The 44,599-nt window shown below is 62.2% G+C and carries 27 protein-coding genes, 1 pseudogene and 1 riboswitch; of the genes and pseudogenes, 14 read left to right on the top strand and 14 right to left on the bottom strand.

Annotation, left to right across the window (positions count from 1 at the left end; genetic code table 11):
* Nucleotides 1-75 precede the first annotated feature (75 nt).
* On the top strand, nucleotides 76-1,620 hold the full coding sequence (locus AC1D1P_RS00215; protein ID WP_477671756.1) for a YifB family Mg chelatase-like AAA ATPase: 1,545 nt from the start codon (nucleotides 76-78) through the stop codon (nucleotides 1,618-1,620).
* A gap of 43 nt (nucleotides 1,621-1,663) precedes the next feature.
* Here the strand turns inward: AC1D1P_RS00215 and AC1D1P_RS00220 are convergent, their stop codons facing one another.
* The 7 genes from AC1D1P_RS00220 to metH form a co-directional block, all read right to left on the bottom strand.
* Nucleotides 1,664-5,803 (bottom strand): OmpA family protein, encoded by a 4,140-nt coding sequence (locus tag AC1D1P_RS00220; protein ID WP_477671757.1) that lies wholly within the window; start codon nucleotides 5,801-5,803, stop codon nucleotides 1,664-1,666.
* Entirely contained in the window at nucleotides 5,800-13,503 is a 7,704-nt protein-coding gene (locus tag AC1D1P_RS00225; RefSeq protein ID WP_477671758.1) for a DUF7933 domain-containing protein, read from the bottom strand. Before AC1D1P_RS00225 ends, AC1D1P_RS00220 begins: the two co-directional genes overlap by 4 nt.
* 632 nt (nucleotides 13,504-14,135) lie before the next feature.
* The gene (locus AC1D1P_RS00230; RefSeq protein WP_477671759.1) at nucleotides 14,136-15,461 is read right to left on the bottom strand and encodes a DUF308 domain-containing protein; all 1,326 of its coding nucleotides are present in this window, start codon (nucleotides 15,459-15,461) and stop codon (nucleotides 14,136-14,138) included.
* 67 nt (nucleotides 15,462-15,528) lie between these two features.
* Complete coding sequence (locus tag AC1D1P_RS00235; protein ID WP_477671760.1) at nucleotides 15,529-16,740, bottom strand: M23 family metallopeptidase; 1,212 nt, start codon at nucleotides 16,738-16,740, stop codon at nucleotides 15,529-15,531.
* Nucleotides 16,741-16,899: 159 nt separating this feature from the next.
* Nucleotides 16,900-17,700, bottom strand: coding sequence for a glycine zipper 2TM domain-containing protein (locus AC1D1P_RS00240; protein WP_477671761.1), 801 nt, complete (start codon nucleotides 17,698-17,700; stop codon nucleotides 16,900-16,902).
* Between the two features lie 301 nt (nucleotides 17,701-18,001).
* Nucleotides 18,002-18,184 carry a hypothetical protein gene (locus tag AC1D1P_RS00245; RefSeq protein ID WP_477670303.1) on the bottom strand — a complete coding sequence of 61 codons (183 nt, stop codon included), beginning with the start codon at nucleotides 18,182-18,184 and terminating at the stop codon, nucleotides 18,002-18,004.
* Nucleotides 18,185-18,282: 98 nt separating this feature from the next.
* Nucleotides 18,283-21,102, bottom strand: coding sequence for a methionine synthase (gene metH, locus AC1D1P_RS00250; RefSeq protein ID WP_477671762.1), 2,820 nt, complete (start codon nucleotides 21,100-21,102; stop codon nucleotides 18,283-18,285).
* Nucleotides 21,103-21,117: 15 nt separating this feature from the next.
* A riboswitch (S-adenosyl-L-homocysteine riboswitch) is annotated at nucleotides 21,118-21,214 on the bottom strand.
* Nucleotides 21,215-21,307: 93 nt separating this feature from the next.
* Here metH and AC1D1P_RS00255 point away from each other — a divergent pair.
* Complete coding sequence (locus tag AC1D1P_RS00255; RefSeq protein ID WP_477671763.1) at nucleotides 21,308-21,916, top strand: Crp/Fnr family transcriptional regulator; 609 nt, start codon at nucleotides 21,308-21,310, stop codon at nucleotides 21,914-21,916.
* 53 nt (nucleotides 21,917-21,969) lie between these two features.
* Here the strand turns inward: AC1D1P_RS00255 and AC1D1P_RS00260 are convergent, their stop codons facing one another.
* Nucleotides 21,970-22,953, bottom strand: coding sequence for a Bug family tripartite tricarboxylate transporter substrate binding protein (locus AC1D1P_RS00260; protein WP_457281759.1), 984 nt, complete (start codon nucleotides 22,951-22,953; stop codon nucleotides 21,970-21,972).
* 244 nt (nucleotides 22,954-23,197) lie between these two features.
* Nucleotides 23,198-24,244: a homocysteine S-methyltransferase family protein gene (locus AC1D1P_RS00265; protein WP_477670306.1), complete on the bottom strand. Its 1,047-nt coding sequence runs from the start codon at nucleotides 24,242-24,244 to the stop codon at nucleotides 23,198-23,200.
* A 181-nt stretch (nucleotides 24,245-24,425) separates the two neighbouring features.
* Here AC1D1P_RS00265 and AC1D1P_RS00270 point away from each other — a divergent pair, with 181 nt between their 5' ends.
* Nucleotides 24,426-24,818: a rhodanese-like domain-containing protein gene (locus AC1D1P_RS00270; protein ID WP_477671764.1), complete on the top strand. Its 393-nt coding sequence runs from the start codon at nucleotides 24,426-24,428 to the stop codon at nucleotides 24,816-24,818.
* 118 nt (nucleotides 24,819-24,936) lie between these two features.
* Nucleotides 24,937-26,829: a DNA helicase RecQ gene (gene recQ, locus AC1D1P_RS00275; protein WP_477671765.1), complete on the top strand. Its 1,893-nt coding sequence runs from the start codon at nucleotides 24,937-24,939 to the stop codon at nucleotides 26,827-26,829.
* Between the two features lie 52 nt (nucleotides 26,830-26,881).
* On the opposite strand, the gene AC1D1P_RS00280 is transcribed toward recQ, so the two are convergent.
* Complete coding sequence (locus AC1D1P_RS00280) at nucleotides 26,882-27,916, bottom strand: glycosyltransferase family 2 protein (RefSeq protein WP_477671771.1); 1,035 nt, start codon at nucleotides 27,914-27,916, stop codon at nucleotides 26,882-26,884.
* Nucleotides 27,906-28,418 (bottom strand): serine O-acetyltransferase, encoded by a 513-nt coding sequence (locus AC1D1P_RS00285; protein WP_457281764.1) that lies wholly within the window; start codon nucleotides 28,416-28,418, stop codon nucleotides 27,906-27,908. The genes AC1D1P_RS00280 and AC1D1P_RS00285 overlap by 11 nt, the downstream gene beginning before the upstream one ends.
* Nucleotides 28,419-28,908: 490 nt before the next feature.
* Between AC1D1P_RS00285 and AC1D1P_RS00290 the strand changes: the two genes are divergently transcribed.
* The 5 genes from AC1D1P_RS00290 (at nucleotide 28,909) to AC1D1P_RS00310 (ending at nucleotide 33,877) form a co-directional block, all read left to right on the top strand.
* Nucleotides 28,909-29,883, top strand: a complete 975-nt coding sequence (locus AC1D1P_RS00290) for an amino acid ABC transporter substrate-binding protein (protein WP_477670739.1) — start codon at nucleotides 28,909-28,911, stop codon at nucleotides 29,881-29,883.
* A gap of 85 nt (nucleotides 29,884-29,968) precedes the next feature.
* On the top strand, nucleotides 29,969-31,171 hold the full coding sequence (locus AC1D1P_RS00295; RefSeq protein ID WP_477671766.1) for an amino acid ABC transporter permease: 1,203 nt from the start codon (nucleotides 29,969-29,971) through the stop codon (nucleotides 31,169-31,171).
* Between the two features lies 1 nt (nucleotide 31,172).
* Entirely contained in the window at nucleotides 31,173-32,276 is a 1,104-nt protein-coding gene (locus tag AC1D1P_RS00300) for an amino acid ABC transporter permease (RefSeq protein ID WP_477671767.1), read from the top strand.
* Between the two features lie 19 nt (nucleotides 32,277-32,295).
* Complete coding sequence (locus AC1D1P_RS00305) at nucleotides 32,296-33,039, top strand: amino acid ABC transporter ATP-binding protein (RefSeq protein WP_477671768.1); 744 nt, start codon at nucleotides 32,296-32,298, stop codon at nucleotides 33,037-33,039.
* A 4-nt stretch (nucleotides 33,040-33,043) separates the two neighbouring features.
* The gene (locus AC1D1P_RS00310; protein WP_477670312.1) at nucleotides 33,044-33,877 is read left to right on the top strand and encodes a class II glutamine amidotransferase; all 834 of its coding nucleotides are present in this window, start codon (nucleotides 33,044-33,046) and stop codon (nucleotides 33,875-33,877) included.
* Between the two features lie 93 nt (nucleotides 33,878-33,970).
* Here the strand turns inward: AC1D1P_RS00310 and AC1D1P_RS00315 are convergent, their stop codons facing one another.
* Complete coding sequence (locus AC1D1P_RS00315; RefSeq protein ID WP_477671769.1) at nucleotides 33,971-36,334, bottom strand: ATP-binding protein; 2,364 nt, start codon at nucleotides 36,332-36,334, stop codon at nucleotides 33,971-33,973.
* Between the two features lie 253 nt (nucleotides 36,335-36,587).
* Between AC1D1P_RS00315 and AC1D1P_RS00320 the strand changes: the two genes are divergently transcribed.
* The gene (locus AC1D1P_RS00320; protein WP_477670314.1) at nucleotides 36,588-37,790 is read left to right on the top strand and encodes a threonine ammonia-lyase; all 1,203 of its coding nucleotides are present in this window, start codon (nucleotides 36,588-36,590) and stop codon (nucleotides 37,788-37,790) included.
* Nucleotides 37,791-37,799: 9 nt separating this feature from the next.
* Here the strand turns inward: AC1D1P_RS00320 and AC1D1P_RS00325 are convergent, their stop codons facing one another.
* Nucleotides 37,800-38,288, bottom strand: coding sequence for a glycine zipper family protein (locus AC1D1P_RS00325; RefSeq protein ID WP_477670315.1), 489 nt, complete (start codon nucleotides 38,286-38,288; stop codon nucleotides 37,800-37,802).
* A 138-nt stretch (nucleotides 38,289-38,426) separates the two neighbouring features.
* Here AC1D1P_RS00325 and AC1D1P_RS00330 point away from each other — a divergent pair, with 138 nt between their 5' ends.
* Both AC1D1P_RS00330 and AC1D1P_RS00335 read left to right on the top strand, forming a co-directional pair.
* Entirely contained in the window at nucleotides 38,427-38,594 is a 168-nt protein-coding gene (locus tag AC1D1P_RS00330) for a hypothetical protein (protein ID WP_164483721.1), read from the top strand.
* 494 nt (nucleotides 38,595-39,088) lie between these two features.
* Complete coding sequence (locus AC1D1P_RS00335) at nucleotides 39,089-40,981, top strand: phosphoenolpyruvate carboxykinase (GTP) (protein ID WP_477671770.1); 1,893 nt, start codon at nucleotides 39,089-39,091, stop codon at nucleotides 40,979-40,981.
* 151 nt (nucleotides 40,982-41,132) lie between these two features.
* Here the strand turns inward: AC1D1P_RS00335 and AC1D1P_RS00340 are convergent, their stop codons facing one another.
* Complete coding sequence (locus AC1D1P_RS00340) at nucleotides 41,133-41,789, bottom strand: hypothetical protein (protein ID WP_477670317.1); 657 nt, start codon at nucleotides 41,787-41,789, stop codon at nucleotides 41,133-41,135.
* Between the two features lie 181 nt (nucleotides 41,790-41,970).
* Between AC1D1P_RS00340 and AC1D1P_RS00345 the strand changes: the two genes are divergently transcribed.
* A complete protein-coding gene (locus tag AC1D1P_RS00345; RefSeq protein ID WP_477670318.1) occupies nucleotides 41,971-42,927 on the top strand; it encodes a LysR family transcriptional regulator in 957 nt (318 codons plus the stop codon).
* A gap of 730 nt (nucleotides 42,928-43,657) precedes the next feature.
* Nucleotides 43,658-44,599: pseudogene (locus AC1D1P_RS00350) on the top strand (hypothetical protein); the annotation flags it as partial.

Genomic DNA, 44,599 nt, shown 5'->3' on the forward strand with positions numbered 1-44,599 from the left:
AAGGTATGGTGCACCTGCAACCCGGGATGGCCTCGGGTTCAGTTGTGATGCCGCCTCTGAGGGAGGAAGTTTCGAATGAGCTTGTCTTTAGTGCATAGCCGCGCCTTGTTGGGCCTGGAAGCAAGGCCCGTGCAGGTGGAGGTGCATCTTGCCAACGGTTTGCCCAGCTTTACGCTGGTCGGGCTTGCGGAAACGGAAGTCARGGAAGCGCGTGAACGCGTGCGCTCGGCCATCCAGAACGCCGGACTGGAATTTCCCGCCAATAAACGCATTACGGTCAATCTGGCACCCGCTGATCTTCCCAAGGATTCCGGCCGTTTCGATCTGCCCATCGCGCTCGGAATCCTGGCGGCCAGCGGCCAGATCGACGCCCGCAAACTGGAAGGCTATGAGTTCGCCGGCGAGTTGTCGCTGGGCGGCGACTTGCGTCCCATTCGGGGAGCGCTTGCCATGAGCCTCGCCCTGGCGCGCCCGGCACGGCTTGCCGCCGAGAAATTGCCGAAGCTGGTTCTGCCAGAGGCCAGTGCCCAGGAAGCAGCGTTGGTCCCCGGCGCCGAAATCTTTCAGGCGCACCATTTGCTCGATGTGGTGAGGCAATTTTTGCCGGGCGACACCCCGACTGAAGCAGGGGAAGGCTGGTCTCGCGTCAAGCCGATCGTGCCTTCGGGGCAGTCCCCATATCCTGATCTGGCCGACGTCAAAGGCCAGGCGGCGGCCCGGCGCGCCCTGGAAATTGCCGCGACCGGCGGGCACAGCGTACTGATGATGGGCGCCCCAGGCTCCGGAAAATCCATGCTGGCACAGCGCTTTGCAGGCCTGCTGCCGGCCATGACCACCGAAGAAGCACTGGAAAGCGCAGCGGTGGCGTCATTGGGCGGCCGGTTCACGCTGGACAAATGGGCGATACGCCCCACCTGCGCGCCGCACCACACGGCCAGCGCCGTTGCGCTTGTCGGTGGTGGTTCCCCGCCGCGGCCTGGTGAAATTTCCCTGGCGCACCGCGGCATCCTGTTTCTGGATGAACTCCCGGAGTTTCCGCGGGCAGCCCTGGAAGCCCTTCGTGAACCGCTGGAGTCCGGCACCATCACCATTTCGCGAGCCGCCCAGCGCGCCGAGTTCCCGGCGCGCTTTCAGCTGGTCGCAGCGATGAACCCTTGCCCCTGCGGTTACCTCGGCTCGAGCTTGCGGGCTTGCCGTTGTTCGCCCGAACAGGTATCGCGTTACCAGGGCAAGCTCAGCGGCCCGCTGCTGGACCGCATCGACCTGCATGTTGAGGTGGGTGCGCTTGCAGCCGATGAACTGGTCAACGCGCCGCCGGGCGAAGCCACTGCCGTTATCAGGGCCCGGGTTGCCACGGCACGTGATCGTGCTATTGCCCGGCAGGGCACCACCAACCAGGCGCTGGAAGGCCAGGCCATTGATGCGCAATGCCAGCTCGATGACGCAGCCGCGAAATTCCTGAACACCGCAGCAGCGCGGTTGGGGTGGTCAGGCCGCAGCATCCATCGCTGCCTGAAAGTGGCCAGGACAATTGCCGACCTCGCAGGCGCACAGGCCGTCCAGGTCGTCCACGTCGCGGAAGCCGTGCAGTACCGTCGGGCGCTCAAGGCAGCCCATTGACCAGGGCCGCCGAGCCGCGCAAAAGCCCGACTAACTCAATCGCTCAATAAGTGGCAAGCACATTCAGGAACCAGCCCCGACTGCGGTAAGACAGGTCGGTCAGGTCATCGGAATACTTGGTGAAGTTGTATCCCACCCCAACCTTCACCCCCTTGCCAAGGTGGCGATAGACACCGAGGAGCATGCCGGCTTTTGCATCCTGCGCCTCCGTGGCGCGCAGGTTGCGCCATTCAATCAGGGCGTCCCACTCCTTGACCAGGTGAAGATCCGCCCGGAAGATCAGAAGATCAGCACGGCTGGAGAACCACTCCCCGCCGGCAACCGGCATTTTCAGCTCGCCGACGCGGAACGCGTATTTGGCGCCGACGGAAAGCCACGGCTTCACGTCGTAAATTGTGTCGACGGAAAACACCTGGCTGCGCTGCGCGTAGTCGGCCGCCTGGCCCGAAGGGGTCAGCTGGCCCGCGGTCGGCACGTTGTGCAGGTTGGTGTACTTGAACAGGGTGTTCCAGCGGTCGTTGTCAACCGGCCGGTAGGCGCTGCCCAGCACAAACTCATGGTAGTTACCGTCGACAAAGGCCCCCTGGCTGTTGCTTGAACGCGAGACATTGAGCTTGCCCAGCACGCGCCAGGCAGGGTCCACCTGCATGCCCACCGTGTTGCGCATCAGCCAGGTGGTACGTTCGCCGGACACATTGCTCCGGTCGTTGCGCCACTCAAGATTACCGCTGTATTTCAGGCTGTCCTTTTTGTAGCCGACAGAGCCACCGAGCGCACGGCGCCTGAGGTCACCGGCCAATGGGTCGGACACGGTTCCGAACTCGACCTTGGCGCCCCAGTTCCAGCGGTCATTAGGCGACCAGTCCATGCCAAAGGCTTGCGTCAAGCTTTGCGGGCCGGCCCCATTGACTGCACGGCCCTCGCCGAACACCCGCAATTGATCGGACACGCGGGTGYTTGCACCAGAGACCAGCGTCCCTTGGCGGCCGCGCCACGCGACATCCGGGCTTTCTGTTTCCATCGTGTACGCCAGATAGGCATTGCTCCGGTCGGAGATGCGGTAGTCGGCGCCCAGCTTGCCGCCGGCGCCCATGCTGCCGCCGGATGCTTCGCCGCTGAGCTTCACGCGTTCGCTGACTTGCAGTGCGCCACCCAGGCCGACGCGGTTGTTGGGGTCGCGCGTATCGTCACGCTCCAGCGTCCCCTGAACGTAACCGTAAGCTTCCCAGTTTTCTTTTTCCCCGGGTTTCCCACCCGCACGATCAGGCCGGTAATCCGCCCTCACCTGCGCATCCGTGCGCGATCCGGTCTGGGAAAGCAACGGGCTGGCATTTGGCGTGACATTGGAACGATCGTCCGCACGGACCCCGACAGCGACTTCCCATTCGCTGTTCAGCGTCTGCCGCACCGCAAGTTCGGCGTTCTGGTTATTCTGCAGATCGCCGTCGCGCTTGTCTGCCTTGACCAGCACGCGCGTGCCCGGAACAAGCTCCACATCGGCAGCGGCACCGGCCTGCCGGACCGCCTCACCGCCTATGCCAATCTGCCCCGGGGCCGAATAACCGCGGTCACGGTTCTGGACATAAGAGGTGATCTTCCCCTTCATGCTGTCGGTGACTTCGGCGAGATCCACCGAGCCTTCCAGACGTTCTGCGCCGGCCGACTGGATGCCGCCGTTGTTCAGCGTGTTAAATCCAAAGCCGCCATCAAGAGAGGTTTGGGCGCCATTGCCCGGCCCCTTGGAACGTGCCGCCTCAAACTTCAGCCAGGTGCCGGGCTTGTAGCGCAGCGTCCCGTCGATCCCCTTGAGCGTCTGACTGGAGCCTGTTTCGCCCTGGTGGTAGCTGCTGGCGCCCAGCTGCACATGGTCGTTCAGCCATTGGCTCGCGCGAATGCCGGTCGACAGGTTGTTGATGGCCGTGACGCCGGGTGCAAACTCGTATGTCGTCACGAGGTAGACCGGCTGGCCGCCTACCGCAGACGCCATGATCAGGCCGGCGCCGGCGCCGGTCGCCGACAGGGGCGATTGCAACAGGATACGGCCTTGAAGGTAGTTGATCTCGTAATCCTGCGTAGGCGCGAGTTCGCGGCGCTCGATCACCATGCCGGAGTCCTTGTCGCGGACCTCGATCCAGACGCGCTCCGAGCCCTGTGTGATGTCGAGGTGGCGCAGGTAGTAGAGCGAGCCTCCCGTGCCGCGAAATTCCTCGCGCGAAGCCAGCGTTCCCGGATCGGCGGCAAAAGCATCAATCYGGGTCTGTTTTTCGCCATAGGTCGTGGCATCTTCAGAGCGGTAGCGCACCTGCGCGCCATAGAGGCCGCGCGAGTACTGCATCAGCTCCGTCCCGCTCCACGAGGTCTGGAAGTTACCCCACATGACGTGCGAGTCGCCTTTTTGCAGTTTGACAAAAAACTTGCCCTGCGTCGGCGCATCATCCACCGTTGTGCTGTCATCACCGTAAACGGGGTAGTAGAGGTTGGGGTCAATACTGCGCAGAAGGTATTTGGGATCCTTGCTGGAGAAGTTGGAAAACAGGTCCTCGATAGGACCTTCCCGGGTATCGGCCGAAGCCGTCAGCAGCCATTCGCCCTTGATTTTTCCCTTGAGGTAGAAAGCGRCACGGCCATCAACATACACCTTGTCTTCATAGTGACTTAAGTCCCCGGTCACCAGTTTGGCGGGCCCGGAGACATTGTTTTTCCCGACCGTCAAATCCCCCAGTGCCAGGTAAAACCAGTCATCCGCGGCGATGTTGAGGTTGCGGCGGAAGTTGCTTGCGCGCCCGTCCGACTCTTTCAGCGTCACCTCTACAGACTGCGGACCTGCCGGCATGATTTGTTTCATGGCGAACTTGCCCTGCGCATCGATCGRCAGTTCCAGCCCCAGCGCTTCGATGCGCTGGCCCGGCTTGAGATTGGTGCCGTTGACCGTGACGGTGCCGCCGGTCACCGGAATATTGCGCAGCGCCAGGCTGTTTTCGCCATACCCCGTCAGCCGTTCGCGCTCGAGCTTCTCCGCATCTTCATTGACCGGCATGGCGCGCACCAGAAGGTTCAGGGATTTCAGACTGGTCTCATCGAAACGCCCCTGGGCGTCATAAACACGCAGGAGGTAGAACACCTGGTCGCCGGCCGTATTGGCCGGAACGGTCCAGTTGAGCGCGCCTGACCATGTGATGGGCACGACCTCAAAAGGCTGCTCCTGTGTTTTCTGCCCTGCACGGAAAAGCCGCAGTTCGGCTTTTTTGATCCAGGGAATGTAGTTCGCCCAGGCCCGGAACTCCACCACCTCGCCCTTGACCGCTGCATTGGGTGTGGCCCAGGCATTCATCACCGGCGCAATGGCCAGGCTGTCATAACGCACCTGGATGTCAGCCTTCTCGAGCGCGACGTCAGCGCACCGCTGACCATCTGCTTCATTGGGAATCTCGGAGGCATTGATAGGCTCGCCATCAATCGTGATGCGAAACGGCACAGTGGACTGCCCCACGGCCTGTGGCGTGCAGGGCTTGGCGGCCGCCAGCGGAACAGGAACGGCTGCCGGCGCTACGGCCTCGAACCACACGCGCAGCTCGACGCGGCGATTGCGGGCCATCCCTTCAGGCGTCGCGTTCGATGCCAACGGTTTGTTCTCGCCTGCACCCTCGATCGAATAGGTGATGGCGGGATTGTTCAGCTGCTGCTTGAGATAGGCTGCAACGGCCAGGGCGCGGGCCTCGGAAAGCCCCTGGTTGTCCTTGAATATCCGCTTTGTCTCCGGCGCCAATCGCTGGTTGTCTGTGTGCCCGACAACAGCAATGCGCATACCGGGAGACGACGCGCCCTTGGCGCGTATCTCGGCGGCTAGCGCCTCAATGGATGCTTTGGCGGYGGGCAGCAACTCGGCCTTGCCCGACACAAAAAGGCTCTGGCCCCTGGCTTCTTCCAGCGCCTTGTTGACGGAGGCCACGCTCTGCGGCAACTGCGCTGCGCGGCTGCGCATGCCTGCCGCCTCTTCCCGCGTAACGCCCGAAGGCAACGGGTAGTTGATGGCCGGCTGCACCTCCGCAGGCGGCGGCACCGAGAACAGGTCGATACGGCCATTGTCAATTCGCTTGCCGCTGACTTCGGTGGCGGCCCATACAGAAGACCCTGCACAAAGGACGCTGACGGCTACTGCAATGGTGTGTGTACGGAAATTCATTTCGCCGACTCCAGCTCGGTTTCAATCATCAAGGGATGGAGGGGTTCACTGTCTGTTTCCGCGCGCTCCTTCTTTCGTCTTTCCTTCCACAAGACCTGTATCCGGTCACCGATCGCCGACACGCGTTTTTCCGCAAGCCCCGCCGCCTCGGCGCCTCGGTGATAGGCAATGCGCAGGATGGATGGACGTGTCGCGAGTTGCGAAGGCAGCTTTTCCAGCACCGCGAGATACGCAGGCTGTAACTCCGTGCCGTCGTTCAGGAATGCAGAGCCGGAGAGTTCGAGCCGGACCACACGATGGACCGTCGCGCCGAAATTGAGCTTCACCATCTTGCCGCGTGTCACCCGTACATCACGCGGGTTTTCGGTTGTCAACCGATAGCCCGAAGGCAGGGTTCTTTCGTCCACCTTCATCACGAAGTTGGAACCGCGATCAGCGTTCGGGATTGCCGCGCAAGCCACGTGGAAACGTCCATCATGGTCGCTGGTAACCAGCAACCCGCGCGCAGTTGCAATGCGGACATTCGCGATGCCCGGCTCCCCCTCGTCCTGGTAGCCGTTGGCGTTCTTGTCGTCAAAGACCTTGCCGATGATGTCGGAGCAATCGAAGGTGGGATCGGGAACCACACGCACCGTCGCTGTGGCGGTGTTGGACACCTGGGCGTTGACCAGCGCATTGCGGGCTGCGACCTGATTCACGTAAGTGCCTTCCGACACACCGCTGCCCACCACCAGCAGCATGCGAAGCGTTTTGCGCTCACCTGCGGTAAACGTCTGGCCGGCCCAGGTGAGATTGCGTCCGCTCACCGTGGGCTCAAGTGCCACGCCGTTGAGCGATGCCGAGCCGGTGCGATACCTGAAGCCCGCCGGAATCACATCCACGATGTTGATGTTGCCGAGCACCGCATTCAGCGTGTTGGTCGCCGTGATGTTGTACGGCACCAGGTCGCCGCGGACCACATTGACCAGCGGCGTGCTCTTTGTCATCACAATTGCGCCGCCCAGCACCGGGTCCAGCGGGATGTGGTTATTCAACACGTTGGCCGAGCCTGGTACTGCGGCAAAAGTGAACGTGTAGAAGTACTGGGTCGTGGCCGCACCGCCCGCAAGGGCAAGGGTGTTGTTGGGGCAAGCTGCGGGGTTGTGCAGCGGCACGCCCGCTGTGGGTGCGAAGTTGCTGTTCTGCACCAACGCCGGATCTGGGCTCGGAGGCGCCAGGCCCACGCCCAGGGTCGCGGTACAGGCTGGAATGATCGCCGACGGACCGGGCAGGTAACCCGGTGGCGACGTCACCGTCAGTGTGTACAAGGTCGCGCCTGCCGGAGCACCGCCCAGCAACAGGAACTGGTAAGAACCATCAGCGCCCGTCGTCTGCGTCAGGCTGCCGCCAATCACATCGGCTGCGGTGAGGCCTGGGGCCGAGAGTGTGACGATGGCGTTGGGTACAGGCTGACGGCTGACCGCGTCGTAGATCACTCCGCTCGGATCCAGCGGCAGGCTCTGGGCCAAGGTTGTGGTACCGGCGGTTAGCGTGAGGCCTCTTAACGTTCCGTCGGTATTGTTCGCACCGGCCGGATTGGAGGTCGAATTCACCTGTCCATTCGTATAGGGCAATCCGGTCTCATTGGGCACCGGGCGTCCATAGATGCGCCCGCTTGTGGGCTCCCGAAAGCGGATTTGGTAACCCGAGCCCGGCGCCACACTGGAAAAGCTGTAAGCGCCATTTGCATCGGAGGTTGTGGTGCCCACCACCACGCCGCCGAGTGTCAGCTCGACGATCCAGCCCGGGACCAATGGTTCACCTGGGTCCTTGATACGGTCATGGTTGAGGTCGCGCCACACGCTGCCTTGCACCGCCGCCACGTCGGAGATCGCCGTGGGGTCGGTTGCCGTGTTGTTGCCGGAAAAGCCGCTGGGCTCATTGCCGCCGGAGACCACCGCCGTGTTCACCAGGACCTGTCCGGACAAACCGGCAGCCACCGCAACACGTACCGTGATGACGGGCACTGTGGCACCGGAGGCGATCACGCTGTTGGTGTTGCAGGTGACGGTGGTTGCGGTGTTGGAGCAGGACCAGGTTGCGCCGCCATTGACGGCAGCTACAGTCATACCCACAGGCAGGGTGTCGACCACCGTCACGGTGGCGGACGTTGCCGCTGCGCCGACATTGGAAACGGTGATGGTGTAGAAGCCTGTGCTGGATCCCTGGGCGAAGCTGACCGGCGCGTGCGTTTTGGCGATCGCCAGGTCAGGCGCATTGCCCGGGATTTCAGCGAAATTGTTGTCAGCTGACACGGCATTCGCGCTGGCGAGTGGAATCGTCGAAATCGAGGACACCGGGTTGGCCGGCAAGGTCGCCGTTCCGCCGGTACTGCCCGCGATGGTCTGGCCATTGGTCGTGCCGGTGGCCTGCGGCAGGGGCTGCGTCACGGTATAGGTCCCCTGCGCGAGCCCCGTAAAGCTATAGGTACCGTCGGCCAGCGTGACCGYTGACCTGGAGACAGCGAGCCCATTGATGTCGGTGCCCGTCAGATTGATCGTCTGTCCGCCGATGCCGTGATCGCTTCCATTCATCAGGCCGCTGTTGTCATAGTCCAGGAAGACCTTGCCGGAAATCGTGCCGCCATTGGACACCTCGGCGAAGTTGTTGCCGCTCGAAACCGTAGTGGGCGGCAGCACGATGCTGCTGATCCGGCTCGGTGTGACAGCCGGTGTGGTCGCCGTTCCGGGTGTTCCGCCGTTCGGAACAGCGCCCGCGGTGGTAATGCCGTTAGAGGTGCCGGCAGGTTGTGCGGGCTCCACCACGCTGTAAGTTCCAGGCAAAAGGTTGCCGAACGAATAGCTGCCCGCCGCATCGGTGACCGTGGTCGCGACCAGCGCATTGCCTGCGTCCCGTAGCTCGATGGTGACGCCTGCGAGCGGATCATCCGCGCCGTCCTGCGCGCCATTGTTGTTCAGGTCCTTGAACACCTTGCCCGAAATGGTCGAAGGAACGACTTCGGCAAAGTTGTTGTTGGCGGAGCCCGAAATTTCGGCGGCTCCGCCGTCACCATTGAGAACCACGTTGGTGATCTGGCTGGTGGTAGCCGTGGGGTTGGATGCCGTACCGGCTGAACCCGTGCTGCCATTGATGCCACTGATGGGGCCGGCGGTCGTGATGCCATTGGTGGTTCCCGCGGGCTGCGCCGGCTGGCAAACGGAGTAGCTGCCGGCAGCCAGTGAGGAGAACAGGTAGTTGCCGAGCGCATCGGTGGTTCCTGTCGTCAGCAGTGCGCCACTGCAGTTTGCGCCGCTGCGCAGTTCAATGCCGACCCCGGCGATCCCCGTGTCGGTGCCGTTCTGAAAGGTGCCGTTGGGCGTGACGTTGTTGTCTCTGAAAACCTTGCCGGAGATGTAGCCAAGGGTGCTGATCGTCAACGTCGCATTGGCAGGCGCCTGGTTGTTGCCCAGATTCGTTTGTAGGGCACCGGCGGGAATGTTGTTGGTGTGTACGCCAGCCGTCAGCCCCGTCACATTGACATCAATCGTACAACCACCTGCGGGGATCGTGCCGCCGCTATTGAGCCTCACGCTGGTGGCGTTGGCGGCAGCCACGACAGTTCCACCGCAGGAGGTCGTCATGCCCGGAGCTGCCGTCAAACGGATCTGGCCGGGTGCCGTCGGCAGGACGTCGTCAAAATCCGCGCTCAAGGTCATTGCTGCGGCATTCGTGTTGCCGATGACGATGCTCAGGCGCGATACGCCGCTCGGTGGGATCACCGCAGGGGTGAACTGCTTGCCGACGGTCGGCGGGGTGGAGGTAATGAGCTGTGCGCTGGTGGGCTCCTGGTTGGTGACGCCCTCGGTGGTAGTAATGCTCCCGGTCGGGATGGTGTTGGTGTACACGCCCGAAATGTTGCTCAGAACATTCACCGTGACGGTACAGAACCCATTGGCTGCGAGTGTGGCCCCGGTCAGGCGAACGCTGGTGGCGGACGCTGCGGCAACAACAGTGCCGCCTGCACAGGTCGTGGCCGCCRCCGGCGTAGGCGCGACGAYAAGTCCGGCGGGCAATGCGTCCGTCAGGGTCATGCCGTTGAGCAGCGTGTTGTTGGGATTGTCGAAACGGATCGTCATGACCGCCGCCGCACCGGGCGCCTTGGTGTCGGACCCGGTCGTGAACCCGACAGGATTGCCTGCGTCCAGCGTGCGGGCGCTGAAAGCCTTGTGCACCACAACTGGTGACCTCGCGCGCAGCGTATCGCTCGTAGGCTGGGTGTTCGCCAGGGCATTGCCGCCCGCGGTTGCCGTTAGTGCGTTGGCTGGAATGGTATTGACATAGTCGCCTTGCGCCGCCACAAAGACGTCGATTTCAACCTGGCAGGTTGCCGGCACATTTCCGGCCGCGGCGACGATGATGCCGCCCGAAAGCTGCACCGTGTTGACCGTCGAAGAGACCGTCGCACCCTGGCATGTCGTCGTCGGATTCGCGCCACTGGGAACGGTCACACCAGCCGGCAAGGTGTCGGTGACCGCCAGGTCGCTGACGGGCTGTGAAAGCGGGTTATAGAAAGTGATGCGCAAGCGGGACCGGGTACCCGGCGCCACCACGTTAGGCGTGAACTGCTTGACGATGCCAATGTTCGTGCTGATCGCCAGGCTGGTCGTTGCCGGGTTGGCATTGGTCAGATTCTGGTCGGTGATGATGGCACCCGGCGGAATGGTGTTCGTGTTGCCACCGGTCACGGCAGACGTCACGTTGACCGATACCTGGCAGGTCGCGTTTGCAGCCAGGTTTGCCCCTGACAAACGGACCGATCGCGCACCTGCCGCAGCGGTTACGACACCGGCCGGGCATGTCGTTGCGGTTGCCGGGGTAGGCGTCACCACCCACCCATTGTTGGTGCCGCCTGCAACACCGCCGACCGTGAAGTAGTCGGTGATATCCAGGTTGGTAACCGCCTGGGACCCGTTGGATATGTTGATCGTCAGCCGGCTCACCTGGCCGGGGAAAGCCAGGGAACTGATGGAAGTCGTTTTGCTGACGGCCAGGCCGGTAGGAGCATTGAAAAGCAGCGTGCCGACAACGGCGGTGACGTTACGCACGCCGCCGTCCGCGAGGATGCCGTTGGGAGGGATGCTGTTGACCCAGTTCGCGGCACCTGTTGCCACCACATCAAACAGGAAGGCGCAATTTCCGCCGCCCGCCACATTCGCACCGGTCAGGGTTGCGCTGCCTGCCCCTGCAACAGCCGTGATGGATGTGCTTCCCGCGCAGGTCGTCTGCGCATTGGGCGGAGTGGCCAGCACCATGCCCGCCGGGAGCGGATCGGTCACACTGACGTTTGTCAGCGCGAGCGCGCTCGAATTCAGGAGCTGAACCGCGACCGTTGATTTGCCGCCCGAGGACACGCTGGATGGATTGAAGCTCTTGTTCGCGGTCAGTGCGGAGGTGTAGGTCAGCTGGGGGGTGTTGGTTGATACCGTACCCAGTGTGTGTGTCGTGCCGTTCCCGTAGGTTTCGGTGCCGTCGACCGTCGCGGTGTTGTTATAAACGCCGGCCGGCCCTACGACATCCACCTGCAAGTTACAGCTGCCGTCCGCACCCGTGCCGTTGTTGGCGCGAGCCGGAACGGTGCCGCCGGTGATGCCGATCGAAGTGGAGCCGGCAACCGCCGTGATGGCGGGGGCGCCGCAGGTGCTTGCCGCGTTGGCCGGATTTGCGATGCGGAGCTGGCCCCCACCGCTGGTTGCCAATTGCAGAGTATCCGAAACCGCAACGTTGGTCAGTGGGTTCGCCGACTTGTTCGTCAGCGTGATGGTCATGCGGACAATGGTTCCCTCGGCAAACGTGCTGGCGCCGGGAGAGGACTGGGCAAACGCCTTCGTTGCTGCGAGCACGGGCGGGTTGGTGCCTACGCTGGTGGAATTGGAAGCACCCCCGTTGCAAGTGGCGCCGCCGTTGTAGCAAACCCCACCGGCAGCGATGACGTTGTTCGAGGTGGCCACCGCAACAGTGGACGCCATGGCCCACACGGTGATGGTGCAGGCACCCGGTACGCTGACACTGGTGCGGGCCGGGACGGTGTCGATGGTAAAGACCGGCGCATTGCTGCCCAGTGGGCTCGCAGAGTTGACGTTGCCGCAAGCGGCGCTGACAGTCGGCGTGTAATTAAGGCCGTTGATCGTGCCGGTGAGGAATGTCTGGCCGTTGGTGAAGTTGTCCGTCACCGATACGGTATTGATCGCACCAGCGCCGAAGTTTTGCACGGTGATCTGGTACTGGATCGGGTTGCCCGGCGCCACGGGTGTCGTGGGTTGTACCGATTTGAGAACACGGAGGTCGTCGGCAACCAGGATGGTGGCCGATACCGCCTGGCTCTTGATGGCGGGGTCGCCCACATCCACGGCGCCTTGGGGGACGCTGTTGGTGTAGGTCACCGGCACGCCGTTCGCCTGAACAGCCGCGGTGAAGTTCACTGTCACCGTGCAGCTGCCATTGGCGGGAATGGTCCCGCCGGTCAGCCTGACGCCTTTGTTGCTGTTGATCGCGGCAGCGGCGCCGCCCGCACAGCTGGTCACCGCCGATGTGACGTTTAACCCTTTTGTCGGGTCGACGCCACCAATCCCGTCGATCGGCGTGTCATCAAAGGTGGTGACAGTCAGTGGCGTATTGCCGCTATTGCTCAAGGTAAGGGTAAGAAAGCCCGAGGCACCGCTTGAAAGGGAGGTGCTGGGCGTAAAGCCCTTGGACACACCGAGCGGAGACCGGACCGTCACGCTGGCCTGCGCATTGGCCTGGGCGGGCAGTCCAAGCACATTGGTGAAGTCGGTGCTCCGGTTGATGATGTTGTTCTGGGCACCGGTCGAGAACTGGCCGTTGGTCTGGTTCGCCTCCACGTTCACAACGAAGGTGCAACTTCCGTTCGCCGGCAGATCTCCGGTGCCGGTCACACTGGTTGCGCCCGCTGCCGGTGCGGGATTGAAGGCCGGTACCGGACCGCTGGTGCACGTTGCATTCGCGCCTGGCGCTGCCGCGACCTTCATGATGGCGCTGCCGCCGAGCTGGGGAAAGTTGTCGGTGATGCTGAACCCGGAAATTGCCACCGGGTTCGGGTTGACCAGCGTGATGGTCAGAGGCGTCGAAGCGCCGCCGAGCACCAGCGTCGAGCTGGTGAATGCCTTTGAAATTTGCGGCTGCTGCAATGCCCTGACCACGAAGGTCTGGGAGACATCTCCTACATTGCTGCCGCCGCTGCTGGTCACCGCACCATTGAGGATTTGATACGCGTAGGAGGTTGCGTTACCCGTCGAGGTGCCGACCGTGACCGGAATGTCGATGACACACTGGCCGTCAATCCCGCCGGCGGCGGCAGGTATGGTGCCGCCAGCCAGGGCAAGCGCCTGCGTTCCCGGGTTGGCGGTTAAAGCCCCACCGCAACCATTGATGGCCGCAGACGCAACACTGAGGCCGTTGGGCAGAAGGCCAGGCAAGCTGTTGCTGAAGTCCACATTGGTGACGGGCACCGGATCGCTGTTGGACAGGGTAATTCGCAAGGTGGCCGTCTCGCCGGGATACATCCCTTGCGCCGGAATGATCGCGGTCACCGAAGCCGTCAAGGCTTGGGCCGCAACGGGCATCAATCCAATGGCCAATCCGAGAGCCGCAGCACGAAGCAAGGAGCCGGCAGCGGCTTTCGCCAGAAATTTCGAGGACAACATAGTAGGCAGTTCGACTCTTTGAATGCTTGGGAACCGTGCCGGTAAGCAGTCCGCAGGAGCACCGAGTCAACGCTGGCAGAGGACGCACTGCGTTTACTCGGCATGTCTCATGTCAGACAACGTACCGGTAACAAACAGTGCGAAGATTAACTATGTTGCGTTTTTTCTAATACTAAATTTACTACTTTGTTAGTTTGAAGTGACAAAAGTGGAACTTTTTAACAACCCTATTAGTTGTATATGTTTCTTTCTGTAATTTTTCGTTGTGCCGATGCAAACCAAGTGGACATTTTTGGCAGCAGGCGGAAATACCTGAAGAAACCGCTGTTGAGCCAGGCATGACTGCGGCTTTTGTGAACGGAATCCCTCACAACGGACAGAGGGGCGGCATCTACGGCCCATGCAGCTCCCGCAAGCGGGAATGGCCAATAACACCCGTGCGACACGCGCCGTACATGCACCGGCTGTCAAACGCAGACAGGTTGCCTGCGGCAGGGCTGCGCCTTTGAGGTTCGTCAGCCCTGATGCTTTTTCCTTTTGGATGGGGGCCGCCAGACCTTGGAACGGCCACTAAATCCGGACTTCTGGAGTGCGACCTTCACACAGCGCAGGTCAACCTTCCCGCTGAGCTTTCAAGGGATTTTTTTTGCGCGCTGACGTTGGGGCCGGCGTGTCTTCCACCAGCGCGCAAGGTGCACCCTCAAGTCCTGATGTGGGTGGGTGATGCGCCGGATCGCGCCGGCATAATCCAGCGCCAGCCCGGGTGTCCACGCGATCGATTCGGCACGCACCCGTACGCTTCCGGCCAGCCACATGTCGGGGTGAAAGGCCAGGCGCAGCAGGGTTCGCCAGAAAGGTTTGTCGGCAAATACACCTTCCATCGCGGCGTCGATAGCCTCGGTCACGACCACCGAGCAGTTCCGATGCGTCAGGTTATAGGTGTCGTCCTGACGGTACGCTTCCCAGAACGACTGCAGGTGGCTGCGGTTAAACAGGCGAAAGCGGATGCGAAAGGTTGAAGGGCGCGTCGCACCGGCTTCCTGCTCATAAGAGGGAAGCCACATCCCCGGATGGTCGTTGCTTTGTGTGGYGCGCACCTGGTTTACAAGATTGTGCTGCGTGATGGTCAGGCGCACGCGTGGATGGTGGCTGATGTACAGTTGCGGCCCGCACTCCAGCGCGACATGGCCGGTGGTAACGCTGCCTTTGCGGGAGAGGGCCGCAATGTACCGGTCGACCAGCGGAAGGCGGATGCGCTCTTCGCTTTGATCCACGGCGGTCCAGATGTGAACCACCATCTGTTCGCCGGGCATGCCGGCACCTGCGGGCGGGGCGGATGGGGGCGTACTGGCACCCATCTCCCTTTTCCTTTTATAGAGCTCAATGGCCGCAAGCCGTGACCCCGGCGGCAAGCGTTGCAGGCGCCAGGCGCCGCGCATCACGACGTAGCCGCCCGCCATCAATGCAAGGCCGGTGCAAAAAGACACGTTCATCGCRGAAGGCAGGGGCCAGTCGGTCACCAGCAATATCGCCATGACCAGATAACCCCAACCGATGACGTTGGAGATGCGCCAGTTCGGATACCGGATTAAAAGACTTGACGCAATACGCACCAGTCCGTTGAAGGTAAAAGCAGCGGCGAAAAGAACGGCTGCAGCAATCGAATTGTCCCGGGGGAAATCCAGCAGCAGACAGGCAAACACCACCATGGCCGCGCCGCGCAACATTTCAAAGCGCCGCCGCGCACGTGTGTGTGTGGTGCCTATCACCAGCTCCACCAGGCCTTGCAACAGCAACACGGCGCCGAACACCCAGCCTGCCATGTCGGTCACGCCATCGACCAGGTCTATCAGCACCACGGCACCCAGCAACACCGCGAGCAGGCCCGCCACCAGAAAGATCTTCCAGCGCTTCACGAGCGCATCGCCGCCAAAAAGGGTTAGTGCAAGTCTGAACATGTTGGTGCGGTGACCGCCGGGACCGTGCTACGCGTCAGGGGAATGCGTAGCTCGCAGCGCCCAGGCTTCACTTCAAAGAGGGGAAGTCAACCACATAGCCATTCATTGGCATGGTTGCACGCTGGACGGCCTGCTGCTGCGGCAGCGCGGTCCACAGCACTTTGCCCTGCTCGGTCGCGTCCGTGGCAACACCCCTGGCCGTGAACGCGTCGATCACGTAGGGCACGCCCTGGGATGACAAGGGACCGATACCGTCCGACACGTGGAAATGCAGGTGCGGCGCCGTGGTGTTGCCGGAATTGCCCAGCAACGCCAGCACCTGGCCGCGCCTGACGCGGTCGCCCACGCGCACCTTCAGTGAACCCGGCTGCAGGTGTGCATAAAACGCGTAATAGCCGCGCCCCAGATCGAGGATCACATGGTTGCCCGTCACGTTCTGCATGGTCGTGTCGGGTGGCAAGGCATTGGGCACCCGCTCAGGCAGCCCGTCGAGCACGGAAACCACTTTGGCATCCGCCACGGCAATCGCTTTTTGCCCGTAGGTCGGCCAGTTTTCGTTCTTGTTGCTGTCGCCGTTGCTTTGCTGCGAGTTCGCGTCTATCTTGATCCAGTCGATCGCAAACCGCTGACTGACATAAAGAACGCCGTTCACCGGGATACCGGCACRCCGGTGCGGCGCCTCTTTGCAGCAGCCATTGAATGCAACCCAGCCGGTCCCCTCAAGCGGCGGGCCGATCAGCGGAGCCGGCCGGGTGCTGACGGAAACATTGCCACCGGTCTGCGTGGTCTGAACGCTGCTCTCACCGGCAGTTTTGACGGCTGCCGTGAGCTTGATTTCGGGCCCGGCGGTGACCACACGGTGYGACAGGACTTTCGGAATGGCCTGACCGGCCTCCAGCACTACGTCAATCCAGAACAAACCGGCCTGTGCCGCGCCGATGCTGTCACCACCCGCGCCGTCCAGCAACGAAAAAGTGCCCGCAACATCCGCCCCGGCGACGGTGGTCAGCACCTTGCCCGAAGCGGCATCCAATACCTCCAGCGATACCAGCTTGACCGGCACGGCCCGCGCATTGGTGACCTGCAGCTCGTAATCGATGTGCACACGCCCATCAGCGCCGCGAAAAGGCACGGGGCGTGAGGCGGCGCTCAGCAGTACAGGAGTGTTCTGGTCATGCGCACCGGCAAATTCCAGGTTGTTCAGTCCGGGTTTGGGTCCTGCCGCAAAGGCGTGCAGACCTCCGGCAAGTACCAGCACGGCCACAAAAAAACGACGCATGCGATCCTCCTTGTGATGGCGGGGCCATCATAGCGCCAAGCATCGCACCGTCGAAGCATAAGAGCGTGCCGCGCGAAGGGATCCCTTCGCACGGCACATGGGGAAAAGATCACCGGGCAATCGTGCTGAAGTCTGCACGCCTTCCGGTCTTTGACTGGATCAGCGGTTGCTGTAGTCGGGAGACTGCTGCTGCGTGACCACAGGGGCCGGCGGCGGCTTGGGACCGTAACTGGCGCCATCCTGGGTCCGCAAGGTCGACCCTTCCACTGTCACGCGGCTGCCAACGCTGGGAGCGCGGGCAACTTCTACCATGCGTTGGGAACCGTCTTCCATGCGCACGCCGACCTGGTAAACCGTTTCCTTGCGAACATGCCCTTCGATGGCGTTGCCGGCGAAACCGCCACCCACCGCACCCAGGATGGTGGCCGCCGTACGCCCACCGCCATGGCCGACCTGGTTACCCAGCACGGCGCCCAGCACGCCACCCGCCACAGCACCTACGCCAGGGCCTGCCGGCTTGGTGGAACGCTCAACCGGTGTCACTGACTCCACCGCACCGCATACATGGCACACAGGCGCCGGCGCCACAGCGACCGGTGCAGGGTAAGGGGCCGGTGCGGGCGAAATACCCGCATAACTCGGGGCGGGTGCCGGTTTTGGCGTCGGCTTGACCACTTTTTTGGTCGGCACGGGCGCGGGCTTGGCGGGTGCGGCAACCGGCTTTTCAGCCATGTCGTCCGCCACATTGCTGGCCGCGGCCATGGGSGGCGCCACTWGCGGCGCGGCTTGCGGTGCTGCGAGTGCCACCGGSGTCGCCGTAACCGGGTTGCGCATCTGGTAAATCATGGTCCCGCCCATGGCCAGGACGGCCACTCCCAGTATGCCGACGGCCGCCCACAAGGGCTTGCTGGCCGACGGGGCCTGCTGGCCCGGCTGAAGATTTTCGGTGGATGTGTTCATGGCATTTCCCYCTGTGAAATCAATTGGTCCCGCAACGGGGTTTCATCTGTCGTTGTTCAACGTTTCCCATGCCGCGAAGGTAAACATGCTTTGGCAGGCAGCTGTGTATTTATGTAAACGCAGGTTATTCTCCGGCAAAGTCGCCGTAAACGCGAATTGCAACGGTAACGCGGCCTGTTGTTCCTGGAGACGCCCACAGAATCCAGCGAAACGGTCCGCGGAAGGCGGCGCACAACGCCAAGAGGGTTTTCGGTGGAAGTGAATTTCCGTATCACTCCCATTTGCCCCAATGACATCGACCTTAACGTGGCCGGGCAGCGGCCTCAACATCGGTAAGGGAAACTATTGTCTCGTCGCCGTACTTTTCTGCAAGCATTGTCTTTACTTCTTCATAGCTATGTGCGTAGAACGTTTCATGCACGCCCGGCTCGCCTGAATTCTTCTTCCATACGATCGCAAGGTACTCTTTAAGCTGCTTGTCCATCTGCCACTTCATTTTTTAAGGCATGTACCACTATTGCAAAAGCCGCCGATCGTGGCGCCTGATCCCTGCCGCAGCGCTTCGAGTTTCATTAGTGGCTCTTAAAGATTGGGTGCCAGCAGGCGCTGCAATTCCCCGGCTTTCAGACCACGCCGCTGCGCGAGGTCCTGCAGCTGATCGTCGCCGATTTTGCCAACGTTGAAATAGGTGCTCTCGGGGTGGCTCAGGTAAAAGCCGCTCACACTGGCAGCCGGCGTCATGGCCAGGCTTTCGGTCAGGGCCATGCCGACCTCTTCGGCCTTGAGCAGCTCGAACATTTCTTTCTTGACGCTGTGGTCCGGGCAGGCCGGGTAGCCTGGCGCCGGGCGTATGCCCTGGTATTTTTCGGCGATCAACGCCTCGCTGTCCAGTGACTCGGCCGGCACATAGCCCCACAAATCCTTGCGTACGCGCTGGTGCAGGCTTTCGGCAAACGCTTCGGCCAGGCGGTCAGCCAGCGCCTTGAGCATGATGGACGAATAATCGTCGTGGTCATCCAGGAAGTACTTTTCCTTTTTCTCGGCGCCAATGCCTGCCGTGACGGCAAAAAGACCGATGTAGTCCGGAATTTGTGAGGCATTTTGGCCTGCAGCGCCCGTATATTCAGCACGAGCAGCTATCAATTCAGGAGCAAGCACCTTGGGCGCGACAAAATCAGCCAGGCAACGGCTGGGGCGCATCACGCCGTCAATCGCGGTTTTTTCGGTTTGCTGGCGCAGGCCGTACCAGGTCATGGCCACTTCGCTGCGCGACTCGTCGGTGTAGATCTCGATGTCGTCACCCACGCTGTTGGCGGGGTACAGCGCCATCACGCCGTTGGCGGTGAGCCAGCGGCCTTCAATCAGGCGCTTGAGCATGCGCTGGGYGTCGGCGTACACGCGCACAGCTTCGGTGCCCACGACTTCGTCCTTCAGGATGGCCGGGAAGGCTCCGGCCAGGTCCCAGGTCTGGAAGAAAGGACCCCAGTCGATGTACTGGGCCAGCTCCGACAGGTCGAAGTTCTTGAACACGCGCCGGCCAATGAACTTGGGCACCGGCGGCGCGTAATGGGCCCAATCCATTGACGTGGCATTGGCGCGGGCCTTGGCCAGCGGCCACATCGGCACCTGCTTTTTGCTGGCGTGCTGGGTGCGCACCTTGTCGTAGTCGGTATACAGCTCTTCGATGTATCTGGCGGCCTGGTCGGACAGCAGGCTTTGCGCCACGCTCACGCTGCGGGACGCATCGGGCACATACACCACCGGGCCTTCGTAGTGCGGGGAGATCTTGACGGCCGTGTGCACGCGGCTGGTGGTGGCGCCGCCTATCAGCAGCGGGATTTTTTTGATGCGGAAGTGATCGTCTTTCTGCATCTCGGCGGCGACGTACTGCATCTCTTCCAGGCTGGGGGTGATGAGGCCCGACAGCCCGACGATGTCGGCGCCTTCAACCTTGGCGCGCGCCAATATTTCATGGCAGGGCACCATCACGCCCATGTTGACGACTTCAAAGTTGTTGCACTGCAAGACCACCGTCACGATGTTCTTGCCGATGTCGTGCACGTCGCCCTTGACCGTGGCGATGATGATCTTGCCTTTGGTCTTGACGTCGCCGCCGGCGGCTTCGAGCAGCAGCTTTTCGGCTTCGATGTAGGGCAGCAGATGCGCCACGGCCTGCTTCATCACACGGGCGCTTTTGACGACCTGGGGCAGAAACATCTTGCCCTGGCCGAACAGGTCACCGACGATGTTCATGCCGTCCATCAACGGTCCTTCAATCACATGCAGCGGCCGGCCGCCCTCTGCAAGGATCTCCTGGTAGACCTCTTCGGTGTCGGTCACGATGTGCTCGTTCATGCCGTGGACCAGCGCGTGCGACAGGCGCTGGCGCACCGGCAGGGCACGCCATTCGTTTTTCTTGCTGTCGTCCTTGGCGCCGCTCCTGGCGGTCTCGGCCACTTCGATCAGGCGTTCGCTGGGCGTGAGTTCGGGCTCACCGGACTTGTAGGCCGGTGTGCGGTTGAGCACCACGTCTTCCACACGCTCGCGCAGCACCGGATCGAGGTCGTCATACACGCCGACCATGCCGGCGTTGACGATGCCCATGTCCATACCGGCCTGGATCGCGTGGTACAGGAACACGGTGTGGATGGCTTCACGCACCGGGTCGTTGCCGCGAAAGCTGAAGGACACGTTGGACACACCGCCAGAGACCTTGGCACCCGGCAGGTTCTGCTTGATCCAGCGCGTGGCGTTGATGAAATCGACCGCGTAGTTGTTGTGCTCTTCGATGCCGGTGGCGATCGCGAAAATGTTCGGGTCGAAGATGATGTCTTCGGGCGGAAAGTCCAGCTCGTCGACCAGCACGCGGTAGGCGCGCTCACAGATTTCGACTTTGCGCTCATAGGTGTCGGCCTGGCCTTTTTCATCAAAAGCCATCACCACCGCTGCCGCGCCGTAGCGCTTGAGCAGTCTGGCCTGCTGCTTGAAGGGCTCCAGCCCCTCTTTCATCGAGATCGAGTTGACGATGCCCTTGCCCTGAATGCAGCGCAGGCCGGCTTCGATGACGCTCCACTTGGAGCTGTCGATCATGATGGGCACGCGGGCGATGTCGGGCTCACTGGCGATCAGGTTCAGGAAACGCACCATGGCGGCCTGGCTGTCGAGCATGGCTTCATCCATGTTGATGTCGATGATCTGCGCGCCGTTTTCGACCTGCTGGCGGGCCACGGCCAGCGCCTGCTCGTATTCACCGTTGAGGATCATGCGAGCGAAGGCCTTGGAGCCGGTGACGTTGGTACGCTCGCCAATATTGACGAACAGCGTGCCCGCGCCGATGGCGACCGGCTCCAGGCCGGACAGCTTCATGGGGGGGACATTGGGTAAAGATTCAGTTTCAGACACGGACTCACCTTGAGGCAAAGGTGAGCGTCGTTGCTGCAGGGGCCGCCGGAAGCCGCCGCCTGTAACCCAAGCCTGACGAACGCTTGTGTTCGCTGCAACGCTCCTTGGGTTACCATCATTTTAAGGGCTGAACGCCGCCCGCGCCATATCCTTGCGCCAATGGCAAGAGATACCAACAAAAGTCCAGGGGATAGCCGGAGCCACCATGTTTGAAAACCTGTTCGGCAGAAAACAGAAGGGAACGCCCGATGCGCCCGAGTCCATGCGTCCCAAAGACCGCATGCGGGCCATTGAAGGCTCCAGCACGGCCGAGCTTGCCGCCAGGCTGCTGATTGCACCAACCGCCCYGATGCAGCTCACGCCCGAAGAGGCTTTCACCGTCGTCAGCTATATGACGCCGCGCAGGATTTCCGAGGGAACGACCTTCATCCGCGAAGGGGACAAGAGCGATACCGGTTATATGGTGCTGCTGCTCGAAGGCGAAGTCACGGTCGAAAGCATTGTGGTCAGCCGCCGCACGCCGGTCACCATCACGGTGCTGGGCCCCGGCAGCCTGATCGGCGAGATGGGCCTGGTCGACGGCCAGGCGCGGCTGGCGTCATGCACTGCCAGCAGCGACGTGAGCTGCGCCGTGCTGTCGCGCGCAGCGCTTGAAAAAATGGGGGAAGAGCAACCTGTGACTGCGGCCAAACTGATGTTTGCCGTTTCGCTGCGCATCGCCGAACGGCTGCGCGACACCAGCGAAAAACTCAAGATGTACAGCCAGCTGGTGCAAGCCATGCAGCAGGAAATCGACCGGCTCATGCCGGGCTGATTTCCGTCTGGCAGAAAAGCGGGGAAGGCGGCAGGCTGGCCGCCCCCTTCGACTTAGTCGAGCTTGATTTTGGCGACCTTGATCAGGCGTCCATAGTCGGCATGCTCTTTCATCACCATGTAGGCAAAGTCGGCAGAGCTCATGGGGCTGGGGGTCGCGCTCATGCGTGCAAACTTTTCCGCGGTGTCGGGCGTGTTGAGCGCGTCGGCGAATGCCCGCTGAAGCTGGTCTGCCGTAGCTTTGGGAAGGTTGGCCGGGCCAAAGATGCCGAACCAGGTGCTGATGTGAAAGCCGGGCAATACGTCGTTGATGGTCGGAATTTCCGTAAAGCTGCTGGAGCGGTTGATGGTGGTCACGCCAAAAGCGACCAGCTTGCCCGACTTGATGTTGGCGCTGGCAGAGGCCAGGTTGTCGAACATCAGGTCGGTCTGGCCCGACAGCAGGCCAGCCTGCGCCTGCGCCGAGCCGCTGGAAGGCAGGTGCACCACGCTGATCTTGGCCAGGCTTTTGAACAGCTCGCCCGCGAGGTGGCCGGCGCTTCCATTGCCGCCGGAGGCATAGTTCAGCCGGCCGGGATTCTTGCGTGCGTAGGCAATCAAGTCCTTGGTGTCCTTGATTTTCAGCCGCCTGGCTGTTTCGGCATTCATGACCAGCACGTTCGGCACACGGGCCACCAACGTGATGGGCGTGAAGTCCTTCAATGCGTCATAGGGCATGTTCGGGTAGAGCCACGGGTTGATGGCATGGGTGGCCACCGCCCCCATCACCAGCGTATGGCCGTCTGCAGGCGCCTTGGCGACGAGGGCCGCACCCACGTTTCCGCCGGACCCCGGCCGGTTGTCAACCGTGACTTCGGTTTTGAGCAGGGGACGCAGCTTCTCGGCCAGGATGCGYGCAGCGTTGTCCAGCGGGCCGCCGGCTGGATAGGGCACGACGATCGTCACCGGTTTTTGGGGCGACAGTTGTGCATGGCCTGCGAAAGCCGTCATCGCCAACGTGAATGCCGCTGCGGCCTTGATGAATAAACCCACCTTCATGATTTCCTTGGTTGTGTTGTGTTGCGTTGTTTTGCCGAACCATCAACGCTGCAGGGCGCAGCGCCGGAGAATGAAAACAGGGTTCGGCAAARGGGCCTGACTATAGCCGCGAAATATGACTTTTCGGGACATCGCCGGGCACGTCATCTCATATGCATACTTATTAAGTACACGTGCATCAGGGAACCGGCTTTTTCGGCCAGCCGACGGCATCACCCGGAAGTGATGCAGGGCAGCGCTGCCCTCAGGCGGCCTCTTTGTAGAAGGCGCCACGCTGCAAGGAGCGGCTGGCGACCGGGGCGACCGCGTGGGCGATGGCACCTATGTGATCCGGCGTGGTGCCGCAGCAACCGCCCACGATGTTGACAAGGCCTTCCTCGGCGAACTCGCGCAGCAGGCGGGACGTTACGTCGGGCGTTTCGTCAAAACCGGTGTCGCTCATGGGGTTGGGCAGGCCGGCATTGGGGTAGCAGCTGATGAAGGTGTCTCCGGCCACGCGGGCCAGCTCCTGGATGTAGGGGCGCATCAGGGTGGCGCCCAGTGCGCAGTTGAGGCCGACTGCCAGTGGTGCGGCATGGCGCACGCTGTGCCAGAAGGCCGTCACGGTTTGCCCGCTCAGGATGCGGCCCGAAGCGTCGGTCACGGTGCCGCTGATGATCAGGGGCAGGCGCTCGCCGGAGTTGTCGAAGTATTCGTCAATGGCAAACAGCGCCGCCTTGGCATTGAGCGTGTCGAAGATGGTCTCGACCAGCAGTACGTCGCTGCCGCCCTTGACCAGTGCCTCGGTCTGTTCGTAGTACGCCTTGCGCAACTCCTCGAAACTGGTGTTGCGCGCGCCCGGGTCGTTCACGTCGGGGCTGATGCTCGCCGTCTTGGGCGTAGGTCCAAGGGCGCCGACGACAAAACGCGGCTTGTCGGGCGTCGAATACTTGTCGCAGGCGGCACGGGCGATGCGGGCCGACTCGTAATTCATCTCGACGGCCAGGTCGGCCATGTCGTAGTCGGCCTGCGCCACGGTAGTCGCGCCGAAGGTGTTGGTTTCAATCATGTCGGCGCCCGCAGCCAGGTAGCCCTCATGGATGTCCTGGATCACGTCGGGGCGCGTCAGGCTCAGCAACTCGTTGTTGCCCTTCACGTCTTTGTGAAAATTCCTGAAGCGTTCGCCCCGGTACTGGGCCTCGTTGAGCTTGAAGCGCTGGATCATTGTGCCCATCGCACCGTCAAGGATGGCGATACGTTGTTCCAGGATGGCCGGCAGCTGCTGCCCGCGTGTGTAGATGATTGGCTTCATGCTCCGATTTTAAGGCGCGGCAGCTTTTTCAGCAGACTTCGACGGGTTCTCTTCAACCAGCAAGGGCCGCGGAACCGGCTTTGCCGGGCCGCAGGCGCAGCGCCCCCTTGGGGGCAGGGAGCTACACGCAGTGAGCGACCGTGGGGGCGCCATCAGCCACAATAGGGGTATTGCCCTGAACATGAAAAACTTTCAACCCAAAGAAGCCTGGTCCTGGCTGCAGGCACATTCTGACGCGCTGTTTGTGGACGTGCGCATGGAGATCGAGTCGCTGTACGTCGGCCGCCCCCCAGGCGTGGTCAACGTGCCGTGGTACGAATACCCCGACCTGCAGCCGGACCCGCAAAAGTTCGCCGACGCCGTGGCGCGCGAAGCTGCCGGCAAGGCGCAGCCGGTGCTGCTGATTTGCCGATCCGGCAAGCGCACGCTGGACGCCGGCAAGGCACTGGAAGCGGCCGGTTTTTCTGATGTGCAGCATGTGGTGCATGGCTTTGAAGGTGAGCTCGACGAACAGTTCCAACGCTCCACGCTCTCGGGCTGGCGGTTTGATGGCTTGCCCTGGGAGCAGATGTAGCCGGTTTTTTACTGCTATTTATGCATTAAACAGGCTCGCAGCCTTTATTCCACCAGCGCAAGCAGCTACTATTTTCATAGCACCCCTCTTCATCGTTTCGATTTTCCGGCTTAAAACCTTGTCTTCATTGCCCATTTCTGCGCCTTTGCCGACACCCCTGGACGTGCTCAGCCGGGTTTTTGGCTATGACAGCTTCCGCGGGCCGCAGGAGGCCATCGTGGACCATGTGGTTCGCGGCGGCGATGCCCTGGTGCTAATGCCCACCGGCGGAGGCAAATCACTGTGCTACCAGATCCCGGCCATCGTGCGGCAAAACGCCGGCCACGGGGTCACGGTGGTGATCTCGCCGCTGATTGCGCTGATGCATGACCAGGTGGGCGCCCTGCATGAGGCCGGCGTGTCCGCCGCATTTTTAAACTCGACACAAAGCTTTGAAGAAAGCAGCCAGCTTGAAAAGCAATTGCTGCGCAATGAGCTGACGCTGCTCTACGCTGCGCCCGAGCGCATCAACACCCCGCGCATGAAAGGCCTGCTCGGCTCCCTGCATGAACGCGGCCTGCTCAGCCTGTTTGCGATTGACGAAGCGCATTGCGTAAGCCAGTGGGGTCATGACTTCCGGCCCGAATACCGGTCCTTGAGCCTGTTGCACGAAACCTTCCCGAACGTGCCGCGTATTGCCCTGACGGCAACCGCGGATGCGCTGACACGGCAGGACATGATTGAGCGGCTCAAGCTGGAAGACGCACGCGCATTCGTCAGCAGCTTTGACCGGCCGAACATCCGCTACACCATCGTCGAAAAAACCGACGCCACGCGCCAGCTGCTGCGATTCATTGAAAGCGAACACGCCGCAGAAGCCGGCATTGTGTATTGCCAGTCACGCAAACGCGTGGAGGAAATTGCCGAAGCCCTGCAGGATGCCGGTCTCAAGGCCATGGCCTACCACGCGGGTCTGGACAGTGCCCTGCGCCAACAGCGGCAAGACCGCTTCCTGCGCGAGGAAGGCACGGTGATGGTCGCGACGATTGCCTTCGGCATGGGCATTGACAAACCCGACGTGCGTTTTGTCGCCCACCTGGACATGCCGAAAAACATCGAAGGCTACTACCAGGAAACAGGCCGCGCCGGCCGCGACGGCCTCCCGGCCAATGCCTGGATGACGTACGGCCTGCAGGACGTGGTGAACCAGCGCCGCATGATAGACACCAGCGAAGCCGCCAGCGAAGAGTTCAAGCAGGTCATGCGCGGCAAGCTAGATGCCTTGTTGACGCTGGCTGAAGACACGCGTTGCCGGCGTGTCAGCCTGCTGCATTACTTCGGCGAAGACAGTCAGCCTTGCGGTAACTGCGACAACTGCCTGCAGCCGCCGGTGGTATGGGACGCGACCGAAGCCGCGCGCAAGATGCTCAGCTGCATCTACCGCGTGCAGCAGGCCAGCGGCATCAGCTTTGGCGCAGGCCACCTGATGGACATCCTGCGCGGCAAGGCGACCGAAAAAGTATTGCAGTACGGCCACGACAAGCTCAGCACCTTCGGCATTGGCGCCGACCTGTCCGAAGTGCAGTGGCGTGGCGTGTTACGCCAATTGATCGCCAAGGGCATGGTGCGGGTCGACCCCGATGCGTTCAACACGTTGCAGCTGTTGCCTGATGCACGCCAGGTGCTCAAGGGCGAAGTCAGCGTGATGCTGCGCGAGYAGTCGGCCGGCGCCAGTGAACGGCGCAAAGGCAGCTCCCAAAAAGGCACCAAGACCTCCGCCAAAGGCATGGCCGAAGCCTCGCTCAATGCCGGCGCGCTGGAGCGTCTGGCCCGCCTGAAGGCCTGGCGCGCCGAAGTCGCCCGCGAACACAATCTGCCCGCCTTCGTGATCTTTCATGATGCAACCTTGCGAGCCATTGCAGAACGCGCGCCGCAAGGCATTGCCGATCTCGAAGGCATCAGTGGTATCGGCGTCAAAAAACTCGAGGCCTACGGGGCCGAAGTGCTGCGCGTCTGCGCCGGGGCGGATTAGGCCCTCGCAAGCCGATGACCTAATCCCGCGCGGTACCGTCCGCCCAGGCCCCTTAAGTTGCGCCAGGCGTATTCCGGATTTCGACGCTGTCTATGGCCGCCCGCGCAGGGCGCTGCGGTGTCAACAACCCGCGTACCAGGCCAGCGGCGTTAAAGCACCACGACACGACCGAGAACACAGCCTTGGTGGCGCTGCGCTTTCGCCATGTCATCAACAGGAGAGGTGCCGCTRCAATGCAGGAGAAGGCCCCGATGCGCGCTGTCCACGGCATGGGAACCACCAGAACAGCGAGCAACACTGCCCACCACATCAGTACGGCAGCATACAGGCGCAATTCGCGCACCCGCGTGAGCACCAGCCCCAGGTGCGACTCGCCCCAGGCCGCGCGCAGCACTTCACCCAGGCCGCAAATGTAGCGGCTGCGCCAGCGGCGCACCAGCAACTGATAGGGAGGCGCATCGTGGCCATGGTGCCGCACGGAATCGGTGCCCAGGCGCCACAGTTTCCAGCCCCTGGCATGCAGGCGCATCGCCAGGTCGAACTCTTCATAGCTGTGCAGGTTGCGGTCTGAAAAATACCCGGCCTGCTCCACCGCGGCCCTGCGGTACAGGCCGCCCATGTCCAGCCGGTCCACCATGCCTGCCTGCATATGGCCCAGACCCCGCTCCACACGCGCCACATATTCCAGGCTGCTGGTGTTCAACTCAACAACCTGCCCTCCCACGCCGGCCACGTCGGGGTGCGCCTGCATGAAGGCCAGCGCCTGCGGCAAAAACCCGGGCAGCATTTCCATGTCGCCATCCAGGATGTACACAAATTCGCCCGCCGAATGCTGGTACCCCAGCTGCGGACCGATGCCGCAGCAACGTTCATCGGCGCGTGCCAGCTGCACGATGCGGATGGGATAGGCAGACGCCAGCGCTACGGTGCGGTCGCTGGAGCAGGAATCGGCCAGCACGACCTCGCCACCGACCATCTGGACGGCCGCCAGCGCACTTTCTACCGCGGCCACAATGCGCTTTTCTTCGTTCAGGGCCTTGATGACGATGCTGACCGTGCAAGGCGTTTCGCTGGCTTCAGGAAGCATCGTCACGGCTCCTCAAAATAATGCGGGCCGGCACACCCACGGCAAGGGCTCCGGCGGGGACGTCCGTGATCACCACGGCATTGGCACCAATGTCGACGTCGTCCCCGATCCGTACAGCCCCCAGGATCTTCGCGCCGGCGCCGATATTGACGCGGTTGCCGATGTGCGGCGCCTCGAGCGGCCTGTCGATACGCTGGTTGCCGATGGTGACGCCCTGGCGGATGATGCAGTCGTCCCCGATCACGGCGCGGCCATGCACCACAATTGCACCGGAATGCTCAATCACCAGGCGCCGCCCAATTTGGGCCGAGACACCTATCGTGACGCCGCAAAACATTTCAGCCAGTTTGGCCAGCACCAGGTGCACGGCACCCAGCGGATAACGCACCAACCTGGACTGAAACCGGTAGCGCAGGTGCCCCAGCCGGTACACCTGCAATGCCCAGAAGCCCAGGGACAGGACGCCTTCCTGCGCCACCCGCAAGTCTTCAAGAAAAGCCATTGTTATTGAGCTTTCGTAACATGCATCAAGACGTGAAACCCCTCCCCCGGCCGCAGGCTCCAACGGAGACCGCTCGGGTTTGGGGGATGAAGTCCGCGGCAAGTCCATCAGAACCCGACAAAAGCCGGAGCAGAAAATTCAGCCCTTGCGGAAATGCGGCGCAAGATTCGTACCAATGGACTCACCCGGAACTTGCCTGGCTGCGGTACCACCGGCGCAAGCAAACTGTCAGAAGGCCATTGTGCCGGGGATGATTGGGGTTCCCTGTCAGCCGTATTCCCGCATAAGGTTATGCATCTTTCGCCGTGGTTTGTCTTGGCCTCGTAAGGGCTTGCCCTGAGAGGTACCCGCCATAGTTGGGCTAGCATCCGCCATTGGCATGGTTCGTGCTGATGTCGACCTACTTATTGACTGGAGAATCCCCGTGATCAAACTCGTAAAGAAACATGGACTTGTCGCCCTTGCAGCGGCCGGCCTCACTGTTGCGGCCATGGCACCTGCCCATGCCGGCAAGACACTGGACGCCATCAAGGCACGGGGTCAGGTCATCTGCGGCGTGAACGTCGGGCTGGCCGGGTTTTCCTCTGCCGACAGCAACGGCGCCTGGACCGGGCTCGACGTGGACGTCTGCAAAGCCGTCGCCGCCAGCGTGCTGGGCGACGCCAGCAAGATCAAGTGGGTTCCCCTGAACGCCCAGCAGCGCTTTACCGCCCTGCAGTCCGGCGAGGTTGATGTCCTGTCGCGCAACACCACGTTCTCGCTGACGCGCGACGCCTCTCTGGGCCTGCACATGACCGCCGTCACCTACTACGACGGCCAGGGCTTCATGGTCCCGGTGAAAAGCAAGATCAAAAGCGCCAAGCAGCTGAAAAACGCCACCGTCTGCGTGCAGTCCGGAACCACCACGGAAAAAAACCTGACGGACTTCTCCAAGGCCAACAACCTCAACATGAAGCCCGTCGTGTTTGAAAAGCAGGAAGCCGTCAACGCCGCCTACTTCTCCGGCCGTTGCCAAGCCTACACCACGGATGCATCCGGCCTGGCCTCGGTGCGCAACAAGGAAGCCAAAGTACCGGCCGACCACCTGATCCTGCCGGAGCTGATCTCCAAGGAGCCGCTGGGCCCCATGGTGCGCCGCGGTGACGATGAATGGTTCGCCATTGTCAAATGGGTGATCTACGGCCTCATCGAAGCGGAAGAATATGGCGTGACCCAGGCCAATGTCGATGCCATGACCAAGGAAAGCAAAGACCCGGTGGTCATGCGCCTGACCGGTAGTGGCGAAGACACCGGCAAGCTGCTGGGCCTGGACAAGGAATGGCTGGTTCGCGCCGTCAAGGCCGTCGGCAACTACGGTGAAATCTTCGACCGCAACGTCGGCCCCAAAACGCCCCTGGCACTGCCGCGCGGCCAAAACAACCAATGGAATAAAGGCGGCCAGATGTACGCCATGCCGGTGCGCTGAACGACTCCTTCCGATGCGCTAAACGCAACGGGCCGCTCGCAACCATCCGTTGACGAGCGGCCCGTTTTACTTGGGTAACCGCCTTATGTCCGAGCATTCCCTGATTCCCGCACGGCCGGCGCCGGCGCTGCGGCGCAGAGTTTTTTCCTGGCGCAGCAAGCAGGCGCGCGCCGTTGTTTACCAGATCCTGGCCGTCAGCCTGATCGTCTTCCTCGTGTGGCTGCTCGTGAGCAACACCATGAGCAACATGAAGACGCGCGGTATCCAGAGCGGCTTTGATTTTCTGTTTCAGCCCGCCGGTTTTGACATTGGGGAAGGCTGGCTGAATTACGACTCGATCGATCCCTACTGGAAAGCCTTCCTCGTGGGGCTGGTGAACACCCTTCGCGTGGCCGTGGTGGGCATTGTGCTCACGTCCGTGCTGGGAACCCTGCTGGGYGTGGGACGCTTTTCGCGAAACGCCCTGATCCGCGGCCTGTGCTACGGCTACATCGAGATGTTCCGTAACATCCCGGTGCTGCTGCAGCTGCTGATGTGGTACCTGCTGTTCACGGAATACCTGCCGGCCATTGACCAGGCCCTGCATATCGGCAGCCTGGTGTATATCAGCAAGAACGGCCTGTCTTATCCCTTTCCGGTGTGGCACCTCGGGCAGACGCTGGCCCTCGTCGGCATGGCGGCCGGTGGTGTGGCGGGGTTTGTTTATGCGCGCCGGGCACGCCGCCACTTTGACCAGACCGGCCATGCGCGTCCCRTGTTGTGGGTGGTGCTGGGACTGGTCGCGGCCGGTGCGCTCCTGGGCTGGCTGGCCGGTGGTGCGCCTTCCGAATGGAACCTGCCGAAGCTGACGGAAACCCAAGTGGAGGGTGGCGGCGCGCTGTCGCCTGAATACCTGGCGGTGTTGCTCGGGCTGGTGCTTTACACCTCGGCCTTTGTGGCGGAGGTGGTCCGCGCCGGCATTGCCTCGGTCTCGCTGGGCCAGCACGAGGCAAGCGCGTCGCTGGGACTTTCGCGCGGCCACTCCATGCGCCTGGTGGTGCTGCCCCAGGCGCTGAGGGTCATCATCCCGCCGCTGACCAACCAGTACCTGAACCTCACCAAAAATTCGTCGCTGGCCGTTGCCGTGGGCTACCCCGACCTTGTGTCGATTGCCAACACCTCGCTCAACCAGACCGGCCGCGCCGTCGAATGCATTGCCATCATCATGCTGATCTACCTCACCACATCGCTGGCCACCTCGGCGCTGATGAACTGGTTCAACAGCCGCGCCGCCATCAAGGAACGCTGACATGAACCAGACCTTTGTTCCCGTCGCGCCCCGCCCGGCCCCCATCAAGATGGAGGGCCCGGGCCCCTGGCTGCGCAACAACCTGTTTTCCAGCGTTGGCAATGCGCTGGTGTCGGTCGGGGTCATCGCCCTGTTGCTGTGGGCCGCATCGTCGGCCCTCCGCTGGGCGGTGTTCAATGCCGTGACCGCCGCCGACGCGGATGCCTGCCAGGCCGCACGCGGCATGGGCGCATGCTGGGGCGTGATCAACGAAAAAGCCCGCATCATCCTGCTGGGCCGCTACCCCCTGACAGAGCACTGGCGGCCGGAGCTGGCAACCTTTTTGCTGCTGGGCCTGGTGGTTGCAAGCTGCAGCCGCTGGTTCTGGAAACCCTGGCTGGGATTGATCTGGGTCGTGGTCCTGACGGCGTTCTTCACGCTCATGAGCGGCGGCATGTTCGGGCTCTCCAAAGTGTCCACCGACCAGTGGGGCGGCCTGCCGCTGACCGTCATGCTGACGGTCATCTCCATGACGATCGCCTTCCCGATTGCGGTGGCGGTGGCGCTGGGGCGGYGCTCCAACATGCCCGCCATCAAGACCCTGTGCGTCATCTACGTCGAGCTGATTCGTGGCGTGCCGCTGATCTCCGTGCTGTTCATGGCCAGCTTCATGTTTCCGCTGTTCATGCCCATCGGCAAATCGCCCGACGTGCTGATCCGGGTGATCGTCGGCATCACGCTGTTTGCCGCGGCCTATATGGCGGAAATCGTCCGGGGTGGTTTGCAGTCCCTCTCCAAGGGCCAGACCGAAGCGGCCGCCAGCCTGGGCCTGGGTTACTGGCAGACGCAGGTCAAGATTGTCCTGCCGCAGGCGCTGGGCGCCGTGGTGCCCAGCATCATGAACAACTTCATCTCGCTGTTCAAGGACACCTCCCTTGTGACCATCGTGTCGCTGTATGAACTCACCGGGGCCCTTTCGCTGGCGGTCGGGTCCGATCCGAACTGGCGGCCGTTCAAGATTGAGGCTTACCTCTTTATCGCCGCGATTTACTTCACCTGCTGCTTCGCCATGTCCCGCTACAGCCTCTGGATAGAGCGGCGGCTGGCTGTGGGCAAGGCCCGTTGACAAAAAAACAAGGACCAACATGAGTGATCCCATCATCCGCTTTGACAAAGTCAACAAATGGTATGGCAACAATTTCCATGTGCTGCGCGACCTGCAGCTGGACGTGCAGCAGGGCGAGCGCCTGGTGATTTGCGGGCCGTCCGGTTCGGGCAAATCCACGATGATCCGCTGCATCAATGCCTTGGAGGACTACCAGGAAGGCAAGCTCACTGTGGCCGGCTCCGTCCTCGGCGACGACATCAAGGCCATTGATGCCGTGCGCCGGCAGGTCGGCATGGTGTTCCAGCAKTTCAACCTGTTYCCGCACCTGACCGTGCTTGAAAACCTGACGCTGTCGCCAACCTGGGTGGCGGGCCTGTCCAAAAAAGAAGCGACCGAGCGGGCCATGCACCAGCTCGAGCGGGTGCGCATCGCGGAGCAGGCACAAAAGTATCCCCTGCAGCTGTCGGGTGGCCAGCAGCAGCGCGTTGCGATAGCGCGCGCGTTGTGCCTCACGCCGAAAATCATGCTGTTTGACGAGCCGACATCCGCGCTGGACCCCGAGATGATCAAGGAAGTGCTGGACGTGATGATCTCGCTGGCCGAACAGGGGATGACCATGCTGTGCGTGACGCATGAAATGGGCTTTGCCAAGGCAGCGGCCGACCGCGTGATCTTCATGGACCAGGGCCAGATTGTTGAACAGAACACGCCCACGGACTTCTTCAATCACCCGCAGACCGACCGGGCGAAGGATTTCCTCTCCAAGATTCTGGGACACTAGAGGAATGTGCCAACTCCTCGGAATGAATGCTGCCAAACCCGCAGACCTTCGCTTTTCATTCACGGGTTTTGCCGCACGCGGCGGTCTGACGGACCATCATGGCGACGGCTTCGGCATCGGCTTTTTTGAAGACAAGGCCTGCCGCATTTTTATGGACAGCCAGCCGGCCGCCACCTCACCCGTGGCCGAGCTGCTCAAAAGCTACGCCATCAAGTCCTGCAATGTCGTGTCCCATATCCGCAAGGCGACGCAGGGCGATCCGCAGCGCCTGGAGAACTGCCATCCGTTCACCCGTGAGCTCTGGGGCCGCCACTGGCTGTTTGCCCACAACGGCGACCTGATCAATTACTTTCCGGCTCTTGGCGGCAACTACCAGTCCGTCGGTACCACCGACAGCGAACGCGCTTTTTGCGCCCTGATGGAAAAACTCAAGGCCATCAGCCCGCGCGAACCCTGCTCACTGGACACCGTGTTTGACACCCTGTGCAGCATGAGCGAAGGCACGGGCGAGTATGGCGTATTCAACTACCTGCTCTCCAACGGGCAAGCCCTGTTCGCGCACTGCTCCACGCGGCTGTATTACCTGGTGCGGGAATGGCCGTTTTCACACGCCAAGCTCGTTGACGCCGACCTGAGCATCGACTTTGCCCAAACCAATGTCCAGGAAGACCGGTTGTGTGTCGTCGCTACCCAGCCGCTGACGCTCAATGAAAACTGGCAACAGCTGCAGCCCGGGCAATTGCTGTGGATTGAAGGGGGCCGCATCGTGCGGCAGGCGCAGCTGAAGGTCAGCGAGGACGTACGGCGTAAAAACGAAGCCAACCTGGCCTGCGTATAAAAATCAGGCCTCAGACCAATAGTGACGGGCGTAAGCAGCTATTCTTTTGATAGCAGTCCGGCCCTGACGGAGCGTCTGTAACAGCGCCTGTTCTTATTGCATGAACCCCATGGCCCGCCCTTCGCGTACCTCGGGCTTGATGCGGTGCTCGGCCTCTAGCTGGGCCAAAAATTCCTCGCTGGAAAACTCTGCCGCGAGAATATCCACCTGCCGCTTCACGGCCGCAAAATCGCCCGGACACAGCTGCACCAGTTTGCCGAGCCTCTCCCGCAGCGGGGCCGCAAGCCGGTCGGCATCGCCTCCAAGTGCTTCGGTGACAAACATCTGCTCACGCTGCGCGTGAGTCAGCGGCATGAACCTGATCTTGAAGGTGAAACGCCGCAGCGCCGCCTGGTCCAGGCTTTCGAGCAGGTTGGTGGTGCAGATGAAGATGCCGGCATGGCGCTCCATGCCCTGCAGCATTTCGTTGACCTCGGTCACTTCGTAGGTGCGCTGGGCGCCGCGCCTGTCCTGCAGGAAACTGTCCGCTTCATCCAGCAGCAGCACGGCTTTTTCCGATTCAGCTTCGCGGAACATCGCCGCCATATTCTGTTCGGTTTCACCGACATACTTGCTCATCAGGTCGCTGGCCTGCTTGATGATGAGCGGCAAATCCAGTGCTTTGGCGATGTGTTCGGCCAATGCCGTCTTTCCCGTGCCCGGCGGGCCGTAAAAACACAGGCTGCCGTGGCTTCGGCTTTTCAGTGCTTCAACGATACGCGGCACCTCGAACCGGGATTCGACATTGAGCATGGAAAGGTCATATGTGGTCGCGTTGCGCCGGCCGGAAGCTTCCGCCCTGTTGCCCAGCGCCACGTCGGCGTTCTTGAGCTGGCGCTCGATCAGCGACTCCATCAACAGCGGCCGCCCGCCGGACAGGATGGCCTGCATGCCCTCAGTGTCCACCTGCGCATCCACCGCGTCTTCGGGCGCGCTGGCCAGCCGCGCAAACCGGACAGCCGTGCGTATTTGCGCGGGCGTCAGGCCCTTGCGGGCCGTCAGCTTGGCCACAAAGGCATCGCTGACCTGAACACCTTCCAGTGTCTTGCGCACCAGGCCTTCACGGGCACCCGGCGGCGGCGACCTGAGTTCGAGGTGGTAGGCAAAACGCCGGCGAAAAGCAGGGTCGATCTGCTCGATGCGGTTGGTGACCCACAGGGTGGGCACGGTGTTGGATTCAAGGATCTGGTTGACCCAGGCCTTGCCGCTGACCGACCCACTGGCAGGTACGGGCAATTGTTCGGAGCGCGCCATCAGCTGCGCGGCTTCGCTGGAAATCGGCGGAAACACATCTTCCACTTCATCAAACAACAAGGCGGAGTGCGTGCTGCCCTTGAGGAAAACCTGCGCGATTTGCAGCGAACGGTAGCGGTCCCGGCCACTGAGCGAGTTGCCGTCGCGGTCGGCATATTCGACCTCGAACAGGTCCAGGCCGGCGGCCTGTGCCACCACCTTGGCCAGCTCGGTCTTGCCGGTGCCGGGTGGGCCGTAAAGCAGCACATTCACGCCCTGCTCTTTGCCGGCCACCGCATTGCGCAGCAGCGACACCAGCACCTGCGCATCCTCCTGCACAAAAGCGAAGTCCGCCAGACCCAGGCTGCTGTGCGCGGCCGGCCGGGTAAACACAGCCATCAGCTCGTTCTGGTCGCGGTATTCGCGCATCAGCACGGGCGGCAGTTTTTCACTGACCTTCATCAGGTCCGCAAGGTCGGTGATGTTGTGCTCGGAAATCAGGTTCTCGACCATGCCGATGCGCTCCAGGCGCGAGCCGGCGCGCAGCGCTTCGGCAACCTCGGGGGCCTTCACGCCGGCCACATCGGCAATGGCGGCATACGCCTCGGGGGCATTGTTGACCTTGAACTCCACCAGCAGGGAGCGCAGGTCGCGCTGGTAGCGTGCCAGGGTGCCGTAGAGCAGCAGCGCACGCTCGGCCCGGTTGAGCTGCAGCAGGTTGGCCAGTGCATCGATGTTTTTCTCGACCAGCGTGGATTGTTTCTTGAGCGCCTGGGTCAGCCATTCGCCGGTGGCAGCCAGCACCGAGAGCAAGTCCTTGGGCTGGTCCTTCGCATGCTCGTCGAGATAGAAGAACAGCGTGCCTTCTTCATAGGGGCCGCGCCAGGCGCCGTGGCGCGCCATGAACTCGGTGTCGGTCAGGCTTTCATGGCCGCGCCAGAACTCGTTGTCCTTGCAGCGGCGGCCGAGAAACTCGCGCAACCGCTGCACCGCCGGCAGGGGCCACACAAGATGCCGGCCCGAGAGCGAGAGCAGGCTGTTGAGGTCGCGGCGCACATTGAACTTGGCGCCTTGCCTTGCCGCCAGCGTCAGCACGAAATGCGAGCACATCAGGTCCAGCACCGGCGCCTCTTTCAGCCCGGGGGACAGCAGCCACTGCTGCTCGCTAACGGAACGCTTGCTCATGGACAAACCTCCCTTTGCAACTACACGGTTGGTAGACATGCCTGTGAGATACCCTGCTTCAAGACCGGCGCCTCACTGGCTATGAGCACCGCAGATGCGACCTGGTTCAATGAGACTCCACCATAACGCAGCTTGAAGCATCATGGAAGACGCTACTTGTACCCCCACGTGTGAAATGCACCACAGAAACTCCTGCGAAGATGCGCAAAGATGATCCCGCACAATCCCACCATAGCCCCGCAGAGGAATTCCCATGCTCAGTCTCAAAGATATAGAAACAGCCGCCCAGCGCCTGCAGGGCCACCTGCTCGATACGCCCTGCGTGGAGTCCAAGACGCTTTCCCAGTTGACGGGCGCGCAGATTTACCTGAAGTTCGAGAACCTGCAGTACACCGCGTCCTTCAAGGAGCGCGGCGCCTGTAACAAGTTGGCCCAGCTCTCAGCCGACGAACGGCGCCGCGGCGTGATCGCGATGAGCGCTGGCAATCATGCCCAGGGCGTCGCGTACCACGCACAGCGGCTGGGCATACGGGCGGTGATCGTGATGCCGCGCTTCACGCCGGGCGTCAAAATCGAACGCACCCGGGGTTTTGGCGCCGAGGTGGTGCTGCACGGCGATACGCTGGACGAATCACGCACCCACGCGCTGACGCTGGCTGAGCGGGAGGGCCTGGTCTTCGTGCACCCTTACGACGACGAAGCCATCGTCGCAGGCCAGGGTACGGTGGTGCTGGAGATGCTGCACGCGCAACCCGACCTCGAAACGCTGGTTATAGCCGTCGGCGGTGGCGGCCTGATTGCCGGCATGGCCACGGCGGCCAAGGCGATCAAGCCCGGCATTGAAATCATCGGTGTGCAGACCTCGCGCTTCCCGGGCATGGTCAACGCCATCAAGGGCACCCGGCACCCCCAGGGCACCAGCACCATCGCCGAGGGCATTGCGGTGGGGACGCCGGGCGTCATCCCGCAGGCCATCATCGCGAAGCTGGTCGACGACCTGGTGCTGGTGGACGAGGGCGATATCGAGCAGGCCATGGTCATGCTGCTAGAGATCGAGAAAACCCTGGTCGAAGGTGCCGGCGCGGCCGGGCTGGCGGCGCTGTTGAAGTACCCGGAGCGTTTTGCGGGTAAGAAGATCGGCCTGGTGCTGTGCGGCGGCAACATCGACCCGCTGCTGCTGGCGGCCATCATCGAGCGCGGCATGGTGCGCGCCGGGCGCCTGGCCCGCATCAAGGTCAGCGTGCGCGACATTCCGGGCTCATTGGCCAAGATCACCGCCACCGTGGCCGACGCCGGGGCCAATATCGATGAGGTGCATCACCAGCGCGCCTTCACCATGCTCTCGGCCCAGAACGTGGAGATCGAGCTGGTGATCCAGACACGCGGGCGCGACCATATCCAGCAGGTGCTGGCGGCACTGAATATGGCCGGCTTTGAGGCTTCAGAGCAGCACTAAGCTAAGACCCTAGTTCCAGCCGATCACCTCAAAGCCCTTTTCGCTCAGGCAACGCTGCACAAAGCTACGGTAGGTGCTGTTGGGTTTGTCGTTGTGAAACGCACCTGACACCGCACCCGCAGAGCCGCCCACGGCGGCGCCCGCGGCGCCGGAACGCAGTACGCCTTCGCCGCCGCGCCCGGTGATCAGCGCGCCCACCGCCGAAGCCACACCCCCGACGGCTGCGCCTTCACCGGCACGCCGGCCGACTTCGTTGGTGCTTTGCGACGGGCTGAGCCCGGCGGCCGACGCCCGTGACATGCAGGCGCTGGCCTCCGCCTGGCCTTGCGCGTCACCTACCCGGTTAAGGGTGGCGTTGGGATACAGCACGGGCTTTGCCGAGGCGCTGTTGGGACCGCCGGAAGCGCATGCCGACAACAGGGCCAGGGCGGACAAGGCGGCACCGGCCTGGAAAAAACGGAACCGCTGCTGAGGCGCGAAATGGGCTGGGGATTTCATGTATTCCTTCCACAAATAAGCATGGCAAAGGGTACCGCAAGCCAGGCGCCGGGCATCTTTGTCGCCCGCATCTTCGTGTAACCATCTTCATGCGGGTAAAATCTGCGAAGAGTCTCAAGCATTTCAGGAATCACCCCCATGTCCAGTCCAGCCAGCCACACCACCAATGCAGCCCACGACAGCGCCACCCCCGCCCAGGAGCAGGATGCCGTCGACGCGATCGTTCCGTTGATCCCCATTGTTCTGCCCGTGGTGGGCGGCGTGCTGATGTTCCTGCTGGCGTTTATCGCCATCTACATGGCCTGAAAGCCCCCGCTTTCACCCCAAAAGTCCGCATCTCGCGGACTTTTTTGTTTCCAGGCTCCGTGCCCTCTCCCATCTCTCTCGGCCATCTTCAGCCTGTTCATCGAAGAACCAGCCTGAAATTGCGGGCCGAAACGACCGTCCCGGCATTCTTCGCCCCGATGTCATGACTGCCGGAACCCCGGTGTAGCCTATGCATAACCTCATGCCGGTTATGCATAACTTTTGCCTGTAACTTACAGGTAACTCGCGCCGATCTTCTTAAAATGAATTGACTGGCCGACCCGTGGAAGATGAAAAGCAGCCTCACGCTGCCGCTTTTTGTCATTGCGCCGCAGCACTTTTGAAGCTTGCGCACCGCCCGCCGACCGGGACTTGTTTGTTGTGCAAAGGGAAGCTTCCAAGCCTTATTCCGATAAACGTCTCCGTGTCGCAACCACCCAGGTTGCCGCGCGACGTTTCCCGAAATAACGCTTTTTAACTTTGGAGTTTTTTCGATGAACCATCCCGCGATGCAAGGGCTTAACCTCAACACGCCCCCCTACGTCAAGAATGCCAAACTGATTGCCTGGGTYGCCGACATGGTGGCCYTGTGCAAGCCCGACAACATTTACTGGTGCGACGGCAGCGACGCCGAGTACCAGCGCCTGTGCCAGCAACTGGTCGRCGCCGGCACCTTCAAAAARCTYAACGAAGCCAAGCGCCCRAACAGCTTCCTGGCCTGCTCCGACCCGACYGACGTGGCGCGCGTGGAAGACCGCACCTTCATCTGCTCGGCCAAAAAGGAAGACGCCGGCCCGACCAACAACTGGATGGCGCCCGCTGAAATGCGCAGCACGCTGCAGCCCCTGTTTGATGGCTGCATGAAGGGCCGCACCATGTACGTGGTGCCTTTCAGCATGGGCCCGCTTGGCTCGCCCATCGCGCACATCGGCATTGAACTGTCCGACAGCCCTTACGTGGCCGTCAACATGAAGATCATGACGCGCATGGGCAAAGCCGTGTTTGACGTGCTCGGCCTCGACGGCGAATTCGTCCCCTGCGTGCACACAGTGGGTGCGCCGCTGGCCGAAGGCCAGCAAGATGTGAAATGGCCTTGCAACAAAACCAAGTACATCGTGCATTACCCCGAAACGCGCGAGATCTGGTCTTACGGCTCCGGCTATGGCGGCAACGCCTTGCTGGGCAAGAAGTGTTTTGCGCTGCGCATCGCCTCCAACATGGGCCGCGCGGCTTCGCAAGACGGCTCCGGCAACCCTGGCTGGCTGGCCGAACATATGCTGATCCTGGGCGTGACCTCGCCCGAAGGCAAGAAGTATCACGTCGCGGCGGCCTTCCCTTCGGCCTGCGGCAAGACCAATTTCTCGATGCTGGTGCCGCCGGCAGGCTTTGAAGGCTGGAAGGTCACCACCATCGGCGACGACATCGCCTGGATCAAGCCGGGTGCGGACGGTCGCCTTTACGCCATCAACCCGGAAGCCGGCTACTTCGGCGTGGCACCGGGCACCAACATGCTGACCAACCCCAACTGCCTGCGCAGCCTGGACAAAAACGTGATCTTCACCAACGTCGGCCTGACCGACGACGGCGACGTCTGGTGGGAAGGCATGGAGCAGGACGCCCCCGGCAAGGCATTGCCGGCGCACCTGATCGACTGGCAAGGCAAGGACTGGACGCCACAAATCGCCAAGGAAACCGGCGCCAAGGCCGCCCACCCCAATTCACGCTTTACCGTGGCCGCCACCAACAACCCGGCGCTGGACCCGGCCTGGAACGACCCTGCCGGCGTGCCAATTGACGCCTTCATCTTTGGCGGCCGCCGTTCGAACACCGTGCCGCTGATCACCGAAGGCCGCAACTGGGTGGAAGGCGTGTACATGGCCGCCACCATGGGCTCCGAAACCACGGCCGCCATCACCGGCCAGGTTGGCGTGGTGCGCCGCGACCCGTTCGCGATGATCGCTTTTGCCGGCTACAACATGGCCGACTACTTCCAGCATTGGCTCAACGTGGGCCAGAAACTCGAAGCCTCGGGCGCGAAGCTGCCGAAAATCTTCACGGCCAACTGGTTCCGCAAAGGCGAAGACGGCAAGTTTGTCTGGCCCGGCTACGGCGAAAACATGCGCGTGCTGAAGTGGATGATCGACCGCATCGAAGGCAAGGGCCAGGGCGTCGAGCACATCACCGGCGTCAGCCCCCGCTATGAAGACATGAACTGGACCGGCCTTAACTTCAGCGCCGAGCAGTTCAAGACCGTGACCAGCATCGACAAGGCCGCCTGGCTCAAGGAGCTGGAGCTGCACGCCGAACTGTTCAAGCAACTCGAACATCACCTGCCGAAAGAGCTGGAGGAGACCAAAGCCGCGATCGAGCGCCGCCTGGCCGCCTGACCGGCACACCAAGCGCGGGGCGTTTCGCACAACCTGCGGTACGCCTCATTCCTGGTGCAATGACTGCGCCAAGGCAAAAAAAAGCCACCGATCCGGTGGCTTTTTTTGTGGGCCGCTGCAAAGAGCGGCGCAGCGCAGGGGCGCCTGGCGCTTAGATGTAGCTGCGGTGGTAAGCCCGCARTTCCGCACCACCGAGGCGGCGGGCGCGCTGTGACAGACCGGCTGGAGCAGATACCTCATCAACCACAGCTTCAGCAGCGGCAACTTTCGTGTCGGCCTGGCTGCGCAGGAAAGCCTTCAGTTCTGCACCGCCCAGACGGAGGGCGCGCTGTGTCAGGCCCGCCGGAGCGGACACCACGGCTGCGGGGGCAGCAACAGCCTCTTCAACGGCGACTTGCTGACGGGCCATTGCAACTTGCAGGTCGGCCATCACGCGGGGATCGTTCTTGGCAGCTTGCCACAGGCGCTGGTCGGCGCGGGCTTCGGCCAGGCTACGCGACCAGGCGTCCAGGCCGACCTTGAGGCTGACGGCTGCATTGCGCGCAGCGCCGGCGAAAATCGCCAGGACAGCAAAAGCGACAGCCCAGAGGCCGATCCACATGACCAGCAGGTGGCCTTCGGCGACGCTGTCCATCACCTGATAAGCCACCACCATCACGGCGGCCGCAACAGCGGACAACAGCAGCGTGGCCAGGCCGCGGGTGCCGGAAAAAGCACCGCCCAGCTGGCGTACGGCACCAAAGGCCGACTCAGCGCGGACAACGCCGGGGTGCTGTGTGGAATATTTGATATTGACGAAGCTGGTCATGGTGAACTCCCTTTGGGTTAACTCCGCTGAACCAAAATTGCAGCGGGTAAGGGATATTAGGGTTATCACTGATGTTATTCAACTTTATCTTTATGATGTGATTCATTCATATTGGTGATAACCTGAGGTTCTCCGCCCTCTTTTCACCTTCTTTTCACCCTTCAACACCCGCCCCAAGCCCTTGACCCCCCTCAATTTCCGGACCCTGGACCTCAACCTGCTTCGCGTGTTCGACGAAGTAATGGCTGAGCGCAGCCTGACCCGGGCGGCGCGCAACCTGTCGCTGACGCAGCCGGCTGTCAGCAACGCCCTGCGCCGGCTGCGTGAAACCCTGGGCGACGAGCTGGTGCAGCGCAGCGGCCAGGGCATGGCGCCCACCCCGCGCGCCGTGGCGATCTGGCCGGCCGTGCGCGAAGCCCTGCAGCAGTTGCAGGAGTCGCTGGTGCCCAACGAATTCGTGCCCGGCGAAGCCACCACCATCTTTGTGCTGGCCATGGCCGATGCCACCGCGGCTGAATTGATTCCCGGCCTGGTGGAAACACTGGACCAGGAAGCGCCCGGTGTCTCAATTCGCGTGATTCCATTGACCACACGCGACCCGCGGCGCCTGCTGGACGAGGAACTGTGCGACCTGGCGGTCGGCTACTTTCCCTCGGTGCTGGCCGACCTGACGGCCGGCGCGCAAAGCGGCGAGCCCTTGCCCTTTTTGCACCAGCGGCTGTATGACGGCGAATACGTCTGCGTCATGCGCAAAGACCACCCGCTGGCTACCGGCCCCTTCACACTGAGCAAGTTCTGCGCGGCGCGCCACATGCTGGTGAGTTTTTCGGGCCGGCCCTATGGTTTCGTCGACGAAGCCCTTGCCTCCCTGGGCCGGGAACGGCATGTGGTGCTGACGGTCAACCAGTTCTTCACGGCGGGGCGGGTGGTGGCCAACTCGAATTTGCTTACTGTGCTGCCGCGGCATTTCGTCGGGGTGACGGGCATTGCCGACCAGCTGGTGCTGCGCCCCCTGCCGTTTGACGTGTCACCGGTGCACGTGGATACCCTGTGGCACCGGCGTTCGCAACAACGCAGCGCGCATGTGTGGTTGCGGCAGGTGCTGGTGCGTGCGGCCGACAGGGCGTTTTTGGCCTGAAGCCCCTGACCCACCCAAAGGACTGGCCAGCCTGGCTATCCGAAGAGATGTCTACACAGCGCTATAAAAATCATAGCTACTCGCGCAAGTCAGTATTGGGCGAGGGTCATTTTTGATGCCAAAACAGGCAGTTTTGGGTGCAGAAATCGTCGCCCGGGGGCCATTGCTACTGGAGCGCGCTTCTCCAGCACACATTTTTTGCCCATCAAATTGCTGTTTTGGCCAATAAGGACAAGCGCAGGGAGCTAGCTATTTGATAGCAGCCGTGGCAACCGGATCAAACCGCTGCAGTTCCCGGCTGTGGTGTGGCCAGCACGCAACGCAGACACCGCAACAGCGCACTTAAAGGCCCGAATCCGGTGCCCTGCGGCGCAATTTCCAGCGTGTCGCACCGCTTTTTCGGGCTACAGGCCAGCCTCCGGCCGCTCCTGACCGGCGCCGCCAGATCAAATTAATTCTTTAGTTCTTCTATTTGATGCTCTAGGCGTTATAAGTCGTCAAACGGCCTACTTGCAAAAAAATGTAACGTGAAGCAAAGTCAAAACATGGACATCACACCCGTACGGAGCCCTTCCCAGAGGCCGTAGTTACTGCGAGGCACACGTTAAAAAATGTTAGCTAAATCATTAACTGCGTTTGCAGCCGAGATCGCGATGTCCTCTGGCAAGGCAATCGCCTTTGGGTTCCGTTGACCGGCACGGCCTGAACCCACACTCCAAAACTGGCCCGCATGAATTCCTGCCTGCACTTTCCCCTCAAGCCACTTGGCTTGGCGCTGGCATTCGCCGGCCTGGCCATGGCACCGCATGCCGGCCATGCCCAGGCCACCAACGATTTCTCGGCCGCAGGCACCCAGGACTGGAACGACGCGGCCAACTGGAGTGGCGGCACGCCTACAGCCGCCAGCGTGGCAAGGGTCCCGACGAACCAGCAGGTGGACGTTACCGGGGCTGGCCAGGTGGGCACGCTGCAAGTGGAGGGAGACGGCCAGGTGGTCGTCCACGCCGGCGGCACCCTKGCCGCCGACACGCTCCTGCTGGGCACCACGCCAGCGCCGGGTAACGCAGGATCCCTGTTGATTAATGGAAGCGTTACGGCCACGCGGCTGAGCGTGGGCGACACGGCGACCGGAGGGCAGATCCTCATCGGCGGCGCCGGCGCCAGCCTGAACGTGTCCCCCCCCAGCCTGGCTCCGGGAGACCAGTTCATTGTTGGCAACAATGGAGACGGGCTCCTGGGCATCCGCACCGGCGCCACCGTGACGGTAGGCGGCACCCGCACCCTGCATCTGGGCAATGTGGGCACCGGGACGCTGGTCATCGGCAACATCGGGCCCAGCGGTACCCTGGATGCCGGCGCCGTGGTTTTCGGCAATGCCAGCTCCAGCATCAAGTTCAATCAGGACGACGCCACCCCCTACATCTTCTCCCCCGCAATCAGCGGCAGCGGGTGGGTCGAGGTATTCGCTATCGGCGGCTCCTCCACCGTACTGACGGGCGCCAACAGTTACACCGGCGGCACTTTCGTCAGAACCAATGCCCGCCTGACCGGCAGCACCACCAGCCTGCAGGGAGTCATCAGCAACGACGGCGTGCTGACATTCGACCAGACCACCAACGGCACCTTTGCAGGCTCCATCAATGGAGGCGGCACGCTGGTCAAGGAAGGCCTG

This window comes from Polaromonas sp. P1_E1_2 (assembly GCF_056406035.1).

Bases quoted from the DNA above. Each gene is read 5' to 3' on its own strand.
- AC1D1P_RS00290 (WP_477670739.1), top strand. From the start codon at position 28,909: ATGGCACCTGCCCATGCCGGCAAGACACTGGACGCCATCAAGGCACGG.
- AC1D1P_RS00285 (WP_457281764.1), bottom strand. From the start codon at position 28,418: ATGGCTTTTCTTGAAGACTTGCGGGTGGCGCAGGAAGGCGTCCTGTCC.
- AC1D1P_RS00320 (WP_477670314.1), top strand. From the start codon at position 36,588: ATGCTCAGTCTCAAAGATATAGAAACAGCCGCCCAGCGCCTGCAGGGC.
- AC1D1P_RS00265 (WP_477670306.1), bottom strand. From the start codon at position 24,244: ATGAAGCCAATCATCTACACACGCGGGCAGCAGCTGCCGGCCATCCTG.
- AC1D1P_RS00245 (WP_477670303.1), bottom strand. From the start codon at position 18,184: ATGGACAAGCAGCTTAAAGAGTACCTTGCGATCGTATGGAAGAAGAAT.
- AC1D1P_RS00330 (WP_164483721.1), top strand. From the start codon at position 38,427: ATGTCCAGTCCAGCCAGCCACACCACCAATGCAGCCCACGACAGCGCC.
- AC1D1P_RS00315 (WP_477671769.1), bottom strand. From the start codon at position 36,334: ATGAGCAAGCGTTCCGTTAGCGAGCAGCAGTGGCTGCTGTCCCCCGGG.
- AC1D1P_RS00310 (WP_477670312.1), top strand. From the start codon at position 33,044: ATGTGCCAACTCCTCGGAATGAATGCTGCCAAACCCGCAGACCTTCGC.
- AC1D1P_RS00270 (WP_477671764.1), top strand. From the start codon at position 24,426: ATGAAAAACTTTCAACCCAAAGAAGCCTGGTCCTGGCTGCAGGCACAT.
- AC1D1P_RS00325 (WP_477670315.1), bottom strand. From the start codon at position 38,288: ATGAAATCCCCAGCCCATTTCGCGCCTCAGCAGCGGTTCCGTTTTTTC.